This window comes from Pseudomonas sp. G3-19, from assembly GCF_054855875.1.
In genome coordinates, this window is sequence record NZ_JBMPIQ010000003.1 from 1375489 (window position 1) to 1432190 (window position 56702).

At 58.8% G+C, this 56702-nt stretch carries 53 protein-coding genes, 3 tRNA genes and 1 pseudogene (2 of these 57 only partly in view); 26 read left to right on the forward strand and 31 right to left on the reverse strand.

From position 1 onward, the window contains the following. Nucleotides 1–22, forward strand: a pseudogene (locus ACOYXI_RS06310) (response regulator); its annotated part reaches 263 nt to the left of the window's first position; the annotation flags it as partial. 49 nt (nt 23–71) lie between these two features. Here ACOYXI_RS06310 and ACOYXI_RS06315 read toward each other — a convergent pair. Continuing rightward, nucleotides 72–1028: a fimbrial protein gene (locus ACOYXI_RS06315; protein ID WP_461674553.1), complete on the reverse strand. Its 957-nt coding sequence runs from the start codon at nt 1026–1028 to the stop codon at nt 72–74. A gap of 306 nt (nt 1029–1334) precedes the next feature. On the opposite strand from ACOYXI_RS06315, the gene ACOYXI_RS06320 reads away from it, so the two are divergent. After that, entirely contained in the window at nt 1335–1916 is a 582-nt protein-coding gene (locus ACOYXI_RS06320; RefSeq protein WP_461674554.1) for a hypothetical protein, read from the forward strand. Nucleotides 1917–1953: 37 nt separating this feature from the next. On the opposite strand, the gene ACOYXI_RS06325 is transcribed toward ACOYXI_RS06320, so the two are convergent. From ACOYXI_RS06325 to ACOYXI_RS06350, 6 genes are all read right to left on the reverse strand, one after another. Next, nucleotides 1954–3582, reverse strand: coding sequence for a methyl-accepting chemotaxis protein (locus ACOYXI_RS06325; RefSeq protein ID WP_461674555.1), 1629 nt, complete (start codon nt 3580–3582; stop codon nt 1954–1956). Between the two features lie 115 nt (nt 3583–3697). Next, entirely contained in the window at nt 3698–4159 is a 462-nt protein-coding gene (locus tag ACOYXI_RS06330; protein ID WP_461674556.1) for a hypothetical protein, read from the reverse strand. 308 nt (nt 4160–4467) lie between these two features. Then, nucleotides 4468–4845, reverse strand: coding sequence for a type 1 fimbrial protein (locus ACOYXI_RS06335; protein WP_461674557.1), 378 nt, complete (start codon nt 4843–4845; stop codon nt 4468–4470). A gap of 102 nt (nt 4846–4947) precedes the next feature. Further along, nucleotides 4948–8580, reverse strand: coding sequence for a transporter substrate-binding domain-containing protein (locus ACOYXI_RS06340; RefSeq protein WP_461674558.1), 3633 nt, complete (start codon nt 8578–8580; stop codon nt 4948–4950). A gap of 7 nt (nt 8581–8587) precedes the next feature. Beyond that, nucleotides 8588–9295, reverse strand: coding sequence for a response regulator (locus ACOYXI_RS06345; protein WP_461675552.1), 708 nt, complete (start codon nt 9293–9295; stop codon nt 8588–8590). A gap of 174 nt (nt 9296–9469) precedes the next feature. Beyond that, complete coding sequence (locus tag ACOYXI_RS06350) at nt 9470–10690, reverse strand: EAL domain-containing response regulator (RefSeq protein WP_461674559.1); 1221 nt, start codon at nt 10688–10690, stop codon at nt 9470–9472. Nucleotides 10691–11017: 327 nt separating this feature from the next. Here ACOYXI_RS06350 and ACOYXI_RS06355 point away from each other — a divergent pair, with 327 nt between their 5' ends. From ACOYXI_RS06355 to ACOYXI_RS06365, 3 genes are all read left to right on the forward strand, one after another. Further along, nucleotides 11018–11623 (forward strand): fimbrial protein, encoded by a 606-nt coding sequence (locus ACOYXI_RS06355; RefSeq protein WP_461674560.1) that lies wholly within the window; start codon nt 11018–11020, stop codon nt 11621–11623. Between the two features lie 68 nt (nt 11624–11691). Continuing rightward, nucleotides 11692–12441: a fimbrial biogenesis chaperone gene (locus ACOYXI_RS06360; protein ID WP_461674561.1), complete on the forward strand. Its 750-nt coding sequence runs from the start codon at nt 11692–11694 to the stop codon at nt 12439–12441. A gap of 197 nt (nt 12442–12638) precedes the next feature. Next, on the forward strand, nt 12639–15089 hold the full coding sequence (locus ACOYXI_RS06365) for a fimbria/pilus outer membrane usher protein (RefSeq protein WP_461675553.1): 2451 nt from the start codon (nt 12639–12641) through the stop codon (nt 15087–15089). Nucleotides 15090–15573: 484 nt separating this feature from the next. Here ACOYXI_RS06365 and ACOYXI_RS06370 read toward each other — a convergent pair whose 3' ends face one another. From ACOYXI_RS06370 to ACOYXI_RS06395, 6 genes are all read right to left on the reverse strand, one after another. Next, nucleotides 15574–15906, reverse strand: a complete 333-nt coding sequence (locus ACOYXI_RS06370) for a phage holin family protein (protein WP_461674562.1) — start codon at nt 15904–15906, stop codon at nt 15574–15576. Nucleotides 15907–16435: 529 nt separating this feature from the next. Beyond that, a complete protein-coding gene (locus ACOYXI_RS06375; protein ID WP_461674563.1) occupies nt 16436–16795 on the reverse strand; it encodes a PA0613 family protein in 360 nt (119 codons plus the stop codon). After that, nucleotides 16788–19007 carry a VapE domain-containing protein gene (locus tag ACOYXI_RS06380; RefSeq protein ID WP_461674564.1) on the reverse strand — a complete coding sequence of 740 codons (2220 nt, stop codon included), beginning with the start codon at nt 19005–19007 and terminating at the stop codon, nt 16788–16790. Before ACOYXI_RS06380 ends, ACOYXI_RS06375 begins: the two co-directional genes overlap by 8 nt. After that, nucleotides 18997–19221 carry a TraR/DksA family transcriptional regulator gene (locus tag ACOYXI_RS06385; protein ID WP_103367202.1) on the reverse strand — a complete coding sequence of 75 codons (225 nt, stop codon included), beginning with the start codon at nt 19219–19221 and terminating at the stop codon, nt 18997–18999. Before ACOYXI_RS06385 ends, ACOYXI_RS06380 begins: the two co-directional genes overlap by 11 nt. Next, the gene (locus ACOYXI_RS06390) at nt 19214–19732 is read right to left on the reverse strand and encodes a phage regulatory CII family protein (protein ID WP_009049401.1); all 519 of its coding nucleotides are present in this window, start codon (nt 19730–19732) and stop codon (nt 19214–19216) included. Before ACOYXI_RS06390 ends, ACOYXI_RS06385 begins: the two co-directional genes overlap by 8 nt. A 319-nt stretch (nt 19733–20051) precedes the next feature. Continuing rightward, nucleotides 20052–20303: a transcriptional regulator gene (locus ACOYXI_RS06395; RefSeq protein ID WP_103366962.1), complete on the reverse strand. Its 252-nt coding sequence runs from the start codon at nt 20301–20303 to the stop codon at nt 20052–20054. Nucleotides 20304–20404: 101 nt separating this feature from the next. On the opposite strand from ACOYXI_RS06395, the gene ACOYXI_RS06400 reads away from it, so the two are divergent. The 8 genes from ACOYXI_RS06400 to ACOYXI_RS06435 all read left to right on the forward strand — a co-directional run bounded on the left by ACOYXI_RS06400 (nt 20405) and on the right by ACOYXI_RS06435 (nt 24546). Further along, complete coding sequence (locus ACOYXI_RS06400) at nt 20405–21166, forward strand: S24 family peptidase (protein ID WP_103367201.1); 762 nt, start codon at nt 20405–20407, stop codon at nt 21164–21166. Between the two features lie 253 nt (nt 21167–21419). Beyond that, nucleotides 21420–22010 (forward strand): hypothetical protein, encoded by a 591-nt coding sequence (locus tag ACOYXI_RS06405; RefSeq protein WP_139053678.1) that lies wholly within the window; start codon nt 21420–21422, stop codon nt 22008–22010. 10 nt (nt 22011–22020) lie between these two features. Then, the gene (locus tag ACOYXI_RS06410) at nt 22021–22302 is read left to right on the forward strand and encodes a phage antirepressor KilAC domain-containing protein (RefSeq protein ID WP_103366960.1); all 282 of its coding nucleotides are present in this window, start codon (nt 22021–22023) and stop codon (nt 22300–22302) included. Between the two features lie 25 nt (nt 22303–22327). Beyond that, a complete protein-coding gene (locus tag ACOYXI_RS06415) occupies nt 22328–22468 on the forward strand; it encodes a hypothetical protein (protein ID WP_164486587.1) in 141 nt (46 codons plus the stop codon). After that, complete coding sequence (locus tag ACOYXI_RS06420; RefSeq protein ID WP_103366959.1) at nt 22461–22841, forward strand: pyocin activator PrtN family protein; 381 nt, start codon at nt 22461–22463, stop codon at nt 22839–22841. The genes ACOYXI_RS06415 and ACOYXI_RS06420 overlap by 8 nt, the downstream gene beginning before the upstream one ends. Beyond that, nucleotides 22838–23311, forward strand: a complete 474-nt coding sequence (locus tag ACOYXI_RS06425) for a hypothetical protein (RefSeq protein ID WP_103366958.1) — start codon at nt 22838–22840, stop codon at nt 23309–23311. The genes ACOYXI_RS06420 and ACOYXI_RS06425 overlap by 4 nt, the downstream gene beginning before the upstream one ends. After that, nucleotides 23308–23514, forward strand: coding sequence for a DUF4224 domain-containing protein (locus ACOYXI_RS06430; RefSeq protein WP_103366957.1), 207 nt, complete (start codon nt 23308–23310; stop codon nt 23512–23514). The genes ACOYXI_RS06425 and ACOYXI_RS06430 overlap by 4 nt, the downstream gene beginning before the upstream one ends. Then, nucleotides 23515–24546, forward strand: a complete 1032-nt coding sequence (locus ACOYXI_RS06435) for a site-specific integrase (RefSeq protein ID WP_056785472.1) — start codon at nt 23515–23517, stop codon at nt 24544–24546. Nucleotides 24547–24639: 93 nt separating this feature from the next. On the opposite strand, the gene ACOYXI_RS06440 is transcribed toward ACOYXI_RS06435, so the two are convergent. The 8 genes from ACOYXI_RS06440 to ACOYXI_RS06475 all read right to left on the reverse strand — a co-directional run bounded on the left by ACOYXI_RS06440 (nt 24640) and on the right by ACOYXI_RS06475 (nt 29566). Continuing rightward, nucleotides 24640–24726 (reverse strand) — tRNA-Leu (locus tag ACOYXI_RS06440). Between the two features lie 194 nt (nt 24727–24920). After that, a tRNA-Cys gene (locus ACOYXI_RS06445) sits at nt 24921–24994 on the reverse strand. Nucleotides 24995–25040: 46 nt separating this feature from the next. Next, a tRNA-Gly gene (locus tag ACOYXI_RS06450) sits at nt 25041–25116 on the reverse strand. A 60-nt stretch (nt 25117–25176) separates the two neighbouring features. After that, complete coding sequence (gene pgsA, locus ACOYXI_RS06455; protein ID WP_003225417.1) at nt 25177–25737, reverse strand: CDP-diacylglycerol--glycerol-3-phosphate 3-phosphatidyltransferase; 561 nt, start codon at nt 25735–25737, stop codon at nt 25177–25179. 32 nt (nt 25738–25769) lie between these two features. Continuing rightward, nucleotides 25770–27593, reverse strand: a complete 1824-nt coding sequence (gene uvrC / locus ACOYXI_RS06460) for an excinuclease ABC subunit UvrC (RefSeq protein ID WP_461674565.1) — start codon at nt 27591–27593, stop codon at nt 25770–25772. A 2-nt stretch (nt 27594–27595) separates the two neighbouring features. Beyond that, nucleotides 27596–28237, reverse strand: a complete 642-nt coding sequence (gene gacA, locus ACOYXI_RS06465) for a response regulator transcription factor GacA (protein ID WP_024012761.1) — start codon at nt 28235–28237, stop codon at nt 27596–27598. 127 nt (nt 28238–28364) lie between these two features. Next, entirely contained in the window at nt 28365–28808 is a 444-nt protein-coding gene (locus tag ACOYXI_RS06470) for a GNAT family N-acetyltransferase (protein ID WP_177416194.1), read from the reverse strand. Then, nucleotides 28805–29566, reverse strand: a complete 762-nt coding sequence (locus tag ACOYXI_RS06475) for a carbon-nitrogen hydrolase family protein (protein WP_461674566.1) — start codon at nt 29564–29566, stop codon at nt 28805–28807. Before ACOYXI_RS06475 ends, ACOYXI_RS06470 begins: the two co-directional genes overlap by 4 nt. 615 nt (nt 29567–30181) lie before the next feature. Between ACOYXI_RS06475 and ACOYXI_RS06480 the strand changes: the two genes are divergently transcribed. Further along, entirely contained in the window at nt 30182–31246 is a 1065-nt protein-coding gene (locus tag ACOYXI_RS06480) for a 3-deoxy-7-phosphoheptulonate synthase (protein WP_461674567.1), read from the forward strand. A 73-nt stretch (nt 31247–31319) separates the two neighbouring features. On the opposite strand, the gene ACOYXI_RS06485 is transcribed toward ACOYXI_RS06480, so the two are convergent. Continuing rightward, entirely contained in the window at nt 31320–32498 is a 1179-nt protein-coding gene (locus ACOYXI_RS06485; protein ID WP_134786507.1) for a hypothetical protein, read from the reverse strand. A gap of 337 nt (nt 32499–32835) precedes the next feature. Here ACOYXI_RS06485 and ACOYXI_RS06490 point away from each other — a divergent pair, with 337 nt between their 5' ends. The 10 genes from ACOYXI_RS06490 to ACOYXI_RS06535 all read left to right on the forward strand — a co-directional run bounded on the left by ACOYXI_RS06490 (nt 32836) and on the right by ACOYXI_RS06535 (nt 45854). Continuing rightward, nucleotides 32836–33705 (forward strand): esterase/lipase family protein, encoded by an 870-nt coding sequence (locus ACOYXI_RS06490; RefSeq protein ID WP_027612669.1) that lies wholly within the window; start codon nt 32836–32838, stop codon nt 33703–33705. Between the two features lie 96 nt (nt 33706–33801). Further along, nucleotides 33802–34083: a peptidylprolyl isomerase gene (locus ACOYXI_RS06495; protein ID WP_016774509.1), complete on the forward strand. Its 282-nt coding sequence runs from the start codon at nt 33802–33804 to the stop codon at nt 34081–34083. Between the two features lie 135 nt (nt 34084–34218). Then, nucleotides 34219–36087, forward strand: coding sequence for an extracellular solute-binding protein (locus ACOYXI_RS06500; RefSeq protein ID WP_461674568.1), 1869 nt, complete (start codon nt 34219–34221; stop codon nt 36085–36087). Then, entirely contained in the window at nt 36087–37148 is a 1062-nt protein-coding gene (locus tag ACOYXI_RS06505; RefSeq protein WP_461674569.1) for a microcin C ABC transporter permease YejB, read from the forward strand. The genes ACOYXI_RS06500 and ACOYXI_RS06505 overlap by 1 nt, the downstream gene beginning before the upstream one ends. Beyond that, entirely contained in the window at nt 37148–38170 is a 1023-nt protein-coding gene (locus ACOYXI_RS06510) for an ABC transporter permease (protein WP_098964175.1), read from the forward strand. Before ACOYXI_RS06505 ends, ACOYXI_RS06510 begins: the two co-directional genes overlap by 1 nt. Before the next feature lie 9 nt (nt 38171–38179). Further along, the gene (locus tag ACOYXI_RS06515; protein ID WP_135295905.1) at nt 38180–39754 is read left to right on the forward strand and encodes an ABC transporter ATP-binding protein; all 1575 of its coding nucleotides are present in this window, start codon (nt 38180–38182) and stop codon (nt 39752–39754) included. Nucleotides 39755–39894: 140 nt separating this feature from the next. Next, the gene (locus tag ACOYXI_RS06520; RefSeq protein WP_461674570.1) at nt 39895–41310 is read left to right on the forward strand and encodes a sigma-54 interaction domain-containing protein; all 1416 of its coding nucleotides are present in this window, start codon (nt 39895–39897) and stop codon (nt 41308–41310) included. A gap of 276 nt (nt 41311–41586) precedes the next feature. Beyond that, nucleotides 41587–42978, forward strand: coding sequence for a GntP family permease (locus ACOYXI_RS06525; protein WP_027612663.1), 1392 nt, complete (start codon nt 41587–41589; stop codon nt 42976–42978). Nucleotides 42979–42985: 7 nt separating this feature from the next. Further along, entirely contained in the window at nt 42986–43759 is a 774-nt protein-coding gene (gene hbdH / locus ACOYXI_RS06530; protein ID WP_282412445.1) for a 3-hydroxybutyrate dehydrogenase, read from the forward strand. Between the two features lie 139 nt (nt 43760–43898). Continuing rightward, nucleotides 43899–45854, forward strand: a complete 1956-nt coding sequence (locus tag ACOYXI_RS06535; RefSeq protein ID WP_461674571.1) for an acetoacetate--CoA ligase — start codon at nt 43899–43901, stop codon at nt 45852–45854. 304 nt (nt 45855–46158) lie between these two features. Here the strand turns inward: ACOYXI_RS06535 and ACOYXI_RS06540 are convergent, their stop codons facing one another. Further along, entirely contained in the window at nt 46159–47271 is a 1113-nt protein-coding gene (locus tag ACOYXI_RS06540; protein WP_135296933.1) for a PilT/PilU family type 4a pilus ATPase, read from the reverse strand. Between the two features lie 133 nt (nt 47272–47404). Here ACOYXI_RS06540 and ACOYXI_RS06545 point away from each other — a divergent pair, with 133 nt between their 5' ends. Next, the gene (locus ACOYXI_RS06545; protein WP_461674572.1) at nt 47405–49954 is read left to right on the forward strand and encodes a PAS domain-containing hybrid sensor histidine kinase/response regulator; all 2550 of its coding nucleotides are present in this window, start codon (nt 47405–47407) and stop codon (nt 49952–49954) included. Nucleotides 49955–49993: 39 nt separating this feature from the next. Next, nucleotides 49994–50269, forward strand: a complete 276-nt coding sequence (locus tag ACOYXI_RS06550) for a peptidylprolyl isomerase (protein ID WP_003225447.1) — start codon at nt 49994–49996, stop codon at nt 50267–50269. Between the two features lie 114 nt (nt 50270–50383). On the opposite strand, the gene ACOYXI_RS06555 is transcribed toward ACOYXI_RS06550, so the two are convergent. The 8 genes from ACOYXI_RS06555 to ACOYXI_RS06590 form a co-directional block, all read right to left on the reverse strand. Next, nucleotides 50384–51316, reverse strand: a complete 933-nt coding sequence (locus ACOYXI_RS06555; protein WP_461674573.1) for a sugar kinase — start codon at nt 51314–51316, stop codon at nt 50384–50386. A 131-nt stretch (nt 51317–51447) separates the two neighbouring features. Beyond that, nucleotides 51448–52662, reverse strand: coding sequence for an amino acid deaminase (locus ACOYXI_RS06560; RefSeq protein WP_461674574.1), 1215 nt, complete (start codon nt 52660–52662; stop codon nt 51448–51450). 39 nt (nt 52663–52701) lie between these two features. Further along, nucleotides 52702–53466, reverse strand: a complete 765-nt coding sequence (locus ACOYXI_RS06565) for an IclR family transcriptional regulator (protein ID WP_027612656.1) — start codon at nt 53464–53466, stop codon at nt 52702–52704. A 210-nt stretch (nt 53467–53676) separates the two neighbouring features. Next, nucleotides 53677–54066, reverse strand: coding sequence for a RidA family protein (locus ACOYXI_RS06570; protein WP_016984340.1), 390 nt, complete (start codon nt 54064–54066; stop codon nt 53677–53679). A 29-nt stretch (nt 54067–54095) separates the two neighbouring features. Beyond that, complete coding sequence (locus tag ACOYXI_RS06575; protein ID WP_097087296.1) at nt 54096–54893, reverse strand: amino acid ABC transporter ATP-binding protein; 798 nt, start codon at nt 54891–54893, stop codon at nt 54096–54098. Further along, a complete protein-coding gene (locus ACOYXI_RS06580; protein ID WP_007965124.1) occupies nt 54890–55552 on the reverse strand; it encodes an amino acid ABC transporter permease in 663 nt (220 codons plus the stop codon). Before ACOYXI_RS06580 ends, ACOYXI_RS06575 begins: the two co-directional genes overlap by 4 nt. Before the next feature lie 9 nt (nt 55553–55561). Next, on the reverse strand, nt 55562–56224 hold the full coding sequence (locus ACOYXI_RS06585) for an amino acid ABC transporter permease (protein WP_003225455.1): 663 nt from the start codon (nt 56222–56224) through the stop codon (nt 55562–55564). A 51-nt stretch (nt 56225–56275) separates the two neighbouring features. Continuing rightward, nucleotides 56276–56702, reverse strand: the 3' portion of a protein-coding gene (locus ACOYXI_RS06590) for a transporter substrate-binding domain-containing protein (RefSeq protein ID WP_461674575.1). It continues 422 nt past the right edge of the window; the window shows 427 of its 849 coding nt (coding positions 423–849); its start codon lies off the right edge, out of view; it ends in the stop codon at nt 56276–56278.

Below are 56702 nucleotides of genomic sequence, written 5' to 3' on the forward strand. Positions count from 1 at the left end.
CATTCTGATGGGAGGCGCCCGACCCGCTCTACAATGCGGTGATTGCGGCTGAAGTGAAGAAGCTTCTGGGCTCATAGATACTCAACAACGAAGGCAATTTCGGCATTTGCATCGCCCGGCTTCATTTGTGCATTGGAAGGTTCAATGCGCACGAAGCGCGCTTGCAAGTTTATGGATTCATTCCCGCCTTGCTCTGTGGGTGCTTTCCTTATGTACTTCTGATTCAGCTTGAGCTGCGTTCTGTCACCGAAGCGCATCTGCAATGCCAACCCTTTTGCAGTGGAATTACTGTTCAGGTTTACCACGCCCGTATTGGCGTCCCACACAGGGCTGCCCGCAGTGGGCGAAAAGGAGAACCTGAAGTTATTGATTCCAGGAGGACAGTTTTTCAAACCAAGGTAGAAGAGATGATCCTTGCCATAGGCACCGTTCTGGAAAAAATCGCTCAGGGTATAGCTACCCATATCCACTTTTACATCGGGGGTTTCGCAAGACCGTGAGACGACCCGCGTGCCGGTTACATTAATTGCCAAAGGCTCGATCTCAGCAGCGACAAATTTGCCCAACTGGCCTGAGTTTATCGTCGTACCACCGGTTAGATTACCCGTCTTAATCAGGCGCAACATGTGCTGGCTGCTGCTCCAACCCCAATTGCCAGCAACGTCACTATCCCCAGGAAAGCCTTTCCATATTTTTCCCGATGGCGGTCGAACCCATTGCCAGCCGATCCCGGTATTTCCAAGAGGCAAAGTTTGCGCGCCTGCTTGGGTGACACCCCTGGAATTGCGCACACCTTCATTGTGCACCCCAGAGCACTTGAACGAACTGGGGATACTACCCAGGGTCACGATCGGGCTTTCATAGATAACCGAGCCGATGGGTGTATCCTGCGGCACCGAGATCGTGGCCGGAAGGGTAATATAAAGATTGCCCATGGAATGATTGGGATAAAACTCGCAAACCGCCGCCGTTGCGTTTAACGATAGCGAATACAAGAGCCCGACAATTAAAATATGGAGAAAATTCATAACACTCTCTCTGTAGCTGCCTTGTTAGCAAACAATTGAATGATGGGGCGTCTGCGCGAACATGTTCGACAGGAGAACTACCGCGAACGGGACAGGACCATAATGAAAAAAACACGCTTGCGCAAAACTTTTAATTATTCAACAACAAGACAATTCTCATGGCTTTATATGAGCAATTAAATAACAAACTTAACTTACACGCTTCAGCATCGCGCGCCGTGAGGCATATCGAATTTAAGACTCGTCTTAAAGGCCCAGCGGACTTAGATCATTACACTGACTGCTCTTGATAGGAGAACCGATTCCGTGAGAGCACTCGATACCCTCAACAGCCCGCCCCCCCAGAGCAACGCCGCCATTTACTGCCTGACGATTCTGGCGCTGGCACTAATCGCCATGACTGTGGTCGCCGGCTACCAACTCAATGAACTGTTTCCACTGAAGGCTGTGGTGCAACAACAGGAGGCCCAACTCACCCAACGCGCCGATGCAATCCAGTCGATGAGCGCAGAACTGAAGCGCCTGGCAGAACAAAAACAGGCATTGGAAACCGACCTGCTTAGCACCAAGGAACAGGCGAAGGCTGCCGAGACCGCTAAAGCCGAGCTTGAAAACCGTCAACACGCAGCCCAAACCAGCGCCGCGTTAGAGGATGAAGATTCACTGTGCGCGATCATCGAGCAAAATATCCGACTCGTCGCGGACCAGCTCAGTCGCGACGATTTCTTCCGCTTGCGCGATGAGCGCGAGGCTGAAGCCGAAGCGGTGCTCGAAAGCTATGAAAGACAACTCGCCACCTGTATTGAACAGCTGACAGCACAAACCGCATCGCCAGCTCAGAGTTCTGCACCCGACGCGCAAGACCTCACTTCACCAATCAAGCACTGATAAAAAAGCCCTGGCGACCAGGGCTTTACGTTCACAGTCAGAGTTTGAATTCCTTGGTCAATCTGTTCAGCGACGCCGCTAGCTGCGAGAGCTCCGCCGATGCAACAGCCGTCTGTTTCGATCCTTCTGCGGTTTCACTGGACAGGTCGCGAATGCTGATCAGGCTGCGATCCACTTCACGCGCAACCTGAGCCTGCTCTTCGGCAGCGGTCGCCATCAGCAGATTTCGCTCATTGATGAGATTCAGTGAGCCAGTAATGTCGGTCAGCACTTCACCGGCGATATTGGCCATCTCGAGCGTTCTTTCAGCCTGCGACCGCGTGTGGCTCATTGAAGAAACCGCACGACTGGTCCCCGACTGAATGGAGCTAACCATCGATTCAATGTCCTCGGTCGATTTCTGCGTACGCTGGGCCAGCCCTCTGACTTCGTCCGCAACCACCGCAAAGCCTCTGCCCGCCTCCCCCGCCCGCGCCGCTTCGATCGCCGCGTTCAAGGCAAGCAGATTGGTTTGTTCGGCAACCTCGCGGATGACGTCCAGCACGCTACTGATATCGCTCGCCATGGTCGATAGCGCCTGCACCTCAGCCGAGGTGCTGTGCACACTGGAGACCATCAGATTGATTGCTGCGACCGTTTCACTGACCCGGGTACGACCGGCAACGGCAGCGGCACTGGATTCCGAGGTCAGTTGCGAGGTCGATGCGGCATTGTCTGCCACCTGCTCCACCGCTGCGCTCATTTCAGTCACGGCAGTGGCGGCCATTTCGATTTCATGGCTCTGACGCTGAGTGATACGCGAGATATCTTCCGTGACGCCGTGCATGACTTCCGACGTTTCCGCCAACTGCGTGGACGAATCGCGGATCATGATGAGAGCATCGCGCAGGCTGGTCTGCATCGCCGCCAATGACGACAGCATCTGCGCCGCCTCATCGGAGCCATCCAGCGCAATGGTTTCGCTCAGATCGTTGGCGGCGATGCATTCCGCCACCCTCAGCGATCCTGCAATCGGCACCGTCAGGCTGCGGGTATACAACACGGCCAGAGCCAACGAAGCACCGATGGCAATGATAATGAACACACTGACAATCAACAGCGTGTGTTCATAGACATTGTCGGCCTGCTTGCCAGCTTCGTAAGCTTCGATCTCGTTGAGTGCAATCAGCTTCTTGAGTGCGACTTGTACGCCATCCGAGGCAACACGCATCTGACTCTTGGACAGCGCGATGGCCGCCTCTAGCTGCCCGCTCGCCACTGTTTCAAGGTACTGGTCCTGCGCCAGATCATTGACCTTTTGCGCTTTGGCAAACCCCTCGAACGCCTCGCGTCCAGCGTCAGTGGCCAGCAGTTCAATGAGCGCTCGCTGATGTTTCTTGATGAGCTGACGGGACTGCTGAATGTCCATCAGGGCCTGCGCCTTGCGCTCGGGGGTTTCGATGGGATTGCGCAAGCGGGCGTTGTTGCCCTTGATTTCGACGAACTCACGGTCCAGTTGGCCGAGCAGTTTGATACTCGGCACGATCGTCGTCTCGACGTACGTTTCTGCCTTGTTGAGCAAATCGACTTGCTGCAGGGCGATCAATCCGATCGCGATAATCATGAGACAGAACAAGCCAAAACACAGCGCCGAACGCGGCGCGAGATTGAGTTTACGAAGCAGCATGATGCCTTACCTTAGAGTGTATTCAAGACAATGGGGCAAACGAGTGAGCAGCAAAGCAGGCGCTGGGCAGCAGCACCTCAGCGCCTGCGTGGATCATCGCGGGAAGATGCCGCAGCTAGCGGTTGGCACACGAGGAATGCGATGGGTCGGTTGAGGCCGGCTCCGCGAGTTCCTTGAGCGCCGGGTCGGCCAGCATCAGAAAATCTGCCAATCGCGGCAGATCGATTTTCGACACCAGGCGCATCCAGCGCTGCGGATGCGGGTTGAAGAAGGTCTTCGACCACTGGTGATCTTCGGTGGGATTGAAGATCAGCAAATGACGAATCAGCGGGTTTTCCCCGAAAAAGTCGAGCGGATCCATCGCCATTTCGCTGAGCAACTGAGCATTGACGACGACCAGGCTCAACCGTTGAGGGCAGTAATACGTCAGGACTCTCAGGTCACGATAGGTACACACGTTCAATACGCTGAGACAGCCCAGCTTGTTGAACTGCTGTTCGATCGACCGGCCTCTGCGCACATCACTGTCAGCGATCAGGATCCGCAAGGATCGACTGCGGTTATTTTCAAGAAACATCGGACACCTTTGGCAGCTCCATTCTTCCTTTCAAGAAAATAGCCAAGGGCACACCTGACCGAAATGAGACTTGTCTCAAAATGACGGCAGGGTTCGCCGAATGAAAAGCCACACCTGGACGACAGTCCATGGCAGCGGCGCATGGTCTGGTTCAGAGAGTGTTGAAGGGGGGATTTTGCAACGCAGGGGAGTGGCGGCAAGCCTGAAGCGCGGGACGGTTCTGCACGAACCAGACAATTCTCATTAGTGACGCCCCTTTTTGTCAGTAACCTTGTAACAAGGGGCGCAGATTCATTCTTTCCAAGCCATCAAGGCAGCGTCATCGTCACGACGTAGTTACCGGTCGTTATCTGGTGGCCCTTGTTGTCCGTCAGCAGCAAACGCTGGTCGTAGTATTTTTCCTGTTCATGAGTATCGGCAATCATTTTCACGAATACTTGCTGGCGCGGCTCACCCCGCCCTGCCGCACTGACGTTTTTTACCGTGAAGATCTGCCCGGTGCTTGCCTGCGGGCAGTCAAGCAGATCGACAGAAAAATGGCTGCTGCCACTCGCCATGCAACTCGTCTCGACAATCTGTCCGCTGAAGCGAATCACTCCGCTGACCAGCGCAGACTGGGCTGCGCTGACGGTGTCGACACCGAGCAGGCAAAGGCAGGCAATCAATAAAGGGCGTCGAATGATCATCGCGAAACTCCATGGTTATTAACCAAGGTATCGCCCGTTGCGAAATGATCTTTAATGCCCCCTTCGATGCGCGGCCAGTAGCAGGGCCATGAGCCGAGACGCTTATAACTCGACCCTTTTGATTTTCTTGATCAGATCAGACTGTGCATGTTCCAGCTTCGATGCACTGCGATTGAGATCCAGAGAATCGATGACCGGCGCTTCGCACTCGGCCTCAAGCTCGTTACACGCCTCGATGACCTGATGTTCGGCAACAATGCGCGCCGCCCCCTTGATCCGGTGTGCCAGGTCAGCCAACAGCCCGGGATCGCTTTCGGGTATCAGCGAATGCAATTCCTCCAGATCCTTTTCACAACTCGACAGCGCCTCACGCAGGAGTTCCTTCATCATGTCGAGGTCGCCTCCGGTCAGCTCGTCCAGACGCTCGCGGATCGATCCCAACTCCTTGCTACTCGCAGCAGTTGGGCTTTCAACTGGCTCGATTTCGACATTTTTCTCCCAGCCTGCAAGCATGGTCGACAAGGTGCCGAGGCTGATCGGTTTGAACAGGCAGTCATCCATTCCCGCCTCTCGGCATTTCACTTTTTCTTCCGGCTGCGCGTTGGCCGTAAAGCCCAACACGATGCACGGCGATCCACCACTGTCGCGTTCGTCCTGGCGAATGGTGCGGGCCAGTTCATAGCCATTCATGACCGGCATGTTGCAGTCCGTAATCACAATATCGAACGGCTCTGAGCGCCACAATGCCAATGCCTGGGCACCGTCGGCGGCATCACGCACCGCCTGGCCGAGGAAACTCAGCTGCTGCGTGAGCAACAGCCGGTTGGCGCTCTGATCATCGACCACGAGAATCCTGAGTGTCGGGACCGGCTTGTCCTGAACAACCGAAACAGGCAGCACCTTGCCGCCGAGCGGGCTGAGGATATTGAAGAACAGCGACACTTCCAGGCATGTGCCTTTGCCCAGTGTACTGTTAATGTTTAGCTGCCCGCCCATCAGTTCACATAACGAACGTGAGATCGCCAGCCCCAAACCGGTGCCGCCCCTGTTGGACGGACCATGGTTGGCTTGGGAAAACGGCTGAAACAGGTTCTGCAGATCAGCACTGGAAATGCCGATGCCGGTGTCCTCGACCTTGAGGTCGACCTGCAGGCGTTCGTCAGCGAGGCGTTGGCCGCGAATCGAGACGCTGACATGACCGGTGTCGGTAAACTTGATCGCGTTGCCCACCAGGTTCGAGAGCACCTGCTGAAAGCGCATCGGATCAACCAACACGTCACAGCCGACAGTGGCGTCGATGTCGAGCTTCAACACCAGGCTCTTCTGCCTGGCGAGGCCGTCGAACACCCGCGCCACGGACTCGACCAGTTCGCGAAGATTGGCACGCTTGGGCGAAAGGCTGACATGGCCTGATTCGATGCGAACCACATCGAGAATATCGCCAATCAGTTCCAGCAAGCCTTTTGCCGAGTCATACGCCACCTCAATCGCCGGCCGATCGAAGTGCCCCTGCTCGGCACGCTTGAGGGTAAGTTCGAGCATGCCAATCACGGCACTCATCGGCGTACGGATCTCGTGGCTCATGGTCGCCAGAAACGTGGTTTTGGCACGGCTCGACTCGTCAGCCAGCTCTTTCGCCGAACGCAACTCCTCGATTAGTTCACGGCGTTCGCTGATATCGATCCAGCCGCAGATCACCCCTCTGACTTCACCCGCGGTATCGTGGTAAGGCTGGATCCAGTGATAAATGATCAACCGCGTATCACCGACATGCAACGTGCGATCCACCTCGTAAGGTTCGTCCTGCTCGATGACGCGCAGGTAGTCGTCGTGAAATTGCAACGCCTCCTGGCGATCGCGCTTGCCGCTTTCGAGCACGGTCTTGCCGATCACGTCCTTTTCCAACAGGCCGAACGTCTGCAGATAATTGTTATTGCAGGTGACGAGCCGACCTTCCCGGTCGCGTACATAGATAGGATGCGGCGTGCCATTGATCAACGCGCCCATGAACTTCAGCTGATCGCCGAGCACGCGCCCTGCACGACTGCGTTCGCGGATCTGCCGGCGGATGTAGAAATTCCATGCCAACGACCCGAGGATGATCAGGAAAGCGCCAGCGCTGATCTGGTAGATCAGCTCCTTGTAGTCGCGCCACGACAATCCCGAAAATGCTGCAATGGGACGCCACCGATTGAGGATCACGTCCAGCTCATCTGGCGGAATGCTCAGCAGCGCCTTGTTCAGAATGCTGACCAGTTCGGTATCGGCGCGCCGCGCGGCGAAGGCGAGGAAGCCTTTGTTCATGCCGACGATGTTGGAGATGCGCAAGCTGTCGCTATAGATGTGAGCGATGTAATAACGCGCACTGTGCAACGTGGTAATCATCGCGTCTGCCCGGCCGTCTTTCACGTCAGCCAGCGCGCCCAGCACTGTTTCGCTGTCGACAATTTCGATGTCGGGATAATCCTTGAGCAGCTCGCGCTCCGCCGAGCTTTCGGGGACCGCGGCGCGCTTGCCGCGCAATTCCTGCAGGCTTGAAGGCGCGCCTGCGTCCTTCGTGGTGACGATCACAAAGGGACTGGCAAGAAACGGGTGAGTGAAACGCATACCGACTTCACGCGAGACGGTTGGCGTCAGCAGCGAGATATCGGCGCTGCCATCAAGCAGACGCGTGCTCAGGTTGGAAAAACTGTCGGTGCGCTTCACATCGATCTGCAAACCGGTGCGCCGCTGAATCAGTTCCAGCAGATCGGCGCCGATTCCGCCAAAGTTGCCATCGCCATCAAAGAACGCAAATGGCGCCTGATCGTCATTGACCACGAACCGCGCGACCGGGTGCAGCTCAAGCCAGCGTGCTTCGCCCGGTGTCAGGTCAATACGTTTGGGCGTCAGCGCCCCGCCGCCGCCGGACCAACGCTTGGTGATTTCGGCAATCTTCGCATCACCCAGCGATTCGAGTGTCGAGTCGACCAGACGCAGCAATTGGTCGTTGCCCCGGCGCAAGGCAAAACTGAAACCGCTGGTTTGGGTTTTGACAAAAGAGTGCAAGCGCACATAGTTGAAGTAGTTGAGATTGATCAGGTAATTGCTCGACACCGTATCACCGAGAAACAGGTCGACCTTGCCAAAAGCCAGCGCAGCCAGTGCCAACTCGTTCGATGGAAAAAGCACGAACTCGGCATTGGGGTATAACCCGTGCAATTGACTGGAGGGCAGGTAATCGTCGGCAACCGCAATACGCAAACCGGCCAGATTGGCCGGCATCGGTCGACGATCATCGCCGCGCATGAACATCGCCGGCACGTCGTCGACATAAGGTTTGCTCAGCGTGACGAGGCCATCGATCAATTCGAAACTGTTGGAGCTGCCCAACAAGTCAATCTCACCGCGCTCGAGTGCGGCTATGGCGTCACGCCGGTCGGGGTAAGCTTTGACGGTAATTTCAACGTGCAGAGCCTGACCGATGATGCAGGCGATATCGGCGGCAATCCCTTCATAACGCGTACCGCTGGCGGTCATGACATAAGGCGGGAAATCCGGGAGCGCCGAGCCCAATACCAAGCTGCGCTTCTGCCGCAGCCAACTCCAGTCTTCATTGGCCAGATCGACTTGCAGCTCCTTGCAGTCCGATCGACCAAACACCTGCAGAGTGCGCGGCTCTGCTGCCCACAACGACCCGCTACCAAACACGAAAAGCACACTGACTAGCAAAACACCGCGCAACAGATGAAACATAAGCAAGTTATCCCTGGTTGTCGGCTGTCAGACTGTGCTGCAACTTGAACAGCTCAGCATCACCGCGAATGCCAAGCTTTTTGAAAGCGGCCTGTTTTTGCCCACTGATGGTTTTGCGACTACGGGAGAACTTCAAGGCAATCTGCGTCACCCCCATACCTTCGAGACAGCAGCGCAAGACTTCTTTCTCTTTTGGCGACAGCAAAGGATTACTGAGGAAATCGTCACTGTGCGCCGCGCCGTCATCACTGGCGCCCGCCGGCTCAATGACCGACGCGGGCAGCACATCAAGCTCGAAGGCCATTGCCTGCGACAGGTACAACTGGCCGGACGCTGCACTGCGGATGGCAGTGATGAGGTCATCGACCGACTGGGACTTGCCGAAGAATCCGCTGACGCCCGCCCCGATCGCCATGTTCACCACCGCCGGGCGCTCTTCGGAAGATGAGACGAGAATGCGCATGCTCGGATATTGCTTGCGCAGCAGACGGATCAGATTAAGCCCATCCAGTTCCCCATCGTGCAGCTTGTAGTCAAGGATCAGCAGGTCGATGTCGACCTCGCGCAACCCGGCGAGCAACTGCGCGCTGCTCCCGTATACGCCGACGACACTGAACTCGGCCTCGCGGATCAGCCGCGATTTCATCGCCAGACGTATGAGCGAATGATCATCAAGGATAGCAACGCGTAACGGATTCACGACTGACCAATGCATGAACAGCTCCATGATGAGTAGGATTGGAGAACCATCAGCACTTGGCAACCGCAGCAAATCCCGGGCATCACCGAAGCACTCAGGTGCATATGATTGAATTCTCGGCACATCATGAGTGTTTTAAAGGCGCGACGAAATAGGGCTTTGTCCCAAATGCCAGAATGCCCGCTCGCATTAACGTTCGGAGGTGCCTATGGCGCGCCGCCAGGACGATTTCTGGCCCTCGAAACGCCAGTCGACCAAATGCGCCCAATTCATCGGGCGAGCATAGAAGAAGCCCTGCCCCCACTGACAACCGAGTTGCGCCAAATGATGAACCTGATCTGCGGTTTCAATGCCTTCTGCGACCACGCGCATGTCCAACTCCCGCGCCAAGGCCAAGGCACCGTGGATGACCGCGCTGTAGCGCGCCTGGTGGAAATTCTGCACGAAGCCGGCGTCGAGTTTGATTTCGTTGAACGGCATCTGACACAGGCGCTCCAGCGAAGAATAGCCGACACCGAAATCATCGATCGCCAGACTGAAGCCGAGCATACGCAGACGCACCATGTTTTCCATGCTGATCTCGGGCATCTGCAGCAGACCGGTTTCGGTCAGTTCGAATATGAGCCCGGCCGGCGAGGCGCCGTGGATGCGCAACAGCGCCTTGATCCGGTCGACAAGATTCGGATTGGCCATCTGCGTCACGTCGAGATTGAACGCCAGCTTGAACGGCTTGCCGTGAGACTGGACGAAGCGCTGCAGACTCAAACCTTGCGTGAGCAGGCTGAAAAACATTTCATCGAGCAGCCCGCAACGCTCGATCGTCGGCAAGAACATACCTGGCGAAAGCAAGCCGCGACTGGGGCTCTGCCATCGCACCAGCACCTCGGCACCATCCACCTCACCACTGCGCAGATGAAACTTGGGTTGGAAGTAGGCGCGAAATTCCTGACGGCGTATCGCTTCAAGCACTTCGCTCTCCGAAGGCTGATCGAGATGACTTTCCGCGACCTTGGTATCGACCTGGCTTTGAGGCCGATAGCGCGCCAGCAATGGCCCCAGCACATCGACCATGAGCGGCTTGCCGACACTGCCAAGCAATTCCAGCCCCTGCAACGTGACAATCCGGTCAACCGTGCGCAGCAAGTCTTCAGGCAATGAACTGCAGATGATCACCGCGCGAATCAACCCCGCTTCTCTCGCCAGACGCAAAAACGTCAGACCATCCATCCCAGGCATACTCAAATCACACAACGCAACATCCACGCTCCCTGCCTGGGATATGACAGCCAGCGCATCCTTGCCGTCAGCCGCCTGGACGATATTTTTATAACCCAGACTATTAAGCGCACTGACCGCTGCCGTGCGCTGGAAGGCGTGATCTTCCAATACCAATATACGAAGCGTGTTCACCAGCCGAGAACCTCTTTCTATCAGCCATTAACAGTGGGAAACCTGGATCAACTACCAAGCAGGATGCCCGCTCACGAACTTTGCATTGACTGAGAATTTCTGCATCAGCGAATAGTAAACAGCGCGCAGCTGCGCAACATTGAGAATTGTCTTAATTAGTTCGCCACAATAATTAGTAATAAAATGGAGGTTACGCTTTTAGCGATATTACTGGGGTGATCGCACTTGCCACGCTTTAAGACAAATCTCAAAGACCTGCAATGGGCATCGACCTAACATGGCCTGGCATTTCAATGCAGCACTTTCACAACAACTTCGGATATAAACATGAAAAAGTTCGCTTTCGCACTACTCACTCTTTCCGTACTGGCTGCCTCTACCGGCGCACAAGCTGCGGAAGAAGCCGCCAAAGCTGTAAAGGGCGGCAGCGGTCAAATCAGCTTCACCGGCGTTATCAATAACGACGCCTGCTCGGTAGATGGCGCTTCGGGTAAAGACAAGATGATCGCCGTGGACATGGGCAACGTTTCGATCAAAGACATGGGCACTGACTCTGCCCCGGGCGCCGGTCGTGTAGCTGCCAACGATTTCAACCTGAAAGTGAACTGCAACGCCGGCACAAAGGTTTCGATGCTGTTCAAACCAACCGTCAACGGCGGTTCGGGTCTGGTTGATGGCAAGAAAGTTCTCAAGCTGCAGGGTGCAGACGCGGCCAAAGGTGTTGGTATCGCTCTGCTGGATAGCAATGGCCAGTTGATCGACTTGAGCTCCGAAGCCACTGCCAAAGTGCAGACCAACCTGACTGGCGACGCAACCACTGGCGGCGACGGCACCCTGTCGTTCGCAGCCGCTTACGTCACTACCGGCGACAAGACCACCGCCACTGCAGGTACCGGTAACGCCACTCTGCCGTTCGTTCTCGAATACGAATAAGCAGCGCGCAATACCTGGACGGGGCCGCTGCGCCCTGTCCTTCCGCCCTGAATTAATCGGTGAACACTATGTTAAGTCGCTATTTTCCGCTTTGCCTGGGACTTGCAGGAGTGTTGATGACGCACTCGGCATTCGCCAGCATTTCCTTGAGTTCCACCCGGATCATTTTTGAAGGCGCGCACAAAGAAGCGAACGTCACTGTGCGCAACGGCGGGCAAACCATTCTGGCGCAATCGTGGCTGGATGCCGGCGACACGGCTGGTAGCGCGCCGCCTTTTGCGGTAACCCCACCGCTGGCCAAACTTGAAGCCAATCAACAGCAATTGTTGAGGATTCTTTATGAAGGCCGCGGCATGCCTGCGGACAAAGAGTCGGTGGTATGGCTGAACGTTCAGGAAATCCCTCAGGCCAGTGCTGCAGATGTCAACACCCTGCAATTGGCGGTACGCCAGCGCATCAAGGTTTTCTTCCGCCCGGACGGACTTACCGGTGACGCCGCGAAGGCGCCGGAGCAACTTGCATGGCAGTTGGTTACACAGGCTGGCAAGTCAGTGCTGAAAGTGAAAAACCAGAGCAATTACCACGTATCGCTGGCAGATCTGAAAATCGCTGCTGGAAAAAAGACGGAACTGGTGATTGATTCGACAATGATCGTTCCAGGCGAAGTCCGTTCGTTCAATCTGAAAGAGCTGCCAGCCGGTTCTTCGCGTTTGAGTTTTTCAGCAATTAACGATTACGGCGCACAACAACGATTTGATGCACCACTCAGCGTTACCGAAAGTCATGCCGAGCGCGTGAAAGATTCCTCCGCCCAGTAACTTCGCCTCCCCAGCCTGCCAACTTACAAGCTATTCACAAGTTCCGAACTCCGGTTGAAGCAACACGGACTGATAAGGCAAATTGTATGTTTTCCTCCCAACACCACACATATTCAACTTGTGTTAAGCATCACGTTGCGCGTCAGAAAAGCAAAACGGCGTTGGGCTGCCTGCATCCATTGTGCTTTGCCATTAACATGGCCATTTGTGGATTCGCCGTGGCCGCTGAAGACCCGGCTGCAATAGCGGATGAAACTTTCAATACATTGTTTCTTGAAGGTTCATCGGCAGTCGATCTGCAACCCTTGTTGAGTGCCAACAGCGTCCTGCCAGGCCAATACCGCGTTGACGTATTCAGCAACGGCACGCTGGTCGGTCGTCGCGATATTGATTTCGTGGCTAACCCAGTCAACGGCAAAGTCGAGCCACGCATTACCCTGGATGTGTTGCAGCAGCTGGGTGTGGACATGCGCAAACTGCATGAGCAAGGTCTGCTTGACGAGCAACACCCTGCCGATCACTACGACCTGCCTGCGATGATCGAGCAAGCCAGTCTCAGCTTCGATGCCAACCGCCTGCGCCTCAACATCAGCGTGCCGCAGGTCGCCATGGCGCGTGGCATGCGCGGCTATGTAGATCCAGAGCTTTGGGACCAAGGTGTCGCCGCCGGTTTCATCAACTACCAGTTGAGCAGCACCCGCAGCAAAACCGATTACGCCACGCAAATCTCCAATAACCTGGGGTTGCGCAACGGCATCAACTTCGGTGCCTGGCGTTTGCGCAACGAATCCAACTTGAGCAGCTCCACCGGCCAGCCCAATCGCTTCGTCAGCAATCGCACTTTCATCCAGCGCGACCTTACCGCGATCAAGGGGCAAATGAGCGCGGGCGAAATCTTCTCCGATTCGGATCTGTTCGACAGCGTGCGCTACCAAGGCGTGAAGGTGGCGTCTGATGAGGGCATGCGTGCAGATAGTGAGCGCGGCTATGCGCCGATCATTCGTGGCGTGGCGGAGACCAATGCGAAGATCGAGGTTCGCCAGGATAACTACATTCTTTACACCACCAATGTACCGCCGGGTCCGTTCGAGATTAGTGATATCTATCCATCGGGCTCCAACGGTGATCTAGAGATCACCATTGTCGAAGCGGATGGTCGGCGCAAGGTTACCCGGCAGGCGTTCTCCGCCCTGCCGACGATGGTGCGTGAGGGGCAACTGAAGTACAGCCTCTCGAGCGGCAAATTCAACAACAACAGCGAGGGCTATGACAAACCGGCTTTCCTTAGCGGCACTTTCGCCTACGGCTTGACCAGCAATCTGACGGGCATTGCCGGCATTCAGGCGAGCAACGGCTTCAAGGCGCTTTCCGTCGGTGCGGCGAAGAACACGTCGATTGGCGCGATGTCCCTGGACGTTACGCAATCGTCCAGCAAGGCATTTGGCAAAACCACCCAGGGCAGCAGCGTGCGCGCGCTCTATGCAAAGACCTTCACCGGTACCGATACCAGCTTCACCCTCGCCGCCTATCGTTATTCGACTGAGGGTTACCGCACGTTGACCGACCATGTGCAGGACACCAGCGCAGGTGCTACGCGGCGCGCGGGCAACGCCAAAACCCGTACCGACCTTACGGTAAACCAGACCTTGGGCGAAGCGCGCCAGTTCGGCTCGCTGTACTTGAATGCCAGTGATCAACGTTACTGGGATCGCGGTGGATCGCGCAGCTTTTCCGCCGGCTACAACAATAATTGGCGCGACCTGAACTACAACATCAGCCTGAGCAAAACCCAGGAATTCGGCGCACGCGGTAACACCACCAACGACACGCAATTGAGCGTTTCAATTTCCTTCCCGCTCGGATCGACACCGCGCGCACCGCGTGCCTACGTTTCAAGTAACCATCAGAACGCTGGTACCAGCACGCAAGCCGGGATCAACGGTTACCTTACCGAAGACAGCGACACCTACTACTCCGTGCAGACCGGACGCAACGTCCAGGGCGAACGCTCTGGCTCACTCAGTCTTAGTACCCGTACATCGATGGGCGACCTGGGCTTCGGCTACAACCGAGGCAGCGGCTATGAGTCGCAGAATCTGAGTGCAGCCGGATCGATCGTGGCTCATGCCGGCGGCATCAATATGGGCCAGACTGTCGGTGAAACGTTCGGCCTCGTGGAAGTGCCCGGCATATCGGGCGTTGAAATCAGCAGCTATTCAGGTGTGAAAACCGGCCTGAACGGCTACGCAGTTTTGCCTAACGCACAACCGTATCGAGTCAACTGGGTAACGCTTGATACACGAAATCTGGGGGGTGAAATAGAGCTGGATAACGCCACTCAGCAACTAGTGCCAAGACGTGGTTCGGTAGTTCTTGCGCGATTCGAAGGAAGCAAAGGCAGACGTGTCCAGTTTGAACTGTTCGATGCCATCGGTCAGCCGATTCCATTCGGCGCAGTTCTATTGGATAGCGAAGGCAAACAGCTGGCATTGTCTGATCCAACTGGTAAAGCCTTGGCATTGATTACGAAAGATCACGGTGTCATCACCATCAAGTGGCAGGGGAAGAGTTGTCCCGTTCCGTACAAGCTTCCAGAAAAGACTGAAGGTTTAAACTATGAGCAGTACAAGCTGAATTGCCCATCATAAAGCACGACCAAAGTCAGTCAAAGGAATGCTTGTTAAGGAGAGTCTATTAACACCACAACTATTATTTTTTTTTACGGTACACAGGTACATTTATTGATTTCACAGGTCCGTCGGATGCGCGCGGCCAGGCACTTAGGAGAGGTAACTGACTGCGCTCATCAGCCCGCTTTCAGCATCTTTTCAATGAATCCTTTCAAGATTTCAATGATTGAAATTTCAGTAAGCTGGCGGGCCTTCCACTAACACGATCCCGCGGGTTTCCGACCCCGTGTCCTTTGGAAATCCCCAGGGTCCCCGGCGGGTCTGCCCGCCCGGGCCGGTCGAACCGGCATCCGAGTGCCATGCCCTGCCCCCATCCCTTTGGAAAGACGGACATCCCTGCGCAGGTTTCAGCTAGAGAGATTCCGCGAGTTCGATAACCCGTGTAGGGGGCGGCCCTTGGGGAGGACCCGTAAAAATCGGCGCCCCATCCGGCCTGCCCGGTTCATGCCTTCGGCTCGGCCTCACTCAGGTCCGGCCGCTTGGCGACCCAGCGTTCGTACAAGCCGATGGCGACATCCGCGCCGGCCATTGCGGTCAGGCAACCCAGAGCGCCCGCTGTCCAGATCGACAGGCCTGCACCGAACAGCAACATCATCGCTGACACGCCGCAGACGATGCAGGCACCGGATCGAAGTGCGAGGCGGCGCAGTAAGGCCCAGCCTCGCGCCCCGTCCTTGTCGGCGCGCCACATCTCGCCAGACACACCACCAACCAATGACAGGGCAATCACCAACCAGATCGGCATCTCTGCCAGTGCCTGTTGCTCGTTCGTCATTGCCCTACCCCTTAAACAAAAAGACCCGGCGCATTGGCCGGGTCAGGTGGTGGGTTGCCTGCCGCGCTTTGCGGTCGCACCCATCGAAGATGGCCCCTTTTTACAGGTCGATTCTGGTGGCAGCAAGACCGTTTTAATGCCATCCGGTGAATGTGTGGCTTACGTCCGGTGAACGGCTGGCGAATGTCGGTGAATATCTCAACCCGGCTGGCTTTTGCTTTCTGGCGTCCCATGCGTCCCACCTCTCTAAAACAAGGTGGGACGTCTGAAAGCCCCGCAGGTCGGGGCTTTGCCCCACCGTCCTACTTTTCTTTCTCTTTTCTCGTGTATAGAGAGAAATTTAAAAAGCACGCGTGCGCGTAAACGCGCGTACCTGTACCCGCTACGCACACACGGGCGGGAGGCATGAAAAAGGTGGGACGGTGGGACAGCCCAACAACTACGCGGCCTGCGCCCGTCTCACCACTGTAAAAAGCGGTGGGACGGAGGCAGGCCGGTAGGACGGCGTGAGACGGAGGGATGCCCACGATCAAGCCGCTTCCCCCATGAGGAAGTGCTCGACCACGATGTGAGCGTCATGCAGGCGCTGGTAGTAGAGATTACGGGTGCAGCCACTCTGAGCCAGACGCGCAGTCAAAGGCGCATCAGGCTGAAAGTAATGCACCCGGACCACCGTCATCAGCTCGGGATCAAGGCGTTTCTTGACGATGCGCTCGATGTCCAGTGAGGCTTCCAGCGGCACCCTGCTCCCGCGCCTTCCGCGCACAAGCTGGCCACCGCTTTCCATCATCATCGCGACCATGTTGCCGCCCGAGTAACCGGCGGCGACCTCGTCGCTGTGCAGCTCCTGCGCCCATTGCTTGAGGGCCATATCGATTGCCTTAATCATCGAAGCACGGCTCCTCGAACTCAGGTTGTTCCAGCGCAGGCGCCCTGCCCCAACCCTCAGGTTTCTTGTACGCCCAAGGCCGCTGGCCGCTCTTGCTCAAGGCACCCAAACGGAACCGTCGCCACCCCAGTCGATGCAGAATCGCACCCACGCGCATCTGCTCCGGTTTGCCCCAATGACCCGGATCGAGTTTGAGCGCCTGACTCATCACCTCACTGCCGGTGGTGGTCTCGCCGATCTGCGACTCTTCGAGCCAGGTCAGGATGGGCGTTTCCCATTCGTCCACCACAAAGCGTTCGTCCTGCTCCTCGCTGAACATCGGCGCTTCCTCTCGCGTGACCCACCAGAGATCGCCGGCCTCAAAACAGAACATTGCTTCGGCCCACAGCTGGTCGCGGATCTCGCGCAGCAACGCCACATCGACCTTGGTACAGGCCACCGGCCAATAGCGACGGTTGCCGGTGGCGTCCTTGAGGTACTCGTCCTGGTTGGTGGTACCGACGAACACACACTGGCGTGGCACGTCCAGGGTTCTGCGGCCATAGCTTTCGCGGTAGGTGTCGGTCGACGCGGAGAAGAACTGCTTGGCCTTGGTGCTCTCGGCCTTGTTGAAGCTGTCCAGCTCGCCCAGCTCGACGATCCACTTGCCACGTATCGCCTGAAAGCCGTCCTTGTCGCCAAGGGCAAACGGCGTGTCCATGAACCACTCACCGCCGAGCACGCTCATGGCGGTCGACTTACCGGCGCCTTGTACACCTTCGAGGATCATCACCGAGTCAGCCTTGCAGCCGGGTTTCATCACCCGCGCCACGGCCGAGATCATCCAGCGCTTGCCGACCTTGGAGGTGTAGTCGGTTGCTTTCACCCCCATGACATCGGTCAACCAACGCTCCAGGCGCGGCACGCGATCCCATTCGAGTTTTTTCAGGTACTCACGCACCGGGTGAAACGCGTGGTCGTGGGCCACGACGCTGACCGCTTCGATCACGTGCGAGGATTTCACACGCAGGTTGTACTGCTGCGCGAGCCACTTCATGACGCGCACGTCGTCGATGTCGGCCCACTCCCCGGTGCCACCGCCATAAGGCGCCGCACGCAGCTTGACGATCTTCGAGCTGAAAGCGCAGTAGCTGATCACCCCGGCCCAGCGCTCGTCGTGAGCGAGGATCAGTTCGACGTTCTGCATGTGCGCGATCAAGGCGCCGCTTTCACTGCGGGCCAGTTGATCTTTCCAGCCACCGGCGGCCGGCGGGCGGACCACGGCCAGCACCTGACGGCGAACCGCGTCGAGGCCTTCAGCGACGTGCAGGTCGTTGAAGTCGGTCCACTTGTCATGACGCTCGACAGAGAAGATCGGCGCAACGACCTGGGCACCGACGATCAACGCAGCATTGCTCGCTTTCTCCTCGCCAGGGTTCCAGGCATCGCCGTTGGGCTTGGTGGTCTTCCAGTCGTCATCGCGGCAGATGATCAGCGGGCAGCCGGCAAAGCGCTCACGCATGACCTTGCACACGGCCAACAGGTTGCCCGCATCGAAGGCCACGGCCACGGCGAGCGACGTCGCCATGTGCAGGCTGGCGCCGGTGGCGTAGCCCTCACAGACCAGCACCGGTTCGCCCGGTACCGGATGCGGGCCGAGCAGGTGGAAGGTGCCCTCCTTCGCCATGCCGTAGGGCCAATAGGATTTGTCTCGGCCGGTGTCTTCTTGCTTGTTCGGGAAGATCACCTGAAGGCCCATGATCTGATCACGGGCGTTCTTCATTGGGACCAACACGGCGCCGGTGCGTGGCGCGTAACGCACATTGATACCAACGATCTGCTTGCGGTCCAGGTAGTCGCTGCGCCCGGTGGTCGGCATGCGCTCGAACAAACCCTGCGCCCTTTTCGCGGCCCGCCGCGCAGCGTTGTTCGCGATTTCGGCGGCGCGGCGTTTGGCTTCTTCCTGGCGGGCGCGCATCACTTCGCGCTCTTCCGGCGACATGCGACCGGCCTTGACCTTGATCTTCTGTGTCTCGCCCGAACGCCAGTCACCGAAAGCGCCGAAGATCAGCGTGTCGCCCTTCTCCGTGCGCTGCTCGTAGACCACGTACCAGCCGTTCTTTTCCTTGCCCTTGTCCTGCGCTGTCTTGCAGCGGGTCAGCTTGCCGAACACCAGCGGCTGCGCTGGCTCCAGACCGTAATCGGCGAATTGCCCCAATACCTCATCGAGCATGCTGAATCCCCCGCTCAGAGAGGGACTGGCAGCTGATGCACTGCGAGCAACCCGGTTGGGCCAAGCGGCGCGCTTCCGGGATCGGATCGTCACAGACTTCACAGAACAGCAAGGAATGGGCAACACTTTCTGCTTTGGCAGCGCTGCGCGCCGCCATGGCCTGATCGATGCGTTCCTGCACCAAGTCGTTGGCGAAATCGGCGATGTCAGCCACGGTCAGCACCTCGCGTCGTCTGGTTGACGTAGGTGGCGCGGTTGAACAACCCCAGCAGCCCTTGAATGCCCCGGAACACCTGCAGGCGAATCGCAGCCAGTTCCTGATCAGTCACCACACCGTCGCCGATGCTTTTGGCCCAGGTTTCGGCCAGATCCGCGACCTGACGGAAGTATTCAGCAATCCCTGTGGTCAAGGTCTCGGGCATGTCGTTGGTGTAGGTGTCCGCCAACTCCTGCCAGATCGTGTCACCGACCAGCGCATGCACCGCATCGAGAATGCGGCGGTCCTTGGTCAGTTCGAGGATCTCACCGAACTCCTGAATGTTGATGGAGTGGCTCGGGTGGGTCGGCGACAGTTTGTGTTGCAGCGTGGTCGGGTTACGGCCGGTGGTGGCTGCGATGGCAGCAGCTCCGCCCGGATAATCGCGGGCAGCGTGGTACAGCGCTAAATCGAGCGGCAGGATTTCCCGCTGCGCCCGTTCCAGAGAACTGAGAGCGATTCGGCTCATGGCATTAATCCTAAAAGTTGCCAGTGCCGCGCGACAGAAGTTGGTGATACATTTGCCGCGTGGTCTGGAGAGGCCCAAAGCCGGCTAGGTTCGTAAGACCAACACCGGCACCGTGCCGGGGCGAACAATCCGTTGTTCACCCCTGGCGCAACAGCTGCCAGCTCTGTGGTAAGAACGGCAGCAACACCAAGGCTTCCGAGCCTTGGAAACGCGATGAAGGTCGGCGGCATGTGGTGTGCTCGCCTGCTGACATCGCAACCCGACCGCATTGTGGTGATGCTGTCGGGAGAAACTGGGCGACCCTAGGGTCGCCTTTTTTCTATGCAGCGTTTTCTACTCTGTGATTAGCTGGTGCCTGCATTCGCAGATATTGCCAATCAATGTCTGGCCTTAACGACTCACACGTCACACGACTGCCGCTATGCCGATCAATCGAAATGGATAAAGCTGCGTTCGCTCGACGATTGCCATAAGCAACCTGCTTTAATTGGCCGACTGAGGTATTACATCGAGAGGCAAAGGTCTTGAGCTTTGCGTCGTCTAGGATCTTTATGTATTCGAGAAGCGTCATTGCTAACCCCCTATTCAACACAAGATTAGCAACTGCTAATCCGATCCGCAATAGCAAAACGTAATTTACATTTTGCTAACGGAGCACGGATGATTCCCTATATGAATATCTACGAAAAACGCCTCACGATTCTTAAAGCCCTGATTGGTGAAAACCAACTCAAGGACTTTGCCGGAGCGCATGCCGATGTGGACGCTTCGTACATTTCTCAGATCCTGAACGGGCACCGGACATTGGGTGACCGAGCTGCCACGAACCTTGCAAAAAAGCTCGCAATTCCTGCTGATTTGCTTACGACGGGAACCTACTCCGCCGAAGACCAGCATCAAATCACCGCCGCGTGGATCGCTCTTGGCCTCAAGCCTCCAGTTTTGCCCCACCCCGCATTCTTCAATGCAACCATCAACGAAACCGCCCTTAGAACAGCGGAAGAGCGGGAAGCAAGCGAGCACCGGCGCCCTGCACCAGTACCCGTAGTAGGAAAGGCTATGTTGGGTACCGATGGCTACTTCGACGCACTTGAATATCCTCCAGGTCATGGCGATGGATACTTGGAAATTATCAGTTCCGATCCCGATGCATATGGCTTGAAAGTCGTGGGAAGCAGCATGCATCCACGCATCAAAAACGGGGAGTTTGTGCTCATTGAGCCGAATCATGGTTATCAGACTGGCGATGAGGTCCTCGTGCGGACCACCGATGGTAGGGCAATGGTGAAAGAGTTCATTTATCGTCGGGACGGTCAACTCCGGTTCGATAGCATCAACGACAGCTACCCTCCTATCTTCCTGGAAGAAAAGCTGGTCGAGAAAATCCATTACGTAGGGGCTATTTTGAAGCCTTCAAAGTATCTTGAGATCTGAAATTTAGCATTTGCTATTGCGAAACAGATTAGCTGTTGCTAATTTGCACTCACTCTTTGACCACAGAGCGAGGCAAATTCATGCATACCAAAGCTACGATTCATCTGCACCCAACCATCGCTGACCCCTGCCGCATTTTCGAGGTTCGTCGTCTGGCCCGAGAATGTGGCTGCGCTTTTATAAGCATCACAACCTCCAAAAAACGTCGCCCTCCTGCCAAGCGTTTCGACCCAAACGGCGGAGGGCACGCGGCATGATCAAGTACAAGATCGACAACCGCACCCTGCAGTTGCTCAACGCCCAGGTCAACCTCACCGAGACCTTCAACCACGTCCTGCGCACAGCACCGAAGCGTGAATGCCTGGCATTCCGTCTCAAGGCTGAGCGCGGCACAGTGGAAAGTACTTTTGTCGTTGAACTGGGCAGCGAACGCCACACGCTGACCCTGCAGAACGACAAGAAGATGCACCTCAAACTCGCCGACTTCATCGAAGAGATTGCCAACGGTCCGTTCGACGCGAGCAACTCCAGCGACCTGGTGCATCTTCCGCATGCCGATCGTCAATACGGCCGTTTTGATGTCCAGGACAAGCAGCGCGTGTTCGAACTGGTGCACACCGGCGGCGTGCTGAGCCTCGACATGGGTTTTGAACTTCCCCTTCATGTGGCGCTGCATCGCACCCATTCACGTCGGGGCGTCACCGCCATCTTGAGCATCGGCAACAAGAGCCCGCATACGCGTTGCTTCACCCTGTACGACCCCGATGCCGAGATCTACGCAAAGCTCATTGAGTCCATCAACCACCTTGCTGCAGCGGCCACTCCTGCTGCGCATGCTGCTTGAGGAACCGTTTATGGAACGCACCCTAGCCCAAGCAGCCACTCAACTCGGCCTCACTCGCCCCAAACTGATCGCGCTCATGCGGGAGAAAGGTTTGCTCAAGGGAAACCTACCGGCAGATCTAAAGCGCGACAAGGAGTACCTGCGGGTCAAGGACAGCCCCTGGTATGACGAGAAACACGGAATGCAGTACAGCCAGTCGACTCGGGTGAAGCAGGCCGGTATCCGTTGGCTGGCCGAGCAGTTGGACATCGATCTTCCTGCCATCCCGGCAGATCGCCGTGACGTGGCCTAGGGAGTACGCCCGCCAGATCATTGCCATGCGCACACGTGAGGAGCGCAACGCCGCGCTCCTCGAAGTGCCCGAACATCTGCGCGAGCTGACCAGACGCCACTGCCTGAACGCCTGGAACCACCCGGCACGACAACAACGCAAGGAGGCTCGACAAGGCCATGAGTAACGCTGCACAGAATCCGCTTCGCCTGCATCCGGCGCCCGAATCGGCCACCGTTGAACTGCTCTACCGAATCTTCGGTGACGTCCTGATCCCGCTGGAAAAAGTCCGCGAGCAGTACTTTCGCAATCTCAACGAGCAGTCGTTCGTGACGGAGATCAACAGCGGCCGGATCCAGCTTCCGATCACCACGCTGGACACCAGCCGCAAGGCGCTGAAGTACGCGCACATCCGCCACGTCGCCTCGCTGATCGACATCCGCGCCTACAAAGCGGATGAAGAAATGCAGCGACAGCACGACGGCCAACGCACTGTTGCCCCCACACCACTGACGGCTGTCACCACCAGCCAACGACAATCCCAGGAGCACACCACATGATGACCCCAATACAAATCGGTGCACTCGTCACCCTGATAGTTCTGGCCGCCCTGCTGCTCTGGGGCGGTTACATCATGGGCCGCAGCGATGGCCTGGAGACAGGCCTGCACGAAGGTGTAGACACCCAGCGCGCCGCAAGCGCCAAAACCATCCGCGAGCTCCAGGCCTCCCTGCAGTTCATCCGGGCCGATCACACGCGCTTGGCACACGCCTGCAAACGATTTGAAGCAGGTCCGCTCTTCGGCCCGGCCGAGCACCAGACGCTGGTCGATATCGGCGAGCTGCTGCGGATCGCCGCCGAGACCTTCAGCGCCTTTCGTACCGGCAAGAAGCTAGAGCGTGATGCCCGATCGCTGCGCGAACAGGCGCTTGCAATGGCTGCGCAGCTGTACCCAGGAACCGAGGGTGGCAAGGCCGCAATGCAAGCGCATTCGAAGCGCTCTGCATTTCCTAGCAAGGAGCCAGCATGAGTATTCAATTTCTTAGCCATGATCAAGTCTGCGAACTGACTGGAGCTAAAACTAAAGCCGGTCAGATTATGGTGCTGAAGCGCAATGGCATTCGCCATACCATCAAGCGCAACGGCTGGCCTTGCGTGATTGCGTCCGCGTTGACAGGAGCAACTACCAACGCGGCCGAAACTCCAACGTGGCAGCCGCGCCTGGTGGGATGAATGGGACGAAGACCAACAAAGCCGGGGAGCATTCCTCGCCTGCGCGAGAGAAAACGCGGCAACACAACCTATTACCTTTACGACACTGGCGGGAAACCACGCAAGGAAATCCCGCTAGGTACGGATTACGGCCTGGCCATCTTAGAGTACGCAAAGCTCGAAAAAAGCCGCGTCTCTCAAGCCCTGACACAAACCGTACTTACCTTTGCTTACGTAGCCGAGCTTTATATGAATGAGGTGGTTCCCACAAAAGCCCACGCCACCCAAAAAGACAACGCGCGCGAACTCAAAAACCTTCTTCTGTTCTTCAACGACCCGCCCGCCCCTCTAGAAGCCATCGAACCGAAACATGTCAGCCAGTACCTTCGTCATCGTGGCAAGACAGCACCTATTCGCGCGAATCGGGAGAAGGCATTACTCAGCTCCATCTGGAACTTTGCTCGCGAGAATGGCTATACATCCTTGGCAAATCCTTGCTCAGGCGTGAAAGGTAATAAAGAAACCGGTCGCGACATATATGTTGAAGACGACGTACTTGCGAGAGCCTACCGACATGCCGATCAGCCATTGAGGGACGCTTTGGACCTTTTCTACCTAACAGGCCAGAGGATCGCAGACACATTGAAGATGGATGAGCGAGACATAAAAGACGGAAAGCTCTCCGTTCAGCAAGGCAAGACCGGGGCTAAACGAAGGATCGAGATCATTGGTGAGCTCAAAGTCGTAATCGATCGAATCATGACACGAAAGGCTGGACACAAAATCAGATCAACACGTCTGGTAGTAATCGACTCTGGGCAGCCAATGACGACCAGCATGCTCAGGAAGCGGTTTGATGACGCCAGGGAAGCAGCTGGTATTCCAAAAGCAGAATTTCAGATGCGCGACCTAAGAGCAAAAGCGGCGACGGATAAGGAGGAGTCAACAGGGAGCATCCGAGAAGCTAGGGACCAGCTAGGACATACAACCGTTGGGATGACAGAACAGTACATCCGAATGCGCAAGGGGATGAAGGTTACCCCTACGAAGTGACTGACGGTCACGAATTGCGGAAAAGATTTTTTTATTGCGGAAAAAAGAACTAAGGGCTTGCATGAGGTATGTCATGCAAGCCCTTGATATTCATGGTGCCCGAAGCCGGAATCGAACCGGCACGCCCTTACGAGCGGGGGATTTTAAGTCCCATGCGTCTACCAGTTTCGCCATTCGGGCGGTAGCGCTGTTGTAGTGCTCAAATCAGTCGGCAAGAGAATCTGACTTTGTTGAGCCTTTGAAGCAGAGCGGGAAATATATACATCACGTCCCGGTGAAGCAAGTTCACAGTGGCTGATTTCAAGACTAAATCTTGCAGTGCACTGAAAATAAAAAAGCTCCGTAAATCATGGATCTACGGAGCTTGTTTATAGTGGAGGCCGAGGTCGGAATCGAACCGGCGTAGGCGGATTTGCAATCCGCTGCATAACCATTTTGCTACTCGGCCTCAAACGATCGCTGTTTAGTAGCACAACAACAACCGCGTACAAACTTGGAGCGGGAAACGAGACTCGAACTCGCGACCCCGACCTTGGCAAGGTCGTGCTCTACCAACTGAGCTATTCCCGCTTGGTGTGGCGCATTCTATAGATTTCAGATGCCCCGTCAACCCTTTGATTCAAAAAAGTTTTATTTCTTTTCAACGTCGGTTTTCAGATGCGGCCAGGCGGCCCGCAGGTATTGAACCATCGACCACAACGTCAGGCCCGCCGAGATCATCAGCAAGGCGTAACCCAGCAGCACCCAGAAGCTGAAATCGCGGGGATTGGCCAGCAGGATCACCAGCGCCAGCATCTGCGCCGCGGTTTTCCACTTGCCGAGATTGGACACTGCTACATGAGCGCGGGCACCGAGTTCGGCCATCCATTCACGCAAGGCCGATACGACAATCTCGCGGCCGATGATGACGGCTGCGGGAAGTGTCAGCCACAAATTGCCGTGTTCCTGAACCAGCAGTACCAAAGCGACTGCCACCATCAGCTTGTCGGCAACCGGATCGAGAAACGCGCCGAACGGCGTGCTTTGTTCAAGGCGGCGGGCCAGATAGCCATCCAGCCAATCAGTTGCCGCCGCAAAGGCGAATACCGAAGCGGAGGCCATATAGCTCCACTGGTAAGGCAGGTAAAACAGCAAAATGAAGATCGGGATGAGCAGGACGCGGAGAACGGTAATCAGATTAGGGATATTCATCGGCACAACTGGCTACGAGGTGAGTTGGCATTCTACTCGCTATGCAGGTTTGCATAAATCGACTCTGCGAGCTTTTTACTGATCCCCGGTGCTTTGGCGATCTCTTCGATGCTTGCACGAGACAGCTCCTGCAATCCACCAAAATGTTTCAACAAGTCCCGACGTCGGGTCGGCCCGACACCCGCAACGCCTTCCAGCGTCGAGGTGCGGCGGGTCTTGCCGCGCCGCGCACGGTGGCCGGTGATTGCGAAGCGGTGCGCCTCGTCACGAATCTGCTGGATCAGGTGCAACGCCGGGGAATCGCCACGCAGCGTGAACTCATGCGTGGCATCATTGAGATACAAAGTTTCGAAGCCTGCCTTGCGTGTTGCACCCTTGGCCACACCCAGAAGAATGAGATCCGGCACCGCCAGCTCGTTGAGCACGTCACGGGCCATCGACAACTGACCTTTGCCGCCGTCCACCAACAGAATGTCCGGCAGCTTGCCCTCGCCATCCTTCAGTTTGCTGAAGCGCCGGGTCAACGCCTGGTGCATGGCTGCATAATCATCACCCGCCGTGACGCCTTCAATGTTATAGCGACGATAGTCGGATTTGATCGCGCCTTCGGGGCCGAACACGACACAGGATGCGACGGTGGCCTCACCACTGGAGTGACTGATGTCATAGCACTCCAGACGCTGCGGCGGCTCATCCAGGTTCAGCACTTCAGCCAGCGCATCGAAACGCGCAGCCGTGTGTTGACGATTGGCCAGGCGTGCGCCCAGCGCTTGCTCGGCATTGGTGACCGCCAACTGCTGCCATCGAGCCCGCGTGCCGCGTACCCGGTGGCTGATGCTCAGCTCCCGACCGCGCAGCTCGTGGATGGCGTCGATCAGAGCCGTGGCATCTTCGGGAACCACGTTGACGATCAGTTCGCCTGGCAGGTCGCGCTCCGGACTGCTGATGTAGTACTGACCGAGGAACGCCGCCATGACTTCAGCGACCTCCTCCTCGATACCCACCTGCGGAAAGAAGTTCTTGCTGCCCAACACCCGACCGCCGCGCACACTGATCAAGTGAACGCAAGCGCCGCCCGGGTTGACGAAAGCTGCGATAACATCGATGTCGCCCGTTCCACCTTCCATGCTTTGCTGATCCTGAACACGGCGCAGCAAGGCAATCTGGTCACGCAACTCGGCGGCGCGCTCGAATTCGAGATTGATTGCCGCCTCTTCCATTGCCGTGGACAGCTCATTGGTCAGGGCATGACTGCGCCCCTCGAGAAACATCACCGAATGGCGTACATCCTCGGCGTAGACCTCAGGTTCGACCAGACCGACACAAGGCGCCTTGCAACGCTTGATCTGATATTGAAGACACGGGCGCGTGCGATTTTTGTAATAGCTGTCTTCGCACTGACGGACGAAAAAGGTCTTTTGCAAGAGGCTGAGGCTTTCGCGAATGGCCCCGGCGCTCGGGTACGGGCCGAAATACTTGCCCTTGGCCTTCTTCGCGCCACGGTGGATGCTCAGACGTGGGAATTGGCCGTCAGACAGAAAGACATAGGGATAGGACTTATCGTCGCGCAGCAGAATGTTGTACGGCGGCCGCCACTCTTTGATCAGGGTCTGCTCAAGCAGCAACGCCTCGGTTTCGTTGGCGGTAATGGTCGTTTCGACCTGCGCGATACGCCCGACCAGCGCAGCGGTTTTTGGCGCCAGCCCGGTCTTGCGAAAATAGCTGGCAAGGCGCTTCTTGAGGTTCTTGGCCTTGCCGACATACAGCAGGCGCGCATCGCTGTCGAACATGCGATAGACGCCGGGGCGCCCACTGACAGTCGCCAGGAAGGCGCCGGAATCGAATACTTCAGTCATGATCAGGCGCTGGCATCCACCATGCCGTGGCGCACAGCCAGCAACGTCAGCTCGACGTCACTGCTGATCGACAGCTTTTCGAAAATCCGGTAGCGATATGTGTTCACCGTTTTCGGCGACAAGCAGAGCTTGTCGGAAATGATCTGCACCTTCTGGCAGCCGACAATCATCAACGCGATCTGGATTTCCCGTTCGGACAAGGCATCAAAAGGTGAATCATTGGTTGGCTGGAACGACTTGATCGCCAGTTGCTGGGCAATCTGCGGACTGATGTAACGCTGCCCGGCAAACACCAGACGGATCGCCTGAACCATTTCCGGCAAACCAGCGCCCTTGGTCAGGTAGCCGGCGGCACCAGCCTGTAACAGGCGCGTAGGAAATGGATCTTCCTCGCACACGGTCACCGCGACGACCTTGATGTCCGGGTGGCTGCGCAACAGCTTGCGCGTGGCCTCGAGGCCACCAATACCGGGCATCTTTACGTCCATCAGGACCACATCGGGTTTCAACTCACGGGCCTTGATCAGGGATTCTTCCCCGGACTCGGCCTGTCCAACCACCTGCAAGCCATCGATATCGGCCAGCATACGTGTAATGCCTGTACGAACGAGATCATGGTCGTCGACCACTAGCACCCTAATCAAGCAGACACCTCGCGATATGGTCTTATTGGGATGCCGGACACCTTAGCAAAAAGTGCCAGACAGACCTAGCGGCAAGCATCATTTAAAAAGTTTCAATTCATCATCGAAGGCTTGCCGGCCGTGGGTTTCAGAGCACAAGTGTACCGAAATCGAGCTCCATCCTCAGGAAACACTCGTCCTCACCGCACACCTTGAAGCCTTTTCTCTTATACAGACTTTGCGCCGGATTATTTTTGAATACTGTCAAACGCAGTGCTGGCAGTTTTTCGCCGCGAGCCAAAGCGACAACCTGATCAATCGCCCAGGATCCTGCACCTTGCCTGCGAGAGACCTCGGCTATTTGCAGCTCGCGGATGTACAAGGCCCGGCGATCATGACTGAGACTGAAAAATCCCACAGGAACTTCACCAAGAAGGACCAGCCAGTTGTCCCGCCCATCCCAAGCAACGTCGAACGCTTCGTCCTGCCACAGCAGCTCGTGGTCAATGTAATAGCGCAGCATGTTCTGGCACGTCAGCTTTCGGGCGAACGCCCGATCTGCCGATTCGGCACGACGCAATGCCCAGGTCACAGGTCTACCGCCACGGGTACTACCCGCCCCTGCCATGCGCCGGCATCACGCCGGGCAAGAACCAACACTTCACCCGGCCCTTGCGCCGCCACCACCAGTGTCCCGCTTTCAGACCAGAACGCGCTGCGACCCGCCGATTGCCATCCACCCGTGAGCCCGGCGTGATTGGCCATCAGCACCGCCATTGAGTGGTTTTGGGCATAGCCCTGCAGCAGCGCGCTATCCACGCCGTAGCCTTTTTCCCCGATCAGCACGCCTGCTGCGTACAGGTCGGCACCAAGATCGGCGGCCGCTGCCGCGTGACTGGCATGGGAAAAATCAGCGCAGACCGCCAGCGCTATGGTATCGCCGCCTATGCTCAAGGACGAACCACCAGCACCTGGGGCATAGAAAAGCTCTTCGCCACTGTGCAGATGTTGTTTGCTGTAAACCTCAAGAGAACCATCCCCTCCTAATGTCAGCGCGCCGATCAATACCTTCGAACTGTCCCTATCGCGAATCGGCATACCGACGACAGCGGTGAGGCCCAGCTCGCGAGCGCAATCGCGCAAGGGTTGCAGCACAGCATCCTGCGGATCGATTGCCAGGTCTGCGGCCATCTGGCCTTCGTAGCCTGTCAGCGACAGCTCCGGGAACACCAGCAGCTCGACGCCCTGCTCCGCCGCCACGGCCATGAAGCGTAAATGACGGGCGAGGTTCGCCGCCAGATCACCGGCAATGGAGAGCGACTGAGCTGCAGCGACCGTGAACATCGACATGAATCATCCTTGGTGTTTGTGCAAAGCAACCAGTGTGTCACAACGCCTGCAGCACTCAAGCGATAGGTAATCTCCGCAATGGCGATAGCAATTTCTGATTGCTCAGCCGTACGGGCCTCTAGTAAGCTCGGCGCATTCATCGGAGACAAACCATGTTCAACGCCCTCTCACAGCTTCGTTCCGCCAGCGCCCTGCGCTCGGTTGCGGCTGCCCGGGCGAATGACGTTTGCGCTCCTGTCAGCTTTTATTTTGGGTATTGGTTTAGCCACTGGCGCGCCTGATACCCACCGGCGCCCATAAAAACGGGTCGCCTACCAGAGAATTCTCAACCCCCGGTCGGCCTCCCGACCGGGGGTTTTGTTTTTTCAGGCCCCAAATTTTTCAGCAACACACCAGAACTTTGAGGAATCACGACATGAACTACGCCACTTATTACCGTTACGACACTTTTACCGCCTGGCGATTTAGCAACCTCCGCTCGGGACAGCCTGCCGCCTCCGATCGGTCACCCACAGGTGGCAAGCACACACACGCAGCCAATCCGGCCAATTGTCGAACACCCCAGTAGGGCCGAGTGAGCGGGAAACACCCGCCGCCAGCCCAGGAATCCCGAATATGAACTCGTCTGTTTCTGCTCTGCCACTGACCACCCTTGATTCTGCCAACGAAGCACTGACCCTGCGTCTGCCCAGCGCATTGCAGCTCAAACAGCAATTGCCCCTGAGCAATGCCCTCGCCCAGCAAGTCGCAGCCCACCGCCAGGCTGTCCGCGCGATCCTCAATGGCGAAGACCATCGCCTGCTGGTCGTCGTCGGCCCTTGCTCGATTCATGACGCGCGCTCCGCACTCGAATACGCCGAAAAACTTTCCCGCCTGGCCCATGAAGTCAGAGACGAGATGCTGCTGGTGATGCGCGCCTACATCGAAAAACCCCGCACCACCGTCGGCTGGAAAGGTCTGGCTTACGACCCGCACCTGGATGGCAGCGACGACATGGCTGGCGGCCTGACCCTGTCGCGTGAATTGATGCTTGAGATGATCCGCCTGGGGCTGCCCATCGCTACCGAGTTGCTGCAACCAATGGCAGCCGGCTACTTCGACGACCTGCTCAGTTGGGTTGCTATCGGTGCACGCACCACCGAATCGCAGATTCACCGGGAAATGGCCAGCGGCCTGAACATGCCCGTAGGTTTCAAGAACGGCACCGACGGTGGCGTAGGTGTAGCCGTCGACGCCATGCGCTCAGCAGCACATCCGCACCGACACTTCGGCGTCGACAGCCAAGGACACCCGGCGATCATCCAGACCCCGGGCAACCCCGACACTCATATAGTGCTGCGCGGCGGTCATCACGGTCCTAACTACGATCGCGAAAGCGTCGCCCGGGTACATGCCGACCTGAGCCGACTGAAAATTCCGAGCCGGATCATGGTCGACTGCAGCCACGCCAACAGCGGCAAGGACCCATTGCGCCAGCCCGACGTGTTCAACGAGGTGCTCGAACAACGCCTGCAAGGTGATCGCGCCTTGATCGGCATGATGATTGAGTCCCATCTGTTCGAGGGCTGCCAGCCTTTGAGCCCTGCCCTGCGTTATGGCGTATCGATCACCGATGGTTGCCTGGGGTTCAGCGCGACGGAGCAGTTGCTGTCGAATGCCGCCAAGCGACTTCGAGCCTGATGATCCGAGCAGCCTTTGCGGGCTTATCAAAATCCCGCAAAGGCTGAGTCATCGCTCAGACTTCACCACCGGGTTATGCCCGCACCCGGATGCGTGTTATCTCGGAAGCCTGGCTGACATCATCCAGCCGCTCCACTGAATACGACACCTGCACCACAGTTTCCCGATGCTCTCGCCAGAAACGATAAGGCACGATGAATACCAAGGGCTGGCCTGCAGTTTCCCGGGTGATGTCCCGATCATCGCGGTGACTGAAATACTCACCATCGCATTTCAAGTAAACCAGCTCCCCCTCCTCGGCCTGGGCATTGCCGATCACCACGGTAATGCCATCCTCGGCATCTACTGCCTCCAGTTCGCCATCTTGCGCTTCCAGTACCTGCGGAGCTGCGAGCTCGCCTCGCATCAATGGCGCGATCAGAATTCGCGAGGTTGCAGAGTTCCTCACCTGCGCCGACCTTGATTCCACCCGGTAGCTGACGCTCACCTCCTGCATACGATGAGGGGCGATGCGATCTGCGGGTATCCAGAAAGACAGCGCTTCGCCGACAGCAAACGGCTCCACGAGCAACACATCACTGATCACCGGCAGTCCTTCGACACCTTGCCACGACAGGATGACCCGGTCCCCGACAGCCATGCGGGCGTAAGGTCGCACGATAACGCCAGTGCCCTGCGGAACACGGGCCGGATCGAGCGTCCCGCCTACCGTTTCTTCAAGGATCGGAGCCAGCAAATCGGGTTCCGGATCACCCACATTCAGCTGCAAACGCCTGGATGACACGGGCTTCTGCAGCGCAACGCTGTACAGCGTCCAGTAAACCTCCAGCGAGCCGCGCTCCAGCGCTGCGATGTGCAAACCCTTTATGACAAAGACGAGTTCCTGACCCACCTGGTTTTCACTGACCGCACGAGTGGCTTCGTGAATATAGGGCAATCCTTCGTCATCCAGTCCTTGCCAGCTCAGCACAAGTTTGTCGCCGCACAACATGTTCGGGTAAGGCGCCACCCTGACGAATGCATGGTCCAGTGAAGGATCAAGCATTCCACCCTCCATAACCTCAAGCATCGGTGCAGGCAGCCACGAGTCTGGAGAGTCTGCCGCCGCAGAGGCGTGTCGATAGCAGAATTCGAAGTGGTCGCCGTCCACCTTCAAACTCAGAAGACGGTGTCCACCGGATTCATCCGCTACAGGGGACATATTTGACGCTGGTGCCACAGAAGAATCGCCGGTGGCTTCGTATATAGACATTCGTAGCTCCATTCCTTGGATAAAACGCCGCCGTGAAGGCCGCGTCGAACGAAATCCATTGAACACCATCCAGCGATCGGCGGAAGTCAGCACAACGCCTTCCGTCGGCAGGGTAAATACACCGCATGACGTAGGCTTACGAAGCAGAATCCAGCGATACCGGGCAAAAGATTGCCAAATGTTCCGACTACCCTCTCAAGCAGAAGCGAAAATTCGTACCGCTTTTAGTCCAATTTCCTTTCAGTACAGAGGATTTTTCAGACATCGCCGACCCGCAGGCCTGTTTTACAGTGGCACGCACCAACCACTGACAAGCATCTGCAAAAGAGGCAGGAACATGCAACGGAATGCGACAACCCGCTACCCCATCCTTTTGGTCCATGGCCTGTTCGGGTTTGACCGTATCGGCCATTTCGAGCTTTTTCATGATGTCAAGCAAGCGCTGAGGGAGGCAGGCGGGCAAGTGTTTGTGCCGCAGCTGTCCGCAACCCATGACAACGAAGTTCGCGGCCAGCAATTGATGTTCCAGATCGAGCGCGTTCTGCGAGGCACCGGCGCCGGTAAAGTCAACCTGATCGGACATAGCCAGGGCGCGCTGGCATGCCGTTATGCCGCTGCGCTCGCGCCGGAGAAAGTCGCCTCGGTGACATCGGTCAGCGGCCCCAATCACGGCTCGGAACTGGCTGACGCCTTACGCCTGGCGCTGGTTCCGGGAGGCCTGCCGGAGCAGGTGGCGGAGCACGCTGCGACACAGTTTGCGCGATTCCTCTCGCTGCTCAGCGGTCAACCGGGTCTACCGCAGGCCGCCGTAGCCGCACTCAATGCCCTGACGACTGCGGACGTCGGGCAATTCAACAAAAAATACCCTCAAGGCCTGCCTTCTACCTGGGGCGGCCAGGGGGCGGAACGGGTCAATGACGTCCACTACTACTCCTGGAGCGGCACGCTGCAGGACAATTTGTTGCAGGCTCTGGATCCAGTGCATTCCGTCTGCCACGCATTATCCAGCCATTTCGTCACGGAGGCCGGACAGAACGATGGTTTCGTGGGCCGTTACAGTTCTCACCTGGGCCGGGTCATCCGCTCCGACTATCCCCTCAATCACCTTGGCAGCTTGCGCCATCCGGGCGGGTTGCGAATACCCGGCGCGGATCCCGTCGACCTCTATGTCGAACACGCGATGCGCCTGAAAGCCGCGCAACTGTAGATGTACGTCAATGTACCGAGTGGAACTTTGCAGAGAAATCGCTTACTGAATCCGGTAGGCTCCACACTTTACTGAAATAGATTGGAGAATTTCCCCATGGCTAAAGCCACTGCCCGCCACATCCTGGTTTCCAGCGAAGACAAGTGCAACGAACTCAAGGCCCAGATCGAAGCCGGTGCTGATTTCGCCGAGGTCGCCAAGGCCAACTCCAGCTGCCCGTCCAGCCGTCAGGGCGGCGATCTGGGTTCATTCGGTCCTGGCCAGATGGTCAAGGAATTCGACACCGTAGTCTTCAGCGCGCCAATCAACGTCGTGCAAGGCCCGGTGAAGACCCAGTTCGGTTATCACCTGCTCGAAGTCACCAGCCGTCAGGACTGATCCGTCGCCTGATTGCTGTCCCAACGGCCCGCCTTTTGGTGGGCCGTTGTGTTTTGGTTACAGGATACGGCTGGCGACTGACGCGCCGCTCGCGTACAAATTGCGCTTATCGATCACCCGGCTTTAAGGCTGACAATGCGACTGGCTTTCCCGACTTTACTGTTCACTGCCGTGGCCCTGCTATTGGGCGCCGCCGGTGTGAACGCCACCCCGCAACATGCGTTGACCGTCTATGGCGAACCTGCCAAATACCCGGCCGGTTTCAGCCACTTCGACTACACCAATCCGCAGGCGCCCAAGGGCGGCACCATGCGCCGCTCGGCGATAGAGATCGGGCATTTCGATCACATCCTGCCTTATATAGATAAAGGCATCGGCGTCACCCAGATCGACGGCATGCTCTATTCGCCGCTGGCCCAGCGCTCGATGGACGAGCCCTACACGGTCTATGGCCTGGTGGCGCAAAAGATGGAGCGCTCGGAGGATGGTCTGTCGCTGCGCTTCTTCATCGATCCCAAGGCGCGTTTTGCCGACGGCAAGCCGATCACTGCCGAGGACGTGCGCTACACCTATGACCTGTTGATGACCCAGGGCAGCCTGCGCTATCGCACGCAGTTCGCCGACGTCAAAGGCGTGGAAGTGGAAGCGCCGCTGACCGTGCGCTTCGATTTCAAGAGCAACGAGAACCGCACCCTGCCGCTGGACATTGCCACCCTGCCGGTGTTTCCCGAGCACTGGTGGAAAACCCGCGACTTCGCCGGTGGCGGTGGCTATGAACCACCACTGGGCAGCGGCCCGTATCGGGTCGGCAAGGTCGACTCCGGGCGCAGCATCACCTTTGAACGCAACCCCGACTGGTGGGGCAAGGACCTGCCGGTCAGTCGCGGCCTGTATAACTTCGATCACTTCAGCATCGAATATTTCGGCGACACCGATGTCGCCCGCCAGGTATTGCGCGGCGGTGCCTATGACTACAACCGCGAGTTTTCCGCCACCGGCTATTCGATCGGTTACGACAGCCCTGCGCTGAGTGACGGCCGCTTGCAGAAAGCCCACCTGGCCACCGAGGCCCCGCAATCTGCGCAGGGGTTCGTGTTCAACCTGCAGAAACCGATGTTCCAGGATCGTCGGGTGCGCCAGGCGCTGGCGATGCTCTGGGATTTCGAGTGGAGCAACCGGCAGATGATGCGCAACATGTACATCCGCCAGCAGAGCTATTTCTCCAATACCGCACTGGCAGCCCGCGAGTTGCCGGATGCCGCCGAGCTGAAAATCCTCGAGCCGTTGCGCGGGCAGGTTCCCGACGAAGTGTTCACCCAGGTCTTCGAGGCGCCGAAAACCGATGGCAGCGGGCTGATCCGCGACAAGCAACTGCAAGCCCTGGAACTGCTCGAACAGGCTGGCTGGAAACCCGAGGGCGACCAACTGGTCAACGCCGAAGGCGAACCTTTGAGTTTCACCTTTCTGGTCAGCCAGAACGGTATGGATCGCCTGCTTCTGCCTTACAAGCGCACGCTGAAGCAGATCGGCATTGAGCTGAATATCCGTCGCATCGACTCCTCGCAATACGTCAATCGCCTGATGAGCCGTGATTACGACATGATCGTCACCGGCTACCCGGTCAGCACGTCTCCGGGGGGCGAGTTGCTCAACTACTTCGGTTCGATATCGGCCAACGACCCGGGCGCCAACAACTACATGGTGCTGAAGAATCCGGCGGTCGACACCCTGATCAACGGCCTGATCCGCGCCTCGACCCAAAGCGACATGCTGCACTACGCCCACGCGCTGGATCGGGTGCTGCAGTGGAATTACTACTGGATTCCCAACTATTACCCGCCGGGCACCTCCACCGTCTGGTGGAACCGCTTCGGCATGCCGGCGATCCAGGCCAGCAATGACGAAGCCATCGAGAGCTGGTGGGAAATCAGCAGCTCGCCGTTGACCAACCAACAGATGACCGCCGAAAAAATCGGGCGTGGCAGACCCGGAGGACCGCACTGATGTGGGCATACATTCTGCGGCGCCTGCTGCTGATCATTCCGACGCTGGTGATCATCCTGCTGGTCAATTTCGTGATCATTCAGGCGGCACCCGGCGGCCCGGTCGAACAGGCCATCGCCCATCTGCAAGGCATCGGCGGTGCGAGTGTCGGCGGCAGTTCCAGCGAAACCATGAGCAACACTTCGCGCGCCAGCCGTGGCCTCGATCCGCAACTGATCAAGGACATCGAAAAGCAGTACGGTTTTGACAAACCGGCGCATGAGCGGCTGTGGCTGATGCTCAAGAACTACGCGCAGCTGGACTTCGGCAAAAGCTTTTTCCGCGGTACGACGGTCACCGATCTGATTCTGGAAAAAATGCCGGTGACCATTTCCCTCGGCTTGTGGGCGACGCTGATCACCTATCTGGTGTCGATCCCGCTGGGCATCCGCAAAGCGGTGCATCACGGCAGCCATTTCGACATCTGGAGCAGCACCGCGATCATCATCGGCTACGCGATGCCGGCGTTTCTGTTCGCAATGTTTCTGATCGTGGTGTTTGCCGGTGGCACGTCATTGAACTGGTTTCCAGTGCGCGGTCTGGTCTCGGACAACTTCGAATCGCTGTCGACCCTGGGCAAGATTGCCGATTACTTCTGGCACCTGGTGTTGCCGGTGACGGCGCTGGTGATTGGCGGCTTCGCCACGCTGACGATTCTCACCAAGAATTCGTTCCTCAATGAAATCACCCGCCAGTACGTAGTCACCGCCCGCGCCAAAGGCTTGAGCGAGCGCCGCGTGCTTTACGGCCATGTGTTCCGCAATGCGATGCTGCTGGTGGTCTCGGGGATTCCGCAGGCGTTCATCAGTGTGTTCTTTGCCGGTTCGCTGTTGATCGAAGTGATCTTCTCTCTCGACGGCCTCGGCCGCATGAGTTACGAAGCGGCGGTTTCTCGCGACTATCCGGTGGTGTTCGGCTCGCTGTTCATCTTCACCCTGTTCGGCCTCCTGATAAAACTGATCGGCGACTTGTGCTACACCCTGGTCGACCCGCGTATCGACTTCGCCGCGAGGAACGCCTGATGTTCAAGCTCTCGCCTCTGGGCCGTCGCCGTTTCGCGCGATTCAAGAAAAACCGCCGTGGCTGGTGGTCGTTGTGGCTGTTTATCGGACTGTTCGTGGTGACGCTGGGCGGTGAACTGATCGCCAATGACAAACCACTGGTGGTGAGCTACCAGAACCAGCTCTACTTCCCGGTCTTCAAGCGCTACACCGAACAGGAGTTTGGCGGGCAATTGCCGTTCCAGGCCGATTATCGCAGTGACTATGTGCAGAACCTGATCCGCAAGGACGGTGGCTGGCTGCTGTTCCCGCCGATCCCGTTCAGCGACGACACGCCCAACTACGACCTCAATCAGCCAGCACCGAGCCCGCCCTCGAAGGTCAACTGGCTCGGCACCGACGATCAGGCGCGTGATGTGTTGGCGCGGGTGATTTTCGGTGCCCGGGTATCGATCCTGTTTGCCCTGATGCTGACCGCCGTCAGCGCGCTGATCGGCATTGCCGCCGGCGCCCTGCAAGGCTATTACGGCGGTTGGGTCGATCTGCTCGGGCAGCGTTTGCTGGAGGTCTGGAGCGGATTGCCGGTGCTGTACCTGCTGATCATTTTGTCCGGCTTTGTCGAGCCGAATTTCTGGTGGCTGCTGGGGATCATGGCGCTGTTTTCATGGCTGGCACTGGTGGATGTGGTGCGCGCCGAGTTCCTGCGCGGGCGTAATCTGGAATACGTCAAAGCGGCGCGTGCGTTGGGCCTGAGCGACCGCAAGGTGATTTTCCGGCACATTCTGCCCAATGCGATGAACGCGACGCTGAGTTACTTGCCGTTCATTCTCACCGGCGCAATTTCCACCCTTACCGCTCTCGACTTCCTCGGTTTCGGCATGCCCGCCGGCAGCGCTTCGCTGGGCGAACTGATTGGTCAGGGCAAGCAGAATCTGCAAGCGCCTTGGCTCGGACTGACGGCGTTCTTCACCCTGGCGTTGATTCTTTCTTTACTGGTGTTCATCGGCGAAGCGTTACGTGACGCGTTCGACCCTCGATCCTGAAGTGTGACCATGACTGATAACCTGATCGAAATCCGTGACCTGAACGTCGCCTTCCATGGCCAGCCGGCGGTGCGCGACCTGTGCCTGGACATCCGGCCCGGCGAGTGCCTGGCGCTGGTCGGCGAGTCGGGCTCGGGCAAATCGGTGACTGCGCATTCGATTCTGCAATTGCTCCCCGAAGGCGATGCGCAAACCAGCGGCAGCATTCGCTATCGCGGTCAGGAATTGCTCGGCGCCGATCCAAAGGTCTTGCGTGAGCTACGCGGCAACCGGATCGCGATGATCTTCCAGGAACCGATGACCTCGCTCAATCCGCTGCACACCATTGAAAAGCAGATCGGCGAGACCCTGCTGGTGCATCGTGGCCTGGGCGGTAAAGCGGCGCAGCAGCGGATTCTTGAACTGCTGGAACTGGTGGGCATTCAGAAGCCCAAAGAGCGCCTCAAGGCCTATCCGCATCAACTGTCCGGCGGCCAGCGGCAACGAGTAATGATCGCCATGGCCCTGGCTTGCGAGCCGGAACTGCTGATCGCTGACGAGCCGACCACGGCGCTTGATGTGACAGTGCAACGCAAGATCCTGCTGCTGCTCAAATCCCTGCAACAACGCCTGGGCATGTCGCTGCTGCTGATCAGTCACGACCTCAATCTTGTGCGCAGCATTGCGCAACGGGTGTGCGTGATGAAGGCGGGTGAAATCGTCGAGCAGGCGCCGTGCGAAACCCTGTTTACCGAGCCAAAGCATCCTTATAGCTGCGTGCTGCTCAACGCCGAGCCGGAAGGCGAAGCCCTGCCCCGCGATGAACGCGAGAACGTGCTGGAGGTGGATGATCTGCGCGTCGAGTTCGTCGTCGGTGGCGGGCTGTTCCAGCGCAAACAATATTTACGCGCGGTGGACGGCATCAGCCTGAATATCCAGCGCGGCAAAACCCTGGGCATTGTCGGTGAGTCCGGTTCGGGCAAGTCGACCCTGGGTCAGGCGATTCTGCGGTTGCTCGACTCCGAGGGCAGTATCCGTTTTCAGGGCACCGCCCTCGACGGCCTCGATCAGAAGCAATTGCGACCCTGGCGTCGGCAGATGCAGGTGGTGTTTCAGGATCCGTTCGGCAGCCTCAGTCCACGGATGTCGGTGGCGCAAATCATCAGCGAAGGGCTGGAGGTGCATTGTCAGTCCAGCGCCGATGAGTGCGATGCACAGGTGATCCGTGTACTCAAGGAAGTCGGCCTGGATCCGGAAAGCCGTCATCGCTACCCGCACGAATTTTCCGGCGGTCAGCGCCAGCGCATCGCCATCGCCAGGGCACTGGTGCTGAAACCGGCGCTGATCCTGCTCGACGAGCCGACCTCGGCCCTTGATCGTACCGTGCAGAAACAAGTGGTCGCCCTGCTCCGCGATCTTCAGGAAAAACACGGCCTGACCTACCTGTTCATCAGCCACGACCTGGCGGTGGTGCGGGCGCTGGCGCATGACATGATCGTGATCAAGGACGGCAAAGTGGTTGAGCGCGGTGCCAGCCATGATGTGTTCGACTCACCGCAGCATCCTTACACCAAAGAGCTGTTGGCAGCGGCGCATCCGGGGTAGGCATAATCGGCGCTTGCCTTGATACCGAGTCGCAACATTCGCGAGCAGGCTCACTCCTACATTTGAAATGCGTTCCATTGTAGGAGTGAGCCTGCTCGCGATGGCGTCGCCAAAGCCGAAAGACATTCAGGATCTGTCAGATGAACACCACCGAAAGCCTCAAGGACTACCAACGCGTGCGCACGCTGGCGATCCGCTCGCTGTTCGAGATCATCGAGCAGTCCAGCGAAGGCACGGTGATTGTCGATCGTGACGCGAACATCGTCTGGATGAACGAGCGCTATGCGCGGCGTTTCGGTCTTGAGTCAGCGAAAAAAGCCATCGGCCAACCCTGCGAAAGCGTGATCCCCGGCAGCTTGTTGCGTGAAGTGGTGCGCACCGGCCGGCCGATCCTGCTGGACATGCAGGACACGCCGAAGGAGCCGCTGGTGGTGATGCGCCTGCCGATCCACGACGATGCCGGGGCGGTGATCGGCGCCATCGGTTTTGCCCTGTTCGATGAATTGCGCAGCCTGTCGCCGATGCTCAAGCGCTACCTGAGCATGCAGGAAGAACTCGCCTCGACCCGCTCGCTGCTGCGGGCGCGGCAGACCAAATACAACTTCGCCCATTTCATTGGCACCAGCAGCGCCAGCCTCGAAGTCAAACGCCGCGCCCGCCGCAGTGCCAGCGCCGAATCCCCGGTGTTGTTGCTCGGTGAAACCGGCACCGGCAAGGAGTTGCTGGCCCAGGCGATTCACAGCGCTTCGCCACGAGCACATAAAGCCTTCGTCAGCATCAACAGCGCCGCAATCCCGGAGGCGTTGCTCGAAGCGGAATTCTTCGGCACCGCGCCTGGCGCGTTTACCGGCGCCGACCGCAAGGGTCGCACCGGCAAATTGCAGATCGCTCAGGGCGGTACGCTGTTTCTCGATGAGATCGGCGACATGCCGTTGCCGCTGCAGAGCAAACTGCTGCGGGTGCTGCAGGAAAAGGAGTTCGAACCGGTTGGCTCCAACGACGTGATCCAGAGCGATGTACGAGTGATCGCGGCGACTTCGACCGATCTGCAAGGCGCGATCAAGCGCGGTGAATTCCGCGCCGACCTGTATTACCGACTTAACGTGCTGCCGATCCAGGTTCCGCCGCTGCGCGAGCGTCTCGACGATTTGCCGGCGCTCAGCGAAGCGATCCTTGAAGAGTTGCGTAGCCAGCATGAACTGAGTCGCGCAGCGCTGGATCTGCTCGGACAACATGCGTGGCCGGGCAACATCCGCGAATTGCGCAACGTGCTGGAGCGCGCGGCGCTGCTCAGCGATGACCTGATCCTCACCGAAGAGGATATTCGCGCGGCCATCGGCACCTTTACCCCGGTTGAACGTCCGTCGGTGTCGACGCTGGCACCGTTGGCGGAAGAGACTTTTGCCCAGGCGCGCCAGCGGTTTGACCGACAACTGATCCAGTCTGCCCTCGCGCAATGTGCGGGCAAAGTGCCGGAGGCGGCGGCTCGACTGGGACTGGGACGCTCGACGCTGTACAAGAAGATGCTGGCCTTGGGCATCGCCGAGTCTCAATAAAGAGACTTAAGTCTCCAGAAAAAGACAACAACAAAAGCTTCGCGAGCAAGCCCGCTCCCACAGGGATACGCATTCCAAATGTGGGAGCGGGCTTGCTCGCGAAGGCGTCAGGCCTCTCAATGAAAATCTCTAAAAAGAGACAACCCTTCAACTCTCAACACGCTTAAACCTATAAAACCCTTACATTTCAATGATTTGAATATCTGGCACAGATCTCGCTAAAGCCTCTCCTGCACCCGCTTCACCCACAAAAATAACAATCTTTGGAGACACTCCATGAGTGTGATCATCGCCTTGGCAGCCCTCGCGCTGCTTATGCTCGCCGCCTACCGAGGCTACAGCGTTATCCTCTTCGCCCCGATTGCCGCCCTCGGCGCTGTCCTGCTCACTGACCCTTCCGCCGTCGCCCCTGCCTTCACCGGGGTGTTCATGGAGAAAATGGTCGGTTTCATCAAACTGTATTTCCCGGTGTTCCTGCTCGGTGCCGTGTTCGGCAAGTTGATCGAATTGTCGGGGTTCTCCCGTTCGATCGTGGCCGCAGCGATTCGCTTGCTCGGCACCCGACAGGCGATGCTGGTGATCGTGCTGGTCTGCGCCTTGCTCACTTACGGCGGCGTGTCGTTGTTCGTGGTGGTGTTTGCGGTGTATCCATTTGCCGCGGAAATGTTCCGCCAGAGCAATATCCCCAAGCGGCTGATTCCGGCGACCATCGCCCTCGGCGCGTTCTCCTTCACCATGGACGCCCTGCCCGGCACGCCGCAGATTCAGAACATCATCCCCAGCACCTTTTTCAACACCACCGCGTGGGCCGCGCCGTGGCTGGGGGTGATCGGCACGATTTTCGTGTTCTGCGCCGGCATGTTGTTCCTGCAGCGCCAACGCAACAAGGCCCAGCGTGCTGGCGAAGGTTATGGCACCGAGCTGCGTAACGAGCCGGAAACCGCCGAAGACCTGAAACTGCCGAACCCATGGATCGCCCTGTCGCCGCTGCTGGCGGTGGGCATCATGAACCTGCTGTTCACCCAGTGGATTCCGCAGTGGTACGGCAAGACCCACAGCCTCGCGTTGCCGGGGATGGCCACTCCGGTGACTACGGAAATCGCCAAGCTCACCGCAATCTGGGCGGTGCAGGCGGCATTGCTGATCGGCATCTTGATGGTGTTGGTGTTCGGCTTCAAGGCGATCCGCAGCAAACTCGCCGAAGGCAGCAAAAGCGCGGTCAGCGGCGCACTGCTGGCGGCGATGAACACCGCCTCGGAATACGGTTTCGGTGCGGTAATCGCTTCGTTGCCGGGCTTTCTGGTACTGGCCGACTGGCTCAAGCAAATCCCCAATCCGCTGGTCAACGAAGCGATCACCGTGACCCTGCTGGCAGGTATCACCGGTTCGGCGTCGGGCGGCATGAGCATTGCTCTGGCGGCGATGTCCGAGCAATTCATCGCGGCGGCGCACGCGGCGAACATTCCGCTGGAAGTGCTGCACCGCGTGGCCGCGATGGCCAGCGGCGGCATGGACACCCTGCCGCACAACGGCGCGGTGATCACCCTGCTGGCGGTCACTGGCCTGACCCACCGCGAGGCCTATAAAGACATTTTCTGTATTACGCTGATCAAGACCCTGGCGGTCTTCGTAGTGATCGGCACTTTCTACGCCACTGGCATTGTGTGAGGTATTCATGACGACTCTTTCGGGCAAGACCGCACTGGTTACCGGCTCCACCAGCGGCATCGGTCTGGGCATCGCGCTGAGCCTGGCCAAGGCCGGCGCCAATCTGATTCTCAACGGTTTCGGTGATGTGTCGAGCGTGATCGCCGAAGTCGGCCAGTTTGGCGGCAAGGTCGGTCATCATCCGGCGGACGTCAGCGACCCGGCGCAGATTGCCGAGATGATCGCTTACGCCGAACGCGAATTCGGCGGCGTCGACATTCTGGTCAACAACGCCGGGATCCAGCACGTGGCGGCCGTGGAGGAGTTCCCGGTGGAGCGCTGGGACTCGATCATCGCGATCAACCTGTCATCGGTGTTCCACAGCACCCGCCTCAGCTTGCCGGGCATGCGCGCCAAGGGTTGGGGGCGGATCGTCAACATTGCCTCGGTGCATGGTCAGGTGGGATCGACCGGTAAAGCCGCGTATGTCGCGGCCAAGCATGGAGTGATCGGTTTGACCAAAGTGGTCGGGCTCGAAACGGCTACCAGTAATGTGACCTGCAACGCGATCTGCCCGGGCTGGGTGCTGACGCCGCTGGTGCAGAAGCAGATCGATGATCGTGCCGCCAAAGGCGTCGATCCGCAGCAGGCGCAGCATGATTTGCTGGCGGAGAAGCAGCCGTCGCTGGAGTTCGTCACGCCGCAGCATCTTGGGGAATTGGTGTTGTTTCTATGCAGCGAGGCTGGCAGCCAGGTGCGCGGGGCGGCGTGGAATATTGATGGGGGGTGGTTGGCGCAGTAATGCTGCGTCCCTGTAGGAGCGAGCCTGCTCGCGATAGCGGTGTATCAGCCAACATCAATGTTGAGTGTAATTCCGCTATCGCGAGCAGGCTCACTCCTACAAGTGATGTGTCATGAACAACACAACAAGAGGCAAACCAATGTCCGACCTCCTCTGGCAACCCGATGCCGAGCGTATCGCCCAATCGCGCATGGATCAGTTCCGCCGCGACATCAATCAGCGCCATGGCCTGGCGCTGAGCAGCTACACCGACCTGCACCGCTGGAGCGTGGAACAGCGCGAAGCGTTCTGGCAGGCGATCGTCGATTTCTTCGACATCCGCTTTCACACCCAACCCGACGCCGTCCTGCGTGAAGGCGCGCAGATGCCCAGTGCCGAATGGTTTCCCGGCGCGACCCTGAACTTTGCCGAACACTTGCTGCGCCGTCGTGACGATGCGGTCGCAGTGATTGCCGTGGCGGAAAACGGTCAGCGCGAACAGCTGACCTGGGCCGAACTGGCCGAGCACGTCGCCGGTTTTCAGGCCAGCCTGCAAGCCGCCGGTGTCGGCCTCGGCGACCGCGTGGCCGCGTGCATGCCCAACACCTGGCAGACCCTGGTGGCGATGCTCGCGACCACCAGCCTCGGGGCGATCTGGTCGTGCTCGTCGCCGGACTTCGGCACCCACGGCGTGATCGACCGTTTCGGCCAGATCGAACCCAAAGTGTTGATCACCTGCGCCGGCTACCGTTACGCCGGCAAAGACATCAACCAGACCACCAAGATCAACGAAATCCTCGCGCAACTGCCATCGCTGCAGCAGTTGATCATCGCGCCCTACGCTCGCGCGCAGGCCCGTACCGAGGATTACCAAACCCACGCCAACGTGACGTTGTGGGACGAGTTCTACCAACCCGGCGGCGAACCGCGGTTTGTCCCGGTGCCGTTCAATCACCCGTTGTACGTGTTGTATTCCAGTGGCACCACCGGCGTACCGAAATGCATCGTGCACAGTACTGGCGGCGTGTTGCTGCAGCATGCCAAGGAACACGGACTGCACGTCGATCTCGGCCCCGGTGACCGGTTGTTCTACTACACCACTTGCGGCTGGATGATGTGGAACTGGCTGGTCTCGGCCCTCGCGGTCGGCAGCGCGGTGGTGCTGTATGACGGCTCGCCGTTTCACCCGGGCCATGAGCGCTTGCTCGACCTGATCGACGACGAGCGCATCAGTGTGTTCGGCACTAGCCCCAAGTTTCTCGCGACACTGGAAAGCAGCGGTTTAAAGCCTGCGCACAGCCATGATCTGAGTAGCCTGAAGACCCTGCTCTGCACCGGCTCCGCGCTATCGCCGCAGAGTTATGACTTCGTCTACCGCGACTTCAAGCGCGATGTGTGCCTGGCGTCGATGTCCGGCGGCACCGATGTGGTGTCGTGCTTCGTCAACGGTAATCCGCTGTCGGCGGTGCGCCGCGGCGAAATCATGGGCAAGAGCCTGGGCATGGCAGTTGAGGTGTGGAACGACGCCGGCGTTGCCGTGATCGGCGAAAAAGGCGAGCTGGTCTGCACCCGGCACTTCCCGGCGATGCCCGTCGGGCTGTGGCATGACCCTGACGGCGCAAAACTGCGCAAATCCTATTTCAGCCTGTTCCCCGGTGTCTGGGCCCAGGGCGACTACGCCGAGCAATTGCCCCACGGCGGGATGCTGATCCACGGCCGCTCCGACGCCGTGCTCAACCCCGGCGGCGTGCGCATCGGCACGGCGGAAATCTATCGTCAGGTCGAGAAAGTCCCGCAGGTGCTGGACAGCGTGGCGATCGGACAGCAATGGCAGGACGATGTGCGCGTAGTGCTGTTCGTGCGCCTGCAGGACGGAGTGACGCTGGATGACCACCTGCAACAACAGATCCGCCAGGTGATCCGCGCCAACACCACGCCGCGCCATGTGCCGGCGAAGATCGTCGCGGTGACCGATATTCCGCGCACCATCAGCGGCAAGGTGGTGGAACTCGCGGTGCGCAATGTGGTGCATGGCGAGCCGGTGAAAAATACCGATGCGCTGGCCAATCCCGAGGCCTTGGAGCAGTTCCGCAATCGCCCGGAGCTGTCCGATTAGCACGCCATGCCCTTGTGGGAGCGGGCTTGCTCGCGAAAGCGGTGTGTCAGTCCCGCTGATATCGACTGATAGATTGCATTCGCGAGCAAGCCCGCTCCCACAGGGGTGAGGTGTTAATCCATCAGGCCCCAATCGCCTGATGTGGTGGGCGCAGGCAGCGGCCGCGCAATCGCCTGGAGCTGTCGGACTGATCCCTCATGCCCTTGTGGGAGCGGGCTTGCTCGCGAAAGCGGTGTGCCAGTCCCGCTGATATCGACTGATGGATTGCTTTCGCGAGCAAGCCCGCTCCCACAGGGGTCAGGTGTTAATCCATCAGGCCCCAATCGCCTGATGTAATGGGCGCGGGCGCCGGGCCCGCCTCGGCGTGCAGCTTCAAACGCAGGCGCAGGTTGTTCTGCGAATCGGCATGTTTGAGTGCTTCGTCCTCACTGATCACGCCCTCCACCACCAGCCCGTACAGCGCCGCGTCGAAGGTCTGCATGCCGACCTCGCCGGACTTTTCCATGATGCCCTTGAGTTCGCCCAACTCGTTGCGGCGGATCAGGTCGGCGATGGTCGGGGTGCCAAGCATCACCTCGACCGCCGCCCGGCGCTGACCGTCCAGCGTACGCACCAGCCGTTGCGAGACGAACGCCTTGAGATTGTTGCCCAGTGCATGCAGCAACTGCGGGCGGCGCTCTTCGGGGAACAGATTGACGATACGGTCCAGCGCCTGATTGGCATTGTGCGCATGCAACGTCGACAGCACCAGGTGCCCGGTGTCGGCAAATGTCAGCGCATGCTCCATGGTTTCGCGGTCGCGGATCTCGCCGATCAGCACCACATCCGGGGCCTGGCGCAGGGTGTTTTTCAGCGCCGCATGGAAGCTGCGGGTATCGACGCCGACTTCGCGTTGATTGATGATCGAGCGCTGGTGTCGATGGATATACTCCACCGGGTCTTCGATGGTGATGATGTGCCCGCTGCTGTGGCGGTTGCGGTGATCGATCAGCGCGGCCAGCGAAGTGGACTTGCCGGAGTCGGTGGCGCCAACGAACAGGATCAGCCCCTGTTTGAGCATCACCGTTTCCAGCAATACCGGCGGCAGTTTCAGGTCTTCGAAGCGCGGGATATCGAGTTTGACGTTGCGGATTACGATTGACACATCATTGCGTTGCTTGAAGACGTTCACCCGAAAACGCCCGATGCCCGTACGGGAAATCGCCAGGTTCATTTCCAGATCCCGATCGAACTCGCGCCGTTGCTCGGCGTCCATCAGGGAGTTGGCGATAGTCTCGACCTCGCCGGGCTTGAACGGCCGCTCGCTGAACGGCGTCAGCACGCCATCGATGCGCGCACTGGGTGGCGCTCCCGTGGACAGGAACAGGTCAGAACCGTGCTGGCTCGACAGACGGAGCAACAGTGCATCGATTTCCATGGCAATAAGCACCCGCGAAGCATTCAATGAACAGAAATGACCCGCTGTCGTGACGTAACGGGTCATACAGCGTCTACCGCAAGTGCAAGAATAGTAGATGCCAACGCACTGACCGACGCTCAGGATACATGTGATGAACGCAGCACCCTCCCCCGATGACGCCCAAGCCCTGATCGCCCGTACCGACTGGAGCCGCACGCCGTTGGGCGCTTCTGGCACCTGGCCGCAAAGCCTGCGCACCGCGGTGGACATCGTGATTCACTCACCGATGCCGATGCTGCTGTTGTGGGGGCCGCAGCTCACGCAGATCTACAACAATGGCTTTGCGATGCTCGCCGGCAGCAAGCATCCGCACGCTTTCGGACAGCCCGCGCACCTTATATGGCCAGAACTTCAGGACTTTACCGACCCGATTTATCGAGCCGTCCTACAAGGCCAGGTGCGCACCTACAGCGAGCGGCGATTTACCCTGCAACGTGAAGGCGTAGAGTCCGACTTCTGGCTGGACCTGACCTACAGCCCCATCCGCGATGAAAGCACGCAAGTGGCCGGAATCCTGGTGACGGCCATCGAAACCAACGAACGCCGGCGCATCGCCCTCGAATTGCAACGCCGTTCCGAAGAAAGTCTCAAGGCTCAGCGCGACACTGAAGAACGCCTGCAACTGGCGCTGGCCGCCACCGATGCGGTTGGCACCTGGGATTGGGATATCGGCGAAGACCGCTTCATCGCCGACGCGCATTTCGCCCAGTTGCACGGCATCGACCCGGCACAGGCCGGCCAGTTGCCGATCAGCGACTACCTGCAAGGCGTGCACCCCGAAGACCGCGCGCTGATCGCCCGCAGCATCAAGCATTGCATCACCCACGGCACCGAGTACGCCGAGGAATATCGCCTGCTAAAAGCCGACGGCGAGCTGCGTTGGGTGTTTGCCCGGGGCCGCTGTTACAAGGATCACCACGGGCGACCCGTGCGCTTCCTCGGCGCAGCGCTGGACCTGACCGAGCGCAAGCACACCGAGCAGGCGCTGCGCCAGAGCCAGACGGAATTGCAGCTGATCATCAATGCAATGCCGATCCTCATCAGTTACGTCGACCACGAAGAGCGCTTCCGCCTGAACAATGCGGCGTATCTGGACTGGTACGGCCTCACGCCGCAGGAGCTGTATGGCCGCACCATTCGCGAAGTGATCGGCGAAGAAGCCTACTTCCTGCGCGCGCCCTATATTGCCGAGGCCCTGGCCGGGCGGCCCTGCTCGTTCAGCCTGTATACCCCGCATCGCGACGGCAGCAACCGCCATGCGCTGATGAATTACCTGCCGCGCCACGGCGCCGACGGCTCAGTTAACGGTTTTTATATTTTCGTGATCGACGAATCCGAACGGAAGAAGACCGAAGAAGCCCTGCGCAATCTCAATGAAACCCTGGAGGAACGGGTCAGCGCCCGCACCGAACAACTGGCTCAGGCCAATCAGCGTCTGCAGAACGAGATGTTCGAACGTGAGCGCGCCGAAGATGCGTTGCGCCATGCGCAGAAAATGGAAGCGGTCGGCCAGCTCACCGGCGGTATCGCCCACGACTTCAACAACATGCTCACTGGAATCATCGGCAGCCTCGACCTGATGCAGCGCTACATCGCCGACGGCCGCGCCGATGAAATCGGCCGTTTCACCGAAGCGGCGGTTTCGTCGGCCAACCGAGCGGCGGCGCTGACCCATCGGCTGCTGGCGTTCTCGCGCCGGCAGTCGCTGGACCGCAAGACCCTCAACGTCAACGAACTGATTCATTCGCTGGAAGATTTGATCCGCCGCACCAAGGGCGACCCGATCGAACTCACGCTGCGCCTGGCCGACGACGTGTGGCCGATCAGCACCGACGTCAGCCAACTGGAAAATGCCCTGCTCAACCTGGTGATCAACGCCCGCGACGCCATGCCCGATGGCGGCGAACTGCTGATCGAAACTGCCAACGTCTACCTCGACGGCAACGACATCACCACCCTCGAACCGGTCAAGGCCGGCGACTACCTGATGCTGGCGGTCAGCGACAACGGCACCGGCATGACGCCGTCGGTACGGGCCAAGGCGTTCGATCCGTTCTTCACCACCAAACCGATCGGCCAGGGCACCGGGCTCGGACTGTCGATGATTTATGGCTTCGCCCAGCAGTCGGGCGGCCATGTTAGCCTCGACAGCCTGCCGAATCAGGGCACCTGTGTGCGCTTGTACTTGCCGCGCCTGAACCTGCTGGAGCCGGAACGGCCAGTTGTGGAAACCCTCGGTGCCGCGCCGACGGCCACTTGCGGGGAAACCGTGGTGGTGGTTGAGGATGACCCGGCAGTGCGCATGCTGGTGCTCGATCTGCTCAAGGAGCTGGGTTACCTCGCCCACGAAGCCGCCGACGCCAGCGCCGCCCTGCCGCTGCTGGAATCGGAGCTGCGTGTGGATCTGCTGGTGACCGACGTTGGTCTGCCGGGGATGAATGGCCGGCAACTGGCGGAAATCGCCCGCCAGCACCGCCCAGGCCTGAAAGTGCTGTTCATGACCGGTTACGCGCAGAAAGCCGCCGAGCGTCAGGGCTTTCTCGAGGATGGCATGGACATGGTGGCCAAGCCGTTTTCGATTGAAGTGCTGGCCAACAAGATCCGCGAGATGATCAACCAAACGCCGTCACTTGAGGCATAATCCCGCGCCCCGCCGTCACCCCGTTACAGGTATCGCACGATGAAAGCCCAAGCCCGCCACATTCTGGTGAAAACCGCCGAAGAGGCCGAACAACTCAAGCAACGCATTGCCAAGGGCGAAGCGTTCGATGTGCTGGCGAAGAAATACTCGACCTGCCCGTCCGGCAAACGCGGCGGTGATCTGGGTGAAGTGCGGCCGGGACAGATGGTCGGTGCGATTGATGCGGTGATTTTCAAGAAGCCGCTGCGCACGGTGCACGGGCCGATCAAGAGCAAGTTCGGCTATCACCTGGTGCAGGTGTTTTTCCGCGATTGAGTGTTGGCTTCAGGGCCTCTTCGCGAGCAAGCCCGCTCCCACAGTCTGGAATGCGTACCCTGTGGGAGCGGGCTTGCCCGCGAACCGATTGCGCAGCAAGCGGCCATCCACCGCTTACCTGGGAATCAATGCCCCCGGCACCTGAATCACCCGACTTGCCAGCCAATGCCCCGCCTCAGCCGCCTCGACCGGACTGCCACCCAGCAAACGCCTGGCCAGATACGCCGCGCTGAACGAGTCCCCCGCCGCCGTCGTATCCACCACCTTCTCGACCTGCTGCGCCGGCACTTCGAACGCCTCATCATCGCAGCGAATCAGACACGCCTCGGCGCCACGCTTGAGCACCACCTCCGGCGTGCCGATCTGCGCGTACGCCTCGAACACCGCGTCGCAATCGGCAAAATGGAACAGCGCCTGTTCGTCATCCACCGTCAGCAACGCCAGATCGACATGCGGCAACACGCTGCGATAGGCCGCCCGCGCCTCTTCCTGTGAGGCCCACAAGCGTGGTCGATAATTGTTGTCGAAGACGATCCGCGCATCGCGCTGGCGGGCTTCGATCAGGGTCTGGATCAAGCGTTCGCGGCCCTTCGCACCTAACACTGCGAGGGTGATGCCGCTGAAATACAGCACATCGTAGTCCGGCAGCGCCGCCAGAATCGGCTCCGCCGCCGGGGTGGTGAAGCAATCGCGCACCGCCGCTTCATTGCGCCAGTAGAGGAAACGCCGCTCACCGTTGGCGTCGGTCTGGATGCAGTACAAGCCGGGCAAGCGACCGGGCAGACGCTGCACGAGATCCAGGCCAATGCCTTCGTCAGCCCAGCTCTGGCACATGGCGTCGCTGAAGCTGTCGTCGCCGAGCGCGGTGACGTAATCGACCTGGGCTTTGTCGCCGAGGGCGCGGGACAGGTACACCGCGGTGTTCAAGGTATCGCCGCCGAAGCTTTGCTGCAGGCTGCCGTCGGCGCGGTGCTGGAGTTCGATCATGCATTCACCGATCAGGGCGATGCGCGGGGTATTCGGGCCCAGGGGGCTGAGGCTGGTCATCGGGAGGTGTCTCTGGATAATCATCGGTGTTTGGGCGGCCCTCATCGCGAGCAGGCTCACTCCTACAATTGGAATGCATTCCCTTGTGGGAGCGAGCTTGCTCGCGAATGGCCACGACTCGGTCTGAAGCCTTAGAAACAAGTCTCCATGCTTTCGACCACGGCCAACTGCTCATCCACCAGCAACCCCACCCGCCACTTGTCGAACGTCAGGCACGGGTGCGAGGTGCCGAAGGAAATGATATCGCCCACCCGCAATTCAGCCCCCGGCGCCACGCTCATGAACGCATGCTGGTCCATCACCGCCGTCACCTTGCACGCGCCGACATCGTCGCCCACCGCCGGCAACACACCGGCCTTGTAACGCAGCAACGGCACCGGCAGCCCGGCATCAAACGCCACGTCACGTTTGCCGAGGGCGATCACCGCGAAACCCGGCTCCGGCATCGACTGTACATGCGCCCAGACCTCCAGTGCCGGACGCAGGCCTTCGTGCAGATCGCCGCGACGATCCAGCACGCAGCACTGCGCTTCCTTGTAGATGCCATGGTCATGCGCCACGTAACTGCCAGGGCGCAGCACACTGAGGAAGCGTCCGCTCGCATTCTGCGTTTCGAACGACTCGGCAATCAGGTCGTACCACGCCGAACCCGAGGCGGTGATGATCGGCTTGGCAATGGCAAACGCGCCGCTGTCCTGCAACTGCACCGCCAGACGCACCAGCGACGCGGCGAATTCACGAATGCCGCTGACCGCGTGATCGCCATGGATCACCCCTTCGTAACCCTCGATGCCGGTCAGAGCCAGCGCCGGTTGCGCGTTGATCGCCTGGGCCAGCGCGATGACTTCCTGCTCGCTGCGGCAACCGCAGCGGCCACCGACCACGCCGTACTCGATCATCACATTCAACTTCACTCCGCGCGAGGCGAAGTAGGCGCCGAGATCGGCGACGTTGTCCGGGTGATCGACCATGCAGTAGAAATCGAAATCGACATCGGCCAGCAGATCGGCGATCAGCGCCATGTTCGGCGTGCCGACCAGTTGGTTGGCCATCAGCACCCGGCGTACACCGTGGGCGTATGCGGCGCGGGTCTGGGTGGCGCTGGCAAGGGTGATGCCCCAGGCGCCGGCGTCGAGCTGACGCTGGAACAGCGCCGGGGTCATGCTGGTCTTGCCGTGGGGCGCGAGCTCGGCGCCGCTGTCGCTGACGAACTTCTGCATCCAGCGAATGTTGTGCTCCAGCGCCTCGCGGTGCAGCACCAGCGCCGGCAGGCTGACGTCACGCACAAGGTGCGCACCGATGGCGGCGTCGCCCTTTTCCACAGCGGTATTGATGGCAGTCGTCATGCTTGAACTCCTCACTGTCGCGGCCGCAGGCAGCCGCGGTTATTCGTTGATGCGCCGGGCGAGGCTGTTGGCGCTCTCGATCAGCACCCGGCGATAGTCGTCGTAATTGTTCTTCGCATCGGCCCGCGGGGCGACGATGCACAGGGTGCAGATGGCCACGCCGCTGGGGTCTTTGACCGGCGCGGCGAAGCAATGGGTGAAGGTGTCGGCAACGCTGTCGAAGGAGAAGAAGCCGTCGATGCCAGCCTGGCGGATCTCCGCCAGAAAGCGCTCCAGCGGCAGGCGTTCGCCGTCGGGCAGGATGTAATCGTCTTCGTCGATCAGGTCGATGATCTGCTGGTCGCTCAAATGCGCCAGCAGCAAGCGTCCGGACGCGGTCCACGGGATCGGCGCGTTTTCGCCGATGTCGGACGAAATGCGGAAATGCCGCTCGCCCTCCTTCATCAGTGCCACCGTGTATTTGCGCCCGTTGAGCAGGCACATCTGCGCGGTTTCCCGGGTCTGGCTGACGATCTCCTGCAAGGCGTGATCGGCCTCGCGGCTGAGGTCGAAATGGCGCAGATGCGCCTGCCCGAGGAAGTACAGCTGGCGACCGAGATAGACGTGACCGTCCTTGCCCACCGGCTCCAGAATCCGCCGCTCCAGCAGCGACGCCACCAGTTCGTAGACCGTGGATTTCGGGCTGCCGATGCCATTGGCGATGTCGTTCGGACGCAACGGCTGGCCGATCTCCTTGAGGAAGTCGAGGATATCGAACGCCCGGTCCAGACCACGGGCCCGGCGTTTGATGGTGTCTTCGGTCATGTCAGTGGTTCCCATAAAAAGTGCCGGGATGGTAACTGGCCTGAGGTGTTGTGTCAGTTGGATCGAGGCCCTCACCCCCCGCCCTCTCCCGGAGGTAGAGGGAGCCTGACCGTATCGATGCAAATGTAAGCGTCATACGCGAAATTCGCATCGATACAGATCAGTCCCCTCTCCCTCCGGGAGAGGGTTAGGGTGAGGGGTAGCCATCACTCAAACCTTTTTCTTGTACGCGATGCAATCGATCTCGACCTTGCAATCAACCATCATGCTCGCCTGCACACAGGCCCGTGCCGGAGCGTGTTCCGGTTTGAAGTACTCGCCGAAGACCTTGTTGAAACTGCTGAAATCCCGCGGATCGTCCAGCCATACGCCAGCCCGCACCACGTCCTCCAGGCCATAACCGGCCTCTTCGAGAATCGCGATCAGGTTTTTCATGGTCTGGTGGGTCTGCTCGACGATGCCGCCAACGATGATCTCGCCATCCACCGCCGGCACCTGGCCGGACACGTGCAGCCAGCCATCCGCTTCAACGGCGCGCGCGAAGGGACGTGGCTGACCGCCAGCGGCGGTGCTGCCGGTGCCGTATCGAGTAATGCTCATGGGTACTTCTCCTGATTACAAAGCAAAAATTAGAACCGCGTGCTCTTGAGAAACTCAGCCAGACGCGGTGATTGCGGGCGTTCGAACAGTTCCTTGGGAGGTCCCTGCTCTTCGATCCGCCCCTGATTCATGAACACGATCTTGTCCGAAACTTCGAAGGCGAAACGCATTTCGTGGGTCACCAGCAACATGGTCATGCCGTCTTCGGCCAGGCCCTTGATCACGTTCAACACTTCACCGACCAGCTCCGGATCGAGGGCCGAGGTGACTTCGTCGAACAGCATCAGGCTGGGGTTCATCGCAATCGCCCGGGCAATCGCCACACGCTGTTGCTGACCGCCGGACAACTGCCCGGGAAAGTGATTGCGCCGCTCCAGCAGGCCGACCCGCTCCAGCCATTTTTCGGCCAGCACCACGGCTTGGTCCTTGTGCATTTTCTTGACCTTGAGCAGACCGAGGGTGACGTTCTGCAACGCCGTCAGGTGCGGGAACAGGTTGAATTGCTGGAAGGCCATGCCGGTCATTGCGCGATGGCGGGCGATGACTTTTTCCGCGTGACGCACGCGTTTGCCACCGACCTCGTCATAGCCGATGGACTCGCCGTCGAGCAGGATCTGCCCGCCCTGGAACTCTTCGAGCATGTTCACGCAGCGCAGCAAGGTGGTCTTGCCCGAACCGCTGGAGCCGATCAGCGTCACGACGTTGCCGCGCTGCATGCTCAAGTCGACGCCCTTGAGCACTTCGACTGCGCCGTACTGCTTGTGCAGGCCACGGATGTCCAGCAGCGGCTGAGCGTTCTGAACGTTGGAAACTTGAGCTTGAGTCATGGCAGGGCCACCCGCTTTTCAATATGCCGGCCGAGTAATTCGATGCCGTAGTTGATGACGAAGAACAGAAAACCGGCGAACAGGTAGAACTCCAGAGTCATGAAGGTCCGGGCGATGATCTGTTGGGTGCTGAGCAACAATTCGGCGACGCCGATCACCGAGAGCAGGGTCGAAGCCTTGACGATTTCGGTGGACGAGTTGACCCAGGTCGGCAGGATCTGCCGCAACGCCTGGGGCAACAGCACGTAACCGAGGGATTGATAAAACGTCAGGCCGATCGCCTTGCTCGCTTCCATCTGCCCGCGTGGCAAGGCCTGCAAGGCACCGCGCACGATCTCGGCAACGTGCGAGCCGCAGAACAGCGTCAGGCCCAAGGCTCCGGCCTGAAACGCGCTGATCTGCCAGCCCAGCGCCGGCGCCATATAGAAGCAGGCCAGCACCAATACAAACACCGGCGTGCCGCGAATAATGTCGACATAAAAGCGGAACGGCGCGCGCATCCAGAACTTGCCGTAAGTCAGCACCAGACCGGTGACAACCCCGAGCAGCGTGCCGAACAGAATCGCCAGCGCCGACACCTGCACACTGGTCAGGAAGCCTTGCAGCAACGTCTCGCGTGCTACCCACAATTCATGCAACCAACTGGGAGATTCGTACATCGCAGCCTCCTATCGGCGGATCGCCAGACGCTGCTCGAGGTAACGCAGCAGCATGGCAATGAGGTAACAGGCCGCGACATACAACGCCGTGGTCACCAGCCAGGTTTCGATCACCCGGTAGCTCTCGACGTTGATCTTGCGCGCGTAATAGGTCAGCTCCGGCACCGCAATCGCGGCGGCCAGCGAGGTGTCCTTGAACAGCGAGATGAAGTTGTTCGACAGCGCCGGCAACACGTTGCGCAGCATCACCGGCACGGTGACGTAGGCCTTGACCTGCCACTCACCGAGTCCGATCGCCAGCCCCGCTTCGCGCTGGCCTTTGGGGATGCTCAGCAAGCCGCCACGGAACACTTCGGTCAGATAGGCACCGGCATACAGCGACAGCGTGATGATGAACGACGGGATCTTGTCCAGACGAATGCCCAGGCTTGGCAAGGCAAAGTAGATCAACAGAATCAACACCAGAATCGGCGTGTTACGCACCACCGTGACGTACACCGAGGCCAGCACCCGCAAGGCGCGATGCTTCGAGAGCAAGGCAAACGCCATCAGCAGGCCGATCACGCAGCCGATGGCGATCGACACCAGCGCCAGTTCAAGGCCCAGACCGAGCCCTGCCAGCAAGGTGTCGAAATCGCGCCACACGGCGGCAAAGTTCAACTGATAGTTCATGGTCAGCAGTACCTTGAGCGGGGCGCGTGCAGGCGCCCCACTCTCACGGGATCATTTGAATTCGACAGGGAAACCGATCGCCGGCGACGGCAGGTCGACACCGAACCATTGCTTGAAGGATGCCGCGTAAGTCGGGAACTCAACGCCGGTCATGGCTTCATGCAGAGTGGTGTTGACGAAGTTCAGCCAGTCCTGATCGCCGCGTTTGACCGCGCAGGCGTAGGTCTGCGGGCTCCACGCGTAGGTTGGGCTGCGGTAGCGGCCGGGGTTCTGCACCATCAGGTACTTGACCGACGACTGATCGGTAGCAGCGGCATCGGCGCGACCGGAATTCACCGCCTGATACATCAGATCGACACTGTCGTACTGATCGACCTTGGCCTTGGGCAGCGCCTGATGCACCAATTCTTCGGCATAGACGTTTTGCAGCACGGCCACAGTTACGCTGTCACCGGCCGCCTGCAGGTCTTCGATTTCC

Excerpts from the sequence above, each read along its gene's own strand:
- ACOYXI_RS06315 (WP_461674553.1), bottom strand. The coding sequence starts at position 1,028 with ATGAATTTTCTCCATATTTTAATTGTCGGGCTCTTGTATTCGCTATCG.
- ACOYXI_RS06325 (WP_461674555.1), bottom strand. The coding sequence starts at position 3,582 with ATGCTGCTTCGTAAACTCAATCTCGCGCCGCGTTCGGCGCTGTGTTTT.
- ACOYXI_RS06330 (WP_461674556.1), bottom strand. The coding sequence starts at position 4,159 with ATGTTTCTTGAAAATAACCGCAGTCGATCCTTGCGGATCCTGATCGCT.
- ACOYXI_RS06335 (WP_461674557.1), bottom strand. The coding sequence starts at position 4,845 with ATGATCATTCGACGCCCTTTATTGATTGCCTGCCTTTGCCTGCTCGGT.
- ACOYXI_RS06340 (WP_461674558.1), bottom strand. The coding sequence starts at position 8,580 with ATGTTTCATCTGTTGCGCGGTGTTTTGCTAGTCAGTGTGCTTTTCGTG.
- ACOYXI_RS06345 (WP_461675552.1), bottom strand. The coding sequence starts at position 9,295 with ATGCATTGGTCAGTCGTGAATCCGTTACGCGTTGCTATCCTTGATGAT.
- ACOYXI_RS06355 (WP_461674560.1), top strand. The coding sequence starts at position 11,018 with ATGAAAAAGTTCGCTTTCGCACTACTCACTCTTTCCGTACTGGCTGCC.
- ACOYXI_RS06360 (WP_461674561.1), top strand. The coding sequence starts at position 11,692 with ATGTTAAGTCGCTATTTTCCGCTTTGCCTGGGACTTGCAGGAGTGTTG.
- ACOYXI_RS06365 (WP_461675553.1), top strand. The coding sequence starts at position 12,639 with ATGGCCATTTGTGGATTCGCCGTGGCCGCTGAAGACCCGGCTGCAATA.
- ACOYXI_RS06370 (WP_461674562.1), bottom strand. The coding sequence starts at position 15,906 with ATGACGAACGAGCAACAGGCACTGGCAGAGATGCCGATCTGGTTGGTG.
- ACOYXI_RS06375 (WP_461674563.1), bottom strand. The coding sequence starts at position 16,795 with ATGATTAAGGCAATCGATATGGCCCTCAAGCAATGGGCGCAGGAGCTG.
- ACOYXI_RS06380 (WP_461674564.1), bottom strand. The coding sequence starts at position 19,007 with ATGCTCGATGAGGTATTGGGGCAATTCGCCGATTACGGTCTGGAGCCA.
- ACOYXI_RS06390 (WP_009049401.1), bottom strand. The coding sequence starts at position 19,732 with ATGAGCCGAATCGCTCTCAGTTCTCTGGAACGGGCGCAGCGGGAAATC.
- ACOYXI_RS06395 (WP_103366962.1), bottom strand. The coding sequence starts at position 20,303 with ATGACGCTTCTCGAATACATAAAGATCCTAGACGACGCAAAGCTCAAG.
- ACOYXI_RS06400 (WP_103367201.1), top strand. The coding sequence starts at position 20,405 with ATGAATATCTACGAAAAACGCCTCACGATTCTTAAAGCCCTGATTGGT.
- ACOYXI_RS06405 (WP_139053678.1), top strand. The coding sequence starts at position 21,420 with ATGATCAAGTACAAGATCGACAACCGCACCCTGCAGTTGCTCAACGCC.
- ACOYXI_RS06410 (WP_103366960.1), top strand. The coding sequence starts at position 22,021 with ATGGAACGCACCCTAGCCCAAGCAGCCACTCAACTCGGCCTCACTCGC.
- ACOYXI_RS06415 (WP_164486587.1), top strand. The coding sequence starts at position 22,328 with ATGCGCACACGTGAGGAGCGCAACGCCGCGCTCCTCGAAGTGCCCGAA.
- ACOYXI_RS06420 (WP_103366959.1), top strand. The coding sequence starts at position 22,461 with ATGAGTAACGCTGCACAGAATCCGCTTCGCCTGCATCCGGCGCCCGAA.
- ACOYXI_RS06425 (WP_103366958.1), top strand. The coding sequence starts at position 22,838 with ATGATGACCCCAATACAAATCGGTGCACTCGTCACCCTGATAGTTCTG.
- ACOYXI_RS06430 (WP_103366957.1), top strand. The coding sequence starts at position 23,308 with ATGAGTATTCAATTTCTTAGCCATGATCAAGTCTGCGAACTGACTGGA.
- ACOYXI_RS06435 (WP_056785472.1), top strand. The coding sequence starts at position 23,515 with ATGGGACGAAGACCAACAAAGCCGGGGAGCATTCCTCGCCTGCGCGAG.
- pgsA (WP_003225417.1), bottom strand. The coding sequence starts at position 25,737 with ATGAATATCCCTAATCTGATTACCGTTCTCCGCGTCCTGCTCATCCCG.
- uvrC (WP_461674565.1), bottom strand. The coding sequence starts at position 27,593 with ATGACTGAAGTATTCGATTCCGGCGCCTTCCTGGCGACTGTCAGTGGG.
- ACOYXI_RS06475 (WP_461674566.1), bottom strand. The coding sequence starts at position 29,566 with ATGTCGATGTTCACGGTCGCTGCAGCTCAGTCGCTCTCCATTGCCGGT.
- ACOYXI_RS06480 (WP_461674567.1), top strand. The coding sequence starts at position 30,182 with ATGAACTCGTCTGTTTCTGCTCTGCCACTGACCACCCTTGATTCTGCC.
- ACOYXI_RS06485 (WP_134786507.1), bottom strand. The coding sequence starts at position 32,498 with ATGTCTATATACGAAGCCACCGGCGATTCTTCTGTGGCACCAGCGTCA.
- ACOYXI_RS06490 (WP_027612669.1), top strand. The coding sequence starts at position 32,836 with ATGCAACGGAATGCGACAACCCGCTACCCCATCCTTTTGGTCCATGGC.
- ACOYXI_RS06495 (WP_016774509.1), top strand. The coding sequence starts at position 33,802 with ATGGCTAAAGCCACTGCCCGCCACATCCTGGTTTCCAGCGAAGACAAG.
- ACOYXI_RS06500 (WP_461674568.1), top strand. The coding sequence starts at position 34,219 with ATGCGACTGGCTTTCCCGACTTTACTGTTCACTGCCGTGGCCCTGCTA.
- ACOYXI_RS06505 (WP_461674569.1), top strand. The coding sequence starts at position 36,087 with ATGTGGGCATACATTCTGCGGCGCCTGCTGCTGATCATTCCGACGCTG.
- ACOYXI_RS06510 (WP_098964175.1), top strand. The coding sequence starts at position 37,148 with ATGTTCAAGCTCTCGCCTCTGGGCCGTCGCCGTTTCGCGCGATTCAAG.
- ACOYXI_RS06515 (WP_135295905.1), top strand. The coding sequence starts at position 38,180 with ATGACTGATAACCTGATCGAAATCCGTGACCTGAACGTCGCCTTCCAT.
- ACOYXI_RS06520 (WP_461674570.1), top strand. The coding sequence starts at position 39,895 with ATGAACACCACCGAAAGCCTCAAGGACTACCAACGCGTGCGCACGCTG.
- ACOYXI_RS06525 (WP_027612663.1), top strand. The coding sequence starts at position 41,587 with ATGAGTGTGATCATCGCCTTGGCAGCCCTCGCGCTGCTTATGCTCGCC.
- hbdH (WP_282412445.1), top strand. The coding sequence starts at position 42,986 with ATGACGACTCTTTCGGGCAAGACCGCACTGGTTACCGGCTCCACCAGC.
- ACOYXI_RS06535 (WP_461674571.1), top strand. The coding sequence starts at position 43,899 with ATGTCCGACCTCCTCTGGCAACCCGATGCCGAGCGTATCGCCCAATCG.
- ACOYXI_RS06540 (WP_135296933.1), bottom strand. The coding sequence starts at position 47,271 with ATGGAAATCGATGCACTGTTGCTCCGTCTGTCGAGCCAGCACGGTTCT.
- ACOYXI_RS06545 (WP_461674572.1), top strand. The coding sequence starts at position 47,405 with ATGAACGCAGCACCCTCCCCCGATGACGCCCAAGCCCTGATCGCCCGT.
- ACOYXI_RS06550 (WP_003225447.1), top strand. The coding sequence starts at position 49,994 with ATGAAAGCCCAAGCCCGCCACATTCTGGTGAAAACCGCCGAAGAGGCC.
- ACOYXI_RS06555 (WP_461674573.1), bottom strand. The coding sequence starts at position 51,316 with ATGACCAGCCTCAGCCCCCTGGGCCCGAATACCCCGCGCATCGCCCTG.
- ACOYXI_RS06560 (WP_461674574.1), bottom strand. The coding sequence starts at position 52,662 with ATGACGACTGCCATCAATACCGCTGTGGAAAAGGGCGACGCCGCCATC.
- ACOYXI_RS06565 (WP_027612656.1), bottom strand. The coding sequence starts at position 53,466 with ATGACCGAAGACACCATCAAACGCCGGGCCCGTGGTCTGGACCGGGCG.
- ACOYXI_RS06570 (WP_016984340.1), bottom strand. The coding sequence starts at position 54,066 with ATGAGCATTACTCGATACGGCACCGGCAGCACCGCCGCTGGCGGTCAG.
- ACOYXI_RS06575 (WP_097087296.1), bottom strand. The coding sequence starts at position 54,893 with ATGACTCAAGCTCAAGTTTCCAACGTTCAGAACGCTCAGCCGCTGCTG.
- ACOYXI_RS06580 (WP_007965124.1), bottom strand. The coding sequence starts at position 55,552 with ATGTACGAATCTCCCAGTTGGTTGCATGAATTGTGGGTAGCACGCGAG.
- ACOYXI_RS06585 (WP_003225455.1), bottom strand. The coding sequence starts at position 56,224 with ATGAACTATCAGTTGAACTTTGCCGCCGTGTGGCGCGATTTCGACACC.